The sequence below is a fragment of the Ectothiorhodospira sp. PHS-1 genome (assembly GCF_000225005.1).
Lineage (GTDB): Bacteria > Pseudomonadota > Gammaproteobacteria > Ectothiorhodospirales > Ectothiorhodospiraceae > Ectothiorhodospira.
This window is the reverse complement of record NZ_AGBG01000017.1, coordinates 1-56,331: the sequence shown is the minus strand read 5'-3', so window position 1 is coordinate 56,331 and position 56,331 is coordinate 1. Positions and strand designations below refer to the sequence as shown.

Annotated in this window: 54 protein-coding genes (1 of these 54 only partly in view); 17 read left to right on the top strand and 37 right to left on the bottom strand. The window is 63.4% G+C overall.

What is annotated here, in order from left to right; all coding sequences use genetic code 11:
* From ECTPHS_RS08715 to ECTPHS_RS08690, 7 genes are all read left to right on the top strand, one after another.
* On the top strand, positions 1 to 1,054 hold the 3' portion of the coding sequence (locus tag ECTPHS_RS08715; RefSeq protein ID WP_008932364.1) for an ABC transporter permease. Its footprint begins 71 nt before the window's first position; 1,054 of the gene's 1,125 nt are visible here — the last part of the coding sequence; its start codon lies off the left edge, out of view; its stop codon occupies positions 1,052 to 1,054.
* Positions 1,055 to 1,093: 39 nt separating this feature from the next.
* The gene (locus ECTPHS_RS08710) at positions 1,094 to 1,738 is read left to right on the top strand and encodes a TetR/AcrR family transcriptional regulator (protein ID WP_008932363.1); all 645 of its coding nucleotides are present in this window, start codon (positions 1,094 to 1,096) and stop codon (positions 1,736 to 1,738) included.
* A gap of 377 nt (positions 1,739 to 2,115) precedes the next feature.
* Positions 2,116 to 2,949 carry a hypothetical protein gene (locus ECTPHS_RS08705; RefSeq protein WP_008932362.1) on the top strand — a complete coding sequence of 278 codons (834 nt, stop codon included), beginning with the start codon at positions 2,116 to 2,118 and terminating at the stop codon, positions 2,947 to 2,949.
* Between the two features lie 69 nt (positions 2,950 to 3,018).
* On the top strand, positions 3,019 to 3,513 hold the full coding sequence (locus ECTPHS_RS14605; RefSeq protein ID WP_141565318.1) for a hypothetical protein: 495 nt from the start codon (positions 3,019 to 3,021) through the stop codon (positions 3,511 to 3,513).
* Between the two features lie 297 nt (positions 3,514 to 3,810).
* Positions 3,811 to 4,557 (top strand): cyclopropane-fatty-acyl-phospholipid synthase family protein, encoded by a 747-nt coding sequence (locus ECTPHS_RS08700; RefSeq protein WP_008932360.1) that lies wholly within the window; start codon positions 3,811 to 3,813, stop codon positions 4,555 to 4,557.
* A 322-nt stretch (positions 4,558 to 4,879) separates the two neighbouring features.
* A complete protein-coding gene (locus ECTPHS_RS08695; protein WP_141565317.1) occupies positions 4,880 to 5,353 on the top strand; it encodes a hypothetical protein in 474 nt (157 codons plus the stop codon).
* Positions 5,354 to 5,430: 77 nt separating this feature from the next.
* Complete coding sequence (locus tag ECTPHS_RS08690; RefSeq protein ID WP_008932358.1) at positions 5,431 to 7,326, top strand: SLC13 family permease; 1,896 nt, start codon at positions 5,431 to 5,433, stop codon at positions 7,324 to 7,326.
* Between the two features lie 13 nt (positions 7,327 to 7,339).
* On the opposite strand, the gene ECTPHS_RS08685 is transcribed toward ECTPHS_RS08690, so the two are convergent.
* Positions 7,340 to 8,053, bottom strand: coding sequence for a hypothetical protein (locus tag ECTPHS_RS08685; protein WP_008932357.1), 714 nt, complete (start codon positions 8,051 to 8,053; stop codon positions 7,340 to 7,342).
* 27 nt (positions 8,054 to 8,080) lie between these two features.
* On the bottom strand, positions 8,081 to 8,437 hold the full coding sequence (locus tag ECTPHS_RS08680; RefSeq protein ID WP_246828345.1) for a thiol-disulfide oxidoreductase DCC family protein: 357 nt from the start codon (positions 8,435 to 8,437) through the stop codon (positions 8,081 to 8,083).
* A 132-nt stretch (positions 8,438 to 8,569) separates the two neighbouring features.
* Between ECTPHS_RS08680 and ECTPHS_RS08675 the strand changes: the two genes are divergently transcribed.
* The gene (locus ECTPHS_RS08675) at positions 8,570 to 9,997 is read left to right on the top strand and encodes a carotenoid oxygenase family protein (protein WP_008932355.1); all 1,428 of its coding nucleotides are present in this window, start codon (positions 8,570 to 8,572) and stop codon (positions 9,995 to 9,997) included.
* A gap of 22 nt (positions 9,998 to 10,019) precedes the next feature.
* Here the strand turns inward: ECTPHS_RS08675 and ECTPHS_RS08670 are convergent, their stop codons facing one another.
* The 24 genes from ECTPHS_RS08670 to ECTPHS_RS08555 all read right to left on the bottom strand — a co-directional run bounded on the left by ECTPHS_RS08670 (position 10,020) and on the right by ECTPHS_RS08555 (position 34,110).
* Complete coding sequence (locus ECTPHS_RS08670) at positions 10,020 to 10,382, bottom strand: type II toxin-antitoxin system PemK/MazF family toxin (protein ID WP_008932354.1); 363 nt, start codon at positions 10,380 to 10,382, stop codon at positions 10,020 to 10,022.
* Positions 10,382 to 10,642, bottom strand: a complete 261-nt coding sequence (locus ECTPHS_RS08665; RefSeq protein WP_238375882.1) for a MazF family transcriptional regulator — start codon at positions 10,640 to 10,642, stop codon at positions 10,382 to 10,384. The genes ECTPHS_RS08670 and ECTPHS_RS08665 overlap by 1 nt, the downstream gene beginning before the upstream one ends.
* Before the next feature lie 175 nt (positions 10,643 to 10,817).
* Positions 10,818 to 12,650, bottom strand: a complete 1,833-nt coding sequence (gene glmS / locus ECTPHS_RS08660) for a glutamine--fructose-6-phosphate transaminase (isomerizing) (RefSeq protein ID WP_008932352.1) — start codon at positions 12,648 to 12,650, stop codon at positions 10,818 to 10,820.
* Positions 12,651 to 12,797: 147 nt separating this feature from the next.
* Positions 12,798 to 14,162 (bottom strand): bifunctional UDP-N-acetylglucosamine diphosphorylase/glucosamine-1-phosphate N-acetyltransferase GlmU, encoded by a 1,365-nt coding sequence (gene glmU, locus ECTPHS_RS08655; protein ID WP_008932351.1) that lies wholly within the window; start codon positions 14,160 to 14,162, stop codon positions 12,798 to 12,800.
* A gap of 87 nt (positions 14,163 to 14,249) precedes the next feature.
* Positions 14,250 to 14,678, bottom strand: a complete 429-nt coding sequence (locus ECTPHS_RS08650) for a F0F1 ATP synthase subunit epsilon (RefSeq protein ID WP_040405602.1) — start codon at positions 14,676 to 14,678, stop codon at positions 14,250 to 14,252.
* Positions 14,679 to 14,690: 12 nt separating this feature from the next.
* Positions 14,691 to 16,073: a F0F1 ATP synthase subunit beta gene (gene atpD / locus ECTPHS_RS08645; RefSeq protein WP_008932349.1), complete on the bottom strand. Its 1,383-nt coding sequence runs from the start codon at positions 16,071 to 16,073 to the stop codon at positions 14,691 to 14,693.
* 44 nt (positions 16,074 to 16,117) lie between these two features.
* A complete protein-coding gene (gene atpG / locus ECTPHS_RS08640) occupies positions 16,118 to 16,978 on the bottom strand; it encodes a F0F1 ATP synthase subunit gamma (protein ID WP_008932348.1) in 861 nt (286 codons plus the stop codon).
* 14 nt (positions 16,979 to 16,992) lie between these two features.
* The gene (gene atpA, locus ECTPHS_RS08635; protein WP_008932347.1) at positions 16,993 to 18,534 is read right to left on the bottom strand and encodes a F0F1 ATP synthase subunit alpha; all 1,542 of its coding nucleotides are present in this window, start codon (positions 18,532 to 18,534) and stop codon (positions 16,993 to 16,995) included.
* Positions 18,535 to 18,547: 13 nt separating this feature from the next.
* The gene (locus tag ECTPHS_RS08630; protein ID WP_008932346.1) at positions 18,548 to 19,084 is read right to left on the bottom strand and encodes a F0F1 ATP synthase subunit delta; all 537 of its coding nucleotides are present in this window, start codon (positions 19,082 to 19,084) and stop codon (positions 18,548 to 18,550) included.
* 10 nt (positions 19,085 to 19,094) lie between these two features.
* Positions 19,095 to 19,565 carry a F0F1 ATP synthase subunit B gene (locus ECTPHS_RS08625; RefSeq protein WP_008932345.1) on the bottom strand — a complete coding sequence of 157 codons (471 nt, stop codon included), beginning with the start codon at positions 19,563 to 19,565 and terminating at the stop codon, positions 19,095 to 19,097.
* A 59-nt stretch (positions 19,566 to 19,624) separates the two neighbouring features.
* A complete protein-coding gene (atpE, locus tag ECTPHS_RS08620) occupies positions 19,625 to 19,900 on the bottom strand; it encodes a F0F1 ATP synthase subunit C (protein ID WP_008932344.1) in 276 nt (91 codons plus the stop codon).
* Positions 19,901 to 19,996: 96 nt separating this feature from the next.
* Positions 19,997 to 20,770, bottom strand: coding sequence for a F0F1 ATP synthase subunit A (gene atpB, locus ECTPHS_RS08615; RefSeq protein ID WP_040405600.1), 774 nt, complete (start codon positions 20,768 to 20,770; stop codon positions 19,997 to 19,999).
* 15 nt (positions 20,771 to 20,785) lie between these two features.
* The gene (locus ECTPHS_RS08610; protein ID WP_008932342.1) at positions 20,786 to 21,118 is read right to left on the bottom strand and encodes an ATP synthase subunit I; all 333 of its coding nucleotides are present in this window, start codon (positions 21,116 to 21,118) and stop codon (positions 20,786 to 20,788) included.
* A gap of 210 nt (positions 21,119 to 21,328) precedes the next feature.
* The gene (locus ECTPHS_RS08605) at positions 21,329 to 22,207 is read right to left on the bottom strand and encodes a ParB/RepB/Spo0J family partition protein (protein ID WP_008932341.1); all 879 of its coding nucleotides are present in this window, start codon (positions 22,205 to 22,207) and stop codon (positions 21,329 to 21,331) included.
* Positions 22,208 to 22,210: 3 nt separating this feature from the next.
* Positions 22,211 to 23,029: a ParA family protein gene (locus ECTPHS_RS08600; RefSeq protein ID WP_008932340.1), complete on the bottom strand. Its 819-nt coding sequence runs from the start codon at positions 23,027 to 23,029 to the stop codon at positions 22,211 to 22,213.
* A gap of 5 nt (positions 23,030 to 23,034) precedes the next feature.
* Positions 23,035 to 23,670, bottom strand: coding sequence for a 16S rRNA (guanine(527)-N(7))-methyltransferase RsmG (gene rsmG / locus ECTPHS_RS08595; protein WP_008932339.1), 636 nt, complete (start codon positions 23,668 to 23,670; stop codon positions 23,035 to 23,037).
* A 19-nt stretch (positions 23,671 to 23,689) separates the two neighbouring features.
* Positions 23,690 to 25,582, bottom strand: a complete 1,893-nt coding sequence (mnmG, locus tag ECTPHS_RS08590) for a tRNA uridine-5-carboxymethylaminomethyl(34) synthesis enzyme MnmG (RefSeq protein ID WP_008932338.1) — start codon at positions 25,580 to 25,582, stop codon at positions 23,690 to 23,692.
* A gap of 50 nt (positions 25,583 to 25,632) precedes the next feature.
* Positions 25,633 to 26,526 carry a PfkB family carbohydrate kinase gene (locus tag ECTPHS_RS08585; RefSeq protein ID WP_008932337.1) on the bottom strand — a complete coding sequence of 298 codons (894 nt, stop codon included), beginning with the start codon at positions 26,524 to 26,526 and terminating at the stop codon, positions 25,633 to 25,635.
* Between the two features lie 146 nt (positions 26,527 to 26,672).
* Positions 26,673 to 27,674, bottom strand: a complete 1,002-nt coding sequence (locus ECTPHS_RS08580) for a porin (protein ID WP_008932336.1) — start codon at positions 27,672 to 27,674, stop codon at positions 26,673 to 26,675.
* Between the two features lie 96 nt (positions 27,675 to 27,770).
* On the bottom strand, positions 27,771 to 28,625 hold the full coding sequence (locus ECTPHS_RS08575) for a glycine betaine ABC transporter substrate-binding protein (RefSeq protein WP_083838811.1): 855 nt from the start codon (positions 28,623 to 28,625) through the stop codon (positions 27,771 to 27,773).
* A 253-nt stretch (positions 28,626 to 28,878) separates the two neighbouring features.
* The gene (locus ECTPHS_RS08570; RefSeq protein WP_008932334.1) at positions 28,879 to 29,727 is read right to left on the bottom strand and encodes a proline/glycine betaine ABC transporter permease; all 849 of its coding nucleotides are present in this window, start codon (positions 29,725 to 29,727) and stop codon (positions 28,879 to 28,881) included.
* Entirely contained in the window at positions 29,724 to 30,902 is a 1,179-nt protein-coding gene (locus ECTPHS_RS08565; RefSeq protein ID WP_008932333.1) for a glycine betaine/L-proline ABC transporter ATP-binding protein, read from the bottom strand. Before ECTPHS_RS08565 ends, ECTPHS_RS08570 begins: the two co-directional genes overlap by 4 nt.
* Before the next feature lie 203 nt (positions 30,903 to 31,105).
* Positions 31,106 to 33,091, bottom strand: coding sequence for a choline BCCT transporter BetT (locus ECTPHS_RS08560; RefSeq protein ID WP_040405596.1), 1,986 nt, complete (start codon positions 33,089 to 33,091; stop codon positions 31,106 to 31,108).
* Between the two features lie 242 nt (positions 33,092 to 33,333).
* The gene (locus ECTPHS_RS08555) at positions 33,334 to 34,110 is read right to left on the bottom strand and encodes an exodeoxyribonuclease III (RefSeq protein WP_008932331.1); all 777 of its coding nucleotides are present in this window, start codon (positions 34,108 to 34,110) and stop codon (positions 33,334 to 33,336) included.
* Positions 34,111 to 34,230: 120 nt separating this feature from the next.
* Here ECTPHS_RS08555 and pyrE point away from each other — a divergent pair, with 120 nt between their 5' ends.
* The gene (pyrE, locus tag ECTPHS_RS08550; protein ID WP_008932330.1) at positions 34,231 to 34,872 is read left to right on the top strand and encodes an orotate phosphoribosyltransferase; all 642 of its coding nucleotides are present in this window, start codon (positions 34,231 to 34,233) and stop codon (positions 34,870 to 34,872) included.
* A gap of 56 nt (positions 34,873 to 34,928) precedes the next feature.
* Entirely contained in the window at positions 34,929 to 35,582 is a 654-nt protein-coding gene (locus tag ECTPHS_RS08545) for a DUF4124 domain-containing protein (protein WP_141565315.1), read from the top strand.
* Between the two features lie 8 nt (positions 35,583 to 35,590).
* Here the strand turns inward: ECTPHS_RS08545 and argB are convergent, their stop codons facing one another.
* The 4 genes from argB to coaBC all read right to left on the bottom strand — a co-directional run bounded on the left by argB (position 35,591) and on the right by coaBC (position 39,781).
* Positions 35,591 to 36,496 (bottom strand): acetylglutamate kinase, encoded by a 906-nt coding sequence (gene argB / locus ECTPHS_RS08540; protein WP_008932328.1) that lies wholly within the window; start codon positions 36,494 to 36,496, stop codon positions 35,591 to 35,593.
* A gap of 147 nt (positions 36,497 to 36,643) precedes the next feature.
* Positions 36,644 to 38,029 (bottom strand): phosphomannomutase/phosphoglucomutase, encoded by a 1,386-nt coding sequence (locus tag ECTPHS_RS08535; protein WP_008932327.1) that lies wholly within the window; start codon positions 38,027 to 38,029, stop codon positions 36,644 to 36,646.
* Positions 38,030 to 38,088: 59 nt separating this feature from the next.
* Complete coding sequence (dut, locus tag ECTPHS_RS08530; RefSeq protein ID WP_008932326.1) at positions 38,089 to 38,544, bottom strand: dUTP diphosphatase; 456 nt, start codon at positions 38,542 to 38,544, stop codon at positions 38,089 to 38,091.
* Entirely contained in the window at positions 38,516 to 39,781 is a 1,266-nt protein-coding gene (gene coaBC, locus ECTPHS_RS08525; protein ID WP_008932325.1) for a bifunctional phosphopantothenoylcysteine decarboxylase/phosphopantothenate--cysteine ligase CoaBC, read from the bottom strand. The genes dut and coaBC overlap by 29 nt, the downstream gene beginning before the upstream one ends.
* A gap of 151 nt (positions 39,782 to 39,932) precedes the next feature.
* Between coaBC and ECTPHS_RS08520 the strand changes: the two genes are divergently transcribed.
* The 4 genes from ECTPHS_RS08520 to ECTPHS_RS08505 all read left to right on the top strand — a co-directional run bounded on the left by ECTPHS_RS08520 (position 39,933) and on the right by ECTPHS_RS08505 (position 43,432).
* The gene (locus tag ECTPHS_RS08520; RefSeq protein ID WP_008932324.1) at positions 39,933 to 40,535 is read left to right on the top strand and encodes a hypothetical protein; all 603 of its coding nucleotides are present in this window, start codon (positions 39,933 to 39,935) and stop codon (positions 40,533 to 40,535) included.
* Between the two features lie 10 nt (positions 40,536 to 40,545).
* Positions 40,546 to 41,196, top strand: a complete 651-nt coding sequence (locus tag ECTPHS_RS08515; RefSeq protein ID WP_008932323.1) for a DUF938 domain-containing protein — start codon at positions 40,546 to 40,548, stop codon at positions 41,194 to 41,196.
* Positions 41,197 to 41,428: 232 nt separating this feature from the next.
* The gene (locus ECTPHS_RS08510; protein ID WP_008932322.1) at positions 41,429 to 42,745 is read left to right on the top strand and encodes an MFS transporter; all 1,317 of its coding nucleotides are present in this window, start codon (positions 41,429 to 41,431) and stop codon (positions 42,743 to 42,745) included.
* Between the two features lie 147 nt (positions 42,746 to 42,892).
* Positions 42,893 to 43,432: a hypothetical protein gene (locus ECTPHS_RS08505; protein ID WP_008932321.1), complete on the top strand. Its 540-nt coding sequence runs from the start codon at positions 42,893 to 42,895 to the stop codon at positions 43,430 to 43,432.
* 104 nt (positions 43,433 to 43,536) lie between these two features.
* Here ECTPHS_RS08505 and ECTPHS_RS08500 read toward each other — a convergent pair whose 3' ends face one another.
* The 6 genes from ECTPHS_RS08500 to ECTPHS_RS08475 form a co-directional block, all read right to left on the bottom strand.
* On the bottom strand, positions 43,537 to 43,755 hold the full coding sequence (locus ECTPHS_RS08500) for a hypothetical protein (protein WP_141565313.1): 219 nt from the start codon (positions 43,753 to 43,755) through the stop codon (positions 43,537 to 43,539).
* A gap of 194 nt (positions 43,756 to 43,949) precedes the next feature.
* A complete protein-coding gene (locus ECTPHS_RS08495; protein WP_008932319.1) occupies positions 43,950 to 44,705 on the bottom strand; it encodes a WD40 repeat domain-containing protein in 756 nt (251 codons plus the stop codon).
* A 59-nt stretch (positions 44,706 to 44,764) separates the two neighbouring features.
* On the bottom strand, positions 44,765 to 49,135 hold the full coding sequence (locus tag ECTPHS_RS08490) for a hypothetical protein (protein ID WP_168044657.1): 4,371 nt from the start codon (positions 49,133 to 49,135) through the stop codon (positions 44,765 to 44,767).
* A 2-nt stretch (positions 49,136 to 49,137) separates the two neighbouring features.
* Positions 49,138 to 50,439: a hypothetical protein gene (locus ECTPHS_RS08485; RefSeq protein ID WP_141565311.1), complete on the bottom strand. Its 1,302-nt coding sequence runs from the start codon at positions 50,437 to 50,439 to the stop codon at positions 49,138 to 49,140.
* A gap of 23 nt (positions 50,440 to 50,462) precedes the next feature.
* Positions 50,463 to 51,356 (bottom strand): hypothetical protein, encoded by an 894-nt coding sequence (locus ECTPHS_RS08480; RefSeq protein WP_008932316.1) that lies wholly within the window; start codon positions 51,354 to 51,356, stop codon positions 50,463 to 50,465.
* A gap of 48 nt (positions 51,357 to 51,404) precedes the next feature.
* Positions 51,405 to 52,277: a hypothetical protein gene (locus tag ECTPHS_RS08475; protein WP_008932315.1), complete on the bottom strand. Its 873-nt coding sequence runs from the start codon at positions 52,275 to 52,277 to the stop codon at positions 51,405 to 51,407.
* Between the two features lie 307 nt (positions 52,278 to 52,584).
* Here ECTPHS_RS08475 and ECTPHS_RS08470 point away from each other — a divergent pair, with 307 nt between their 5' ends.
* Positions 52,585 to 52,995, top strand: coding sequence for a hypothetical protein (locus ECTPHS_RS08470; protein ID WP_008932314.1), 411 nt, complete (start codon positions 52,585 to 52,587; stop codon positions 52,993 to 52,995).
* Between the two features lie 38 nt (positions 52,996 to 53,033).
* Here ECTPHS_RS08470 and ECTPHS_RS08465 read toward each other — a convergent pair whose 3' ends face one another.
* A complete protein-coding gene (locus tag ECTPHS_RS08465) occupies positions 53,034 to 55,034 on the bottom strand; it encodes a site-specific recombinase (RefSeq protein ID WP_008932313.1) in 2,001 nt (666 codons plus the stop codon).
* A gap of 141 nt (positions 55,035 to 55,175) precedes the next feature.
* On the opposite strand from ECTPHS_RS08465, the gene ECTPHS_RS08460 reads away from it, so the two are divergent.
* Entirely contained in the window at positions 55,176 to 55,928 is a 753-nt protein-coding gene (locus ECTPHS_RS08460; protein WP_008932312.1) for an MBL fold metallo-hydrolase, read from the top strand.
* A gap of 97 nt (positions 55,929 to 56,025) precedes the next feature.
* Entirely contained in the window at positions 56,026 to 56,325 is a 300-nt protein-coding gene (locus ECTPHS_RS08455) for a hypothetical protein (protein ID WP_008932311.1), read from the top strand.
* Positions 56,326 to 56,331: the final 6 nt, after the last annotated feature.

Sequence of the window (56,331 nt, the reverse complement as noted above, 5' to 3'; positions counted from 1 at the left end):
GCTGGTCCTGATCCTCTACACCGTCACCATCTCGGTGTACACCGCCGCCACCGCCCTCCCCTCCGGCATCAACATGGCCGCCATCGCCATCGTCGACGAGGACCAGTCCCCCCTGTCCGCCCGCATCGCCTCGGCCTTCTATCCACCCATGTTCGAGCGACCGGCGCTGATTACCTGGGCCGAGATGGACCCGGGCCTGGACGCCGGACGCTACACCTTCGTGCTCAACATCCCGCCCAACTTCCAGCGGGACGTGCTGGCCGGACGCTCGCCGGACATCCAGCTCAACGTGGACGCCACCCGCATGAGCCAGGCGTTCATCGGCAACACCTACATCCAGCAAATCGTCATGGCGGAGGTGCAGGAATTCGTGCAGCGCTACCGTGACGCCACGGGGCCACCGGTGGATCTGGCACTGCGCGCCCGCTTCAACCCCGGCCTTGACGAGGTCTGGTTCGGCGCCCTGATGCAGATCATCAACAACGTCACCCTGCTCTCCATCATCCTCACCGGCGCCGCCCTGATCCGGGAGCGGGAGCACGGCACGGTGGAACACCTGCTGGTGATGCCGGTCACCCCCGGTGAAATCATGCTGGCCAAGATCTGGTCCATGGGCCTGGTGGTCCTGCTGGCCGCCACGGCGTCCCTGTTCCTGGTGGTGCGGGGCCTGCTGGGCGTGCCCATCCAGGGCTCGGTGTCCCTGTTCCTGCTGGGCGCCGCCCTGCACCTGTTCGCCACCACCTCCATGGGCATCTTCATGGCCACCCTGGCCCGCAACATGCCCCAGTTCGGGATGCTAATGGTCCTGGTGCTGCTGCCCCTGCAGATGCTCTCCGGCGGCATCACGCCACGGGAAAGCATGCCCGAGCTGGTGCAACAGGTGATGCTGGTGGCCCCCACCACCCACTTCGTGGAACTGGGCCAGGCCATCCTCTACCGGGGCGCCGGCCTGGACGTGATCTGGCCCCAGTGCCTGTTCCTGCTCCTGATCGGTACGGTACTCTTCAGCGTTTCCCTGGCCCGCTTCCGCAAGACCCTGGGGCGCATGGCCTGAAGAACGCGCGCCCCCCATACCGGCAACCGGAAAGTCATCATGTCCAGCACCGTCGCCCCCCGGCCTCCCGCCAGACGCCGCCGCCTCGCCGCCGAAGAACGCATGCGGCAGATCATCGAAGCGGCCCTGATCGAGTTTTCGGAGAAAGGCTTCACCGCCACCCGGATGGATGACATCGCCGCCCGGGCCGGTCTGTCCAAGGGCGGCCTCTACGCCCACTTCAAGAGCAAGGACCAGATTTTCGAGAGCCTGCTGTTCAAGGTGCTCAGTCCCAGTTTCAACAACCGCAAATGGATGCTGGACGATGGTGACACCCTGGCGGAGGTGGTGGACGCCTTCATTGCACACACCTACGACCGGGTTACCGACCCGGATTTCATCGCCGCCCTGCGCCTGCTGATCACCGAGAGCCACCGCGCCCCCCACCTGGTGGACTACTGGCGCCGCGAGGTGCTGGACATCTATCTGAAGGAACAGAAGACCATGCTGGAGCACTGCCGCGCCCGGGGCCTCGTACGCCACAGCCCCCTCACCCAGCAGGCGGAACTACTCATGGCCCCGGCCCTGTACGCCGCCATCACACGGATGATCTTTGGAGAAAAAGCCACCCAGGCCAGCCTGAAAGACCTCAGACGCGCCCATGCACAACTGCTGATGGAATTGCTGGAGCCGGTGGAGGCGTGAAAATCGTCACAAAATGAACTAGCCTTGGTAGCAGTGTGGATTTTCGGCAAGGAGCCGGAGGCATGGAGATCAACAGGGCCGGTGCAATACCGGCCAACTGTGTGCTGACGCATCTTCCCGCCACCCGCCCCGGGTGGCGATGGGACCGTGCCGGTGAAGCGGGTGGGCTTCGGCGGTGGGTTTTTCTTTGGGTTTCCTTTCATTGATTCGTGAGTTTACATGCGGGGCTGGCTGGGGCCAGGGGGTGTCTGGTGCCCGGATGGGGGTGGCAGATGGCGAGGATTTATTCTGTATATCACCGATATGGAAGAGTCTGTCTTTCCTGGGAAAGGCCGACTCTGTCTAATCTCTGTTAGGGGCTACAAAGGGAGTCAACAATGGCTGATGGTCTGATGGAGCCTATTCCGGTGCGGTACGAAGGAATCGATGCCGTAGAACACGAGATCGAGCTAGGCCTTCTTGGTGAGTCATTGATTGGAGTGTCGCGAATCATCTCTGTATGTGCCAATTTCGTCGTAACGGGCGAATATCGGTTTCATTACGATTCGCATCAGATTCGGGTTGTTACGAAAGAGCCCCAAGCAAAGTGTTTTGAGCTTCTGGCGTTCATTAAGGCGGTATCACAACATCCTATATTTCAAGGTTTTGCTGGTTCTGTCGTAGCAGCGATCGTCGCCTATATTGTTGCGAAAAAGAGCAAAGAACCAACAGAAGCCGAAAAGCGCCTTCTCGCACTTGAGAGCCAAATAATGGAAAGCGGTATGCGTGATCGGCTTGTTGTCATGAAGATGCTCTCACTCATCGAAAAAATGGCCGATGATCTTCATCCGGCTCTAAAGCAAGCCGTTGCGCCAGTAAATATCACATGTGAAACGCTGCAAATAGGGCGCAACGAATACTCTCCATTACTTATAAATCCTGAGAGAAAGCGCAGAATTCTAGAAGAAGAGCCTATAGAGCTTGGTGATGAAGAGGAGTTTCATGTGTTCATTACTGAATTCGATAAAGAGAATGCAACATGCAAAGTGCGCTTTTCTCGGCATGGAGAGGAAAAACGGATTCCAGGATCTGTGGCTGACCCATCGGGTAAAATCATTGATGACCCTTACTCTTTGGCAATGGCGAAAGCGCGGGAAATAAAGGTGGTGGGGAAACTTGAATTTCAGAATGGCGAGATCAAGAGATTGCATATTCTTGCAATTCGCCCCTAACAAGTCGCTCGTTCGGACGCAAACTACGCTGCGCTTCGTTTGCGCCGCACAGCTTGGTCGTTGGGCGTCATGAAACTACGAGAAGATAGAGATACGCTGGATATAGCAGAAGCAATTGCAAAGATTGCTGCGGCCGTGCTGGTGCCTGTGGTTATCGCGTATTTCGGATGGTCCTATCAAGCGCAACTCTCAGAAACTGGGCGGCAAATTGAACTTGTCCGTATGGCGGTGGATGTGCTCAAAGATCTAGGACCCACAAGTTCAGAGCTTGAATTTTGGGCTAAGGAAGTTCTTGAACAAGAATCACTCACTAAGGCGCACCTAAGGAAAATTGAAGCAGAGGCGCAGCAATACTCATGGTCAGCATTCTGCGTTGATTCGGATCACCCGCTGCTTGAACGGCCTGGGCCAGTTCCAAGACTTGAAGGAGAAACTTGGCGCGATGTGGCTGTGTATGCTGTGACATTGAAGAATGAGCTTGAGATGAGTCATATTCTTCACAACGCTACGCTGGACTGGATCGAGAACGCACAGAAAATCCAATGCCCCATAAATGGACGATGATCTGTGGTACTGAAAATGCAGCCCAATCGGATAGCCGGGGGTTTTTCTCCCCCGGCCTCCACAACACCCCGCATGCGGGTCTCTCTCGTTGCCGGAGGTTCGGGCCTTCACCGTGTCTCAGCCATTACTGAGCATTGCTCATTCCGGCTCTTTCAGTAAGACCTCAGTTCGACTACCATTCAGCTCGATTCTCACAGGGACACCAATCCAGGTTGCAGCACTCCTTCGGCACCCCCGTTCCCGCTGGCGTTGAACCATGCCGGCATTCATTCATGTTCGTTAAAGAGGCTTTCCACATTGGATATCCCACGTATCTTTAACATTACCGAAAGTGCTCACCGCATTCATAATCCTTTCACGCCAGAAAAGTTCGCCACCCTCGGCGCTGTGTTGCGCCTTGAACCCGGAACTCGCCTGCTCGATCTCGGCAGCGGTTCGGGCGAAATGCTCTGCACTTGGGCACGGGACTTCGGGATTACCGGCATCGGTGTCGATATGAGCCAGTTGTTCAGCCGGCAAGCGAAACTCCGCGCTGAAGAACTCGGTGTCACCGATAAAGTGGAATTCATTCATGGCGATGCTGCCGGCTATGTCGCCGACATCAAGTGCGATGTGGCTGCGTGTGTCGGTGCCACATGGATTGGTGGCGGAGTTGCCGGCACCATTGAGCTTTTGGAAAAGAGTCTCAACAGCAACGGAATCATCCTCATCGGTGAACCCTATTGGCGTCAGTTACCGCCGTCGGAAGAGGTTGCCAAGAAGTGCTTTGCCAATTCTATCTCGGACCTTCATGGGCTCCCTGAGCTGGTTGCGTCTTTTGACGAGCTCGGCTACGACGTAGTGGAAATGGTTCTGGCGGATCAGGAAGGTTGGGACCGATACGAGGCGGCCAAATGGCTCACCATGCGCCGGTGGCTTGAAGCGAATCCCGATGACGACTTTGCACAAGAGATTCGATCCCAGCTGAATGAAGCCCCCAGGCGCCACGTCGCATACACGCGTGAGTATCTTGGATGGGGGGTATTCGCTCTGATGGCACGGTGATGAGGGTCTGGCAATCCGGATAGTTTGAGGAATCTCGGGAGCACACGGCGATCATGGCCATGTGCTTTCGGCAGCTGGAGAGTGGGCTGCCGATATCCCGAAAGCATGTTTGTCGGTTAATCTCTTTTCCGAGCTTCATCCCACGCCTCCGATCCGGTGCCTCATGCTCTTCACCTGCCCTGCCTGCAAACGGAAGACCATCTTTTTCCCCACCGTGCTATTGCATGTCTGGGGCAGATGGCCCCACTCCGCGGCCAACCGGTTCGAGTGTACCCATTGCCACGCGGAACTGGCCTGCTACTACTCGCCGGTACCCTTCCTTTTGCTCGGCGCCATCCTGCAGATCCTGATTCTGCAAAGCGGCGCAATCAGGGATCTCTGGATGGGGGCGCTGATCGCGGCCGGGCTGGCGTTGTTCTTCTTCCCCATCCGGGAGGCGTCGAACATGTCGCTTCTTTTCCATCGTTTTCCGGTGCGCCAGTTCAACAATCCCTTCGATCAGGGCTTTTACTACATTGAGAGTAGGTTGCTGTCGCAGTGGGTGTTCGTGCTGGTGGCCGGGCTCACGCTGAAGTCGCTGGTCCAGGCCAACCCCGGGGCCCAGGCCCATGCGGGCTCGATGGTGTTTCTGCTGTTGGCGGGGGTGGTGGGTCTGGCTGCCGCCATTGCCTATGGCTTTGCCATCTATCGGATCGGTCGGCATGGCACGCTGCCGCGGGTCGGTGTGAATGTGGCTCTGATGATCGGGGTGGTGGTGATGGTGTATAACTGGCGCCAGGGTGGCGGCCCCCTTTAATCGTGGCCACTGGATGGATTCCCGCTTTCGCGGGAATGACGCGTGAACCCGTGATGCTCCAGGGCGAATGACGAGTGATGACACAGGATCAATGGCTCATTCTGACCATCCTGACCGCAACGGTCGCCATGTTCCTGTGGGGACGCTGGCGCCACGACATGGTGGCGGCCGGTGCCCTGCTGGCCTGCGTGGTGGTGGGCCTGGTGCCCGCCCGCGATGCCTTCGCCGGGTTCGGCCACCCGGCGGTGATCACGGTTGCCTGCGTGCTGGTGCTCAGTCGCGGCCTGCAGACTTCGGGGGCCGTGGACGTGCTGGCGCGCACCGTGTTGCCGGCCCAGTCCGGACGCATGCTCAGCCTCATGGCGCTGATGGGCCTGGGGGCCTTCCTGTCGGGGTTCATGAATAATATGGGGGCCATGGCCTTGCTCATGCCGGTGGCGATCCATCTGTCCCAGCGACTCGAACTCACCCCCGGACAGGTGCTCATGCCGCTGGCCTTCGGCACCATTCTCGGCGGCATGACCACGCTGATCGGCACCCCGCCCAATCTCATCGTCTCCGGTTTTCGCGCCGAAACCGGGCTGGGCAGTTTTGCCATGTTCGACTTCACGCCGATCGGGCTGGCCGTCGCACTGGCGGGTGTGCTGTTCGTCGCCCTGATCGGCTGGCGACTGGTGCCGGCACGCAAGCAGTCAGGCATCGAGGGCTTCGAATCCGGCGCCTATATCACCGAGGTGCGCGTCCTGGAAGACAGCAAGGCCGCGGGTATGCGGCTGCGGGAGATCGAGGATGCGCTCGCCGATGTCGATGCCCAGATCATCGGCCTGGTGCAGAGGGAGGTGCGCATCATCGCCGCCAATTCGTGGCGCAAGGTGCATGCCGGCGACATCCTGATGATCGAGGCCGAGGCCGACGCGCTGACCGATGTGCTGTCCATCCTCGGCCTGAAGCTGGAAGAGGAGGTCAAGCCCGAGAAGGACGAGATCCCCGAAGCGGATGCAAAGGCCGATACCGCCGCGGCCAAGGACAAAAAAGGCAAGGATGCGGACACGCCCCGGAAACGGGACGACGGCGACGGTGATGACATCGAGGCCGCCGAAGCCCCGCTGAAATCCGGTGACATCGTGCTGATGGAACTGGCGGTACTGCCCAACTCGCCCCTGTCCGGACGCTCGGCCAGCGACATCCTCCTGCGCACGCGCTACGGAGTGAACCTGCTGGCCTTGTCCCGGGAGGGCAAGCGTTCGATGAAGCGGCTGCGTTCGATGGCGATCCAGTCGGGCGACCTGCTGCTGATGCAGGGTCCGCCCGAGTCCATCTCGGAGTTTGCCTCCGACAATGCCTGCGTGCCCCTGGCCCAGCGGGAGCTGCGCATCCCCAACAAGCGCAAGATCTGGGAGGCCAGCCTGATCATGCTGTTCGCGGTCGGCGGTGCCGCCTTCGGGCTGCTGCCGGCGGCAGTGTCCTTTGCCATCGGGGTGCTGGCTTCCATGGCCCTGCGCACCGTGCCGCCGCGAGCGGTGTACGATGCCATCGACTGGCCGGTGATCGTGTTGCTGGGTGCCCTGATCCCGGTGGCGGGGGCGATGGAGGCCACCGGCACGGCGGACCTGATTGCCCGCCTTCTGATCGAGAACGTGGCGCAGGGTCATGCCGTTGTCGGGCTGGCGCTGATCCTGGTGGTCACCATGTTCCTGTCCGACCTGATGAACAATGCCGCCACCGCCGCCGTGATGTGTCCCATTGCCATCGGCACCGCCGCCGCCCTGGGCGTGAGTCCCGACGCCTTCCTGATGGCAGTGGCCATCGGCGCCTCCTGCGCCTTCCTCACCCCGATCGGCCATCAGAACAACACCCTGATCCTCGGTCCGGGCGGTTTTCGCTTCAGCGACTACTGGAAGCTGGGCCTGCCCCTGGAGATCATCGTGGTGGCGGTCTCGATACCCCTGCTGCTGGTGGTGTGGCCGCTGTGAGAGATCGTCTTCCCTACACCAGCCGCAACGCCTGGCGGAACAGCCCCTTTAACGGGGGCTCCAGAAAGGATCTGGCCTCGCCGGGCGCAATCTTCCTGTCGCGGCAGAAACAGGCCAGGGCATAGGCGATCTCCGGGCGCCCCAGCGAGGCGGACCGGTCGATGGCCGGACCGGCGCATTTGCCGCATCCACCCACCCGGCTGATGAAGGCGGTGTTGGCCAGGAAGATCCCGAATCCCATCCAGACCGCGACCAGCTCCGCCACGTGGGCCTCGTTGCCCTCCTGGGCCGGTGCCGGTCGGGCACGCGTGTACATCCACCATCCGGCCAGATCCCGGGCCAACTGGGCCACCAGAGCCTGACGGTTCGTCCACAAAAACGGGTCGTACTCAAGCACCAGCGGCTCCGCCTCGCTGGGTATCGCCGGAAACCGTGTACCGTCACCGGCCGGCACCAGCCGCATCGGCACCGCTTCAAGCCCGGCATGGCGGCGAATGGCGGTAAAAGTGGCCACGGCGGCCTCGTGGGGTGACTGTACCTGGGCCGGAAAATGTTCGCGGATGGGCATGACCAGGTGGGCCTGGTCCAGGGGACGCAGGTCATCCTGCTGCGCCATGGCCCACGCGTGAACGTCCCGGATCCAGGCACGGGTGGTGTCATCGACGACGGGGGCGCGGCGAAACAGGTTCAGCCAGGCGGGAACGGCGGGATTCAGGATTGAACTCATGGGAGGAACCGGGTGCGGGCATGATCTTCAGATCGTACACTGACTGCTGTGTCTGCGGCGCCATTTGGCCCACTGGTTGTAGGCAAAGTCACCGCAATGGAAAAGCCCCGGCAGACTCAACAGGGCGGCGGTCCTGCCCATGCCCGCCGCGCGCCAGTAACCCAGGGTGGCGGCAAAGCCCACCCGCATCCGTTCACCGTCGAAATAATGGATGCGGGTCAGCAGGGCTTCCAGTGAATAGCCCTCGGGCGGCCGGAAATCGGCGGCGCTGATGTCGATCAGCCGGACCCGCGGCTCCAGACGGGGACGCAGTTTGTTGATTTCCTTCCGGCACAGCCCACAGGAGGCGTCATAGTAAAGGCGAGGTTGCGATTCGGTCGGCACGGTCACCTCCGGGATTCATTCATTTGCGGAAATCGTGTAGAACCATTCTAACCCTCATGCATCCTGATGGCGATGTAACCTTAGTAAATCCGGGTTCTTTCGCGTTGACAGTTGGCGGAACGGGAGCTTGATATGACGGCAGCAAGGGTTGGCTATCACCTGGGCGTCACGTCCCAGGGCCGGGAGGTGGATCAGGACGCCCTGCCCCTGCGCGGACACCTGCCCGACTGGCTGGAGGGGGTGCTGCTGCGCAACGGTCCAGGCCTGTTCGAGACCGGCGACTACCACTGCCGTCACTGGTTCGACGGGCTGGCCATGCTGCAGTCCTTCACCCTGCGAGGCGGGCGCGTGGGGTTTCGCAACCGGCATCTGGCCACTCGCACCCTGGAACAGGCCCGGCACAACGGACGTATCCAGGGTTCAGGATTCGCCACCGACACCCATCGTTCCCTGCTCAAACGCCTGCGAGGACTGGCGCATCCCGTCCTCACGGACAACACCAACGTGAACATTGCCCTCATGGCCGGTCAGACCGTGTGCCTGACCGAAACGCCCGTCCCGACGGCCTTCGATCCGGACACCCTGGAGACACGGGGCGCCCTGCCCTTCACCGACACCACCGAGCTGCACCTGAGCACGGCCCACCCCATGGCGGACAGCCACGGCGGGGATCTCTACGGCTTCGGGATACGGTTCGCCCTCAACAGCGAATACCTGCTGTTCCGCATCCCCGCCGGCACGCGTCGGCGCCGGATCATCGCCCGGTTGCCGGTGAAGACCCCCGCCTACATGCACAGCTTCGCCCTCACCCGTCACCACCTGATCTTGAGCGAATTTCCGCTGGTGGTCACGCCCCTGGACATGCTGATCACGGGCCGGCCGTTCATCGAAAACTTCCGCTGGCTACCGGAGCTTGGTACCCGCTTCCAGGTTTTCGACCGGCAGCGTGGCACCCACCTGGCCACCTGCGTGGGTGAGCCCTGCTTTGCCTTTCACCACATCAACGCCTTCGAGGACCAGGCCGGTCGGCTGCAGGTGGATCTGGCCGCCTATCCGGATGCCGACGTCATCCGCCGTCTGTACCTGGAACCCCTGCGCCGGGGCTGGACGGAGCCGGCCTGCGGCGAGGCATGGCGCTTCACGCTGGATGTCCGCCGGGGCACCGCGACCCGCACCGTGCTCGGTGAACGCGGCCTGGAGCTGCCGCGCATCCATGCCACCCGATGCAGTGGACGGGACTATCGTTACGTCTACGGAACCGGCAACCATGTCCCCGGGGCGCTGATGGATGAACTGGTGAAGCTGGATGTCGGACGCGGCACGCACCTGACCTGGAGCGAGGCCGACGGCTACCCCGGCGAACCGGTGTTCGTGCCCAGACCCGGTGCCACCGAGGAGGACGATGGCGTGCTGCTGAGCGTGATCCTGGACGCCGCCGCCGGCACCAGTCACCTGCTGATCCTGGATGCCCGCACCCTGGAAGAACGGGCGCGGGCCATCCTGCCCATCCCCCTGCCCTTCGGCTTTCACGGAGAATTCCTGCCCGATCACGCCGGGTAGGTGGCCGATTTTGCGAACGGGGTCAGGAAACGAATTTCTCAATCACGCTGTCCGCCCCGATCAGGGGGAGAATGCGGACCAGCACCTGATCCATTACGCCGTTCTCGGCCTTGGTGATGAAATCGGCTTTCCGGTCTTTCCAGGACAGGGTCTGGATCAGGCTTGACGCGACTACGGAAGGCTTGTCCAGATTACTCACGGGAACCTCGGTGGCAGTACCGCGAATGCTTGTGCTGATTGGGCAGCAGATCAGCAATCCAGTCTGCCCGTTGTACTGCCTGGATGACAATACCAGCGCGGGTCGGTATTTTCCGATCTCCTTGCCCTTGGTGGGCTCGAAGTCCAGCCAGACAATATCGTTTCGATCAGGAACGTACTGAACCATCAATCCCCCACCTCGGCCGAGGAGGGTCGGGCAAGCTCGTCCGCGTGAGCACCATGGGCATCAAGCCCTTTCAGCAGCTCGGCTTCCGAGAAGGGAAGGTTGACCTTGCGCGGCGCCTTCTCGGCAGCCTCGATCACAATTTTTCCGGCCTTCACATCAATGGTGATCGGGCTGGAAATGTCCAGTTTGGCTTGAGCCAGAATCTTGCTGGACAGGCGCACAGCCGCGCTGTTTCCCCAACGCTTGATTTGGCTTTGCATATCCCCCCCGGCCAACCGCCATGGACGCACAATGTGCCTACCATAGTCGGCATGAAAACAGGTGTCAACATATGTATCTACCTGCCAGACAGATTTCAATTCCCGCAATCCTGACAACGGTTGTGGGATGAAAATAAAGTTTCATCCCACACAATAGGACCGAAGACGCCGCCCCCTATTCCACCGTGACTGACTTGGCCAGGTTACGGGGCTGGTCCACGTCGGTGCCCTTGAGCACAGCGGTGTGATAGGCCAGCAGTTGCAGGGGTATGGTGTGGATGATGGGGGAAAGCCAGTCGTCCACCGGCGGCACCACCAGGCTCTGGATGGCGCCGTCGTGACCCAGGGCTTCCACGTCATCGGTGAAGACCAGCAGATGCCCGCCCCTGGCCCGAACTTCTTCCAGGTTGGACTTGAGCTTTTCCAGCAGGGCGTTGTTGGGGGCGACCACCACCACGGGCATGTCCCCGTCCACCAGGGCCAGGGGGCCGTGCTTGAGTTCGCCGGCGGGGTAGGCTTCTGCGTGGATGTAGGAGATTTCCTTGAGCTTGAGGGCACCTTCCAGGGCAATGGGGTAGTGGCAGCCCCGCCCCAGGAACAGGGCGTGCTGCTTTTCCACCAGGGTCATGGCCAGGCGTTCGATGGGCGCGTCCAGGTGAAGCACCTTTTCCATCACCGCCGGCAGGGCGCGGAGCTGTTCCACGAAATGCCGGATGCGGGCGGCATCCAGGCCATGATGACGGCCCAGGGCTAGGACCAGCAGGAACAGGGCCACCAACTGGGTGGTGAAGGCCTTGGTGGAGGCCACGCCGATCTCCGGCCCGGCATGGGTCATAAGGACCATGTCGGACTCCCGTACCAGGGAGCTTTCCGGCACGTTGCAGATGGCCAGAGAGCCCAGGTAGTCATCTTCCCGTGCCTGCCGCAGGGCGGCCAGGGAGTCGGCGGTCTCGCCGGACTGGGAGATGGTCAGCAACAGGCAGTCGGGCAGTACGGCATGGCGGCGATAGCGGAATTCGCTGGCCACTTCCACCCGGCAAGGCAGACCCAGCAGACCCTCGATCCAGTAGGCGGCCACCATGCCCGCGTGGTAGCTGGTGCCGCAGGCCAGGATCTGGACCGACTTCACCCGCTTGAGCAGGGCCTCGGAGTCAGGACCCAGGATGCCTTCCAGCACCCCGTCACCGGACAGGCGGCCCTCCAGGGTCTCGGCCACGGCCCGGGGCTGTTCGTGGATCTCCTTGAGCATGAAGTGCCGGTAGCGGCCCCGGTCGGCGGCGCCGGCGGTGAGGCTGCTTTCGGTGACCGGGCGTTCCACCGGCCGCAGTTCGGCATCAAAAAGCCGCACCTGGTCCCGGCGCAGTTCCGCCAGATCACCGTTTTCCAGATAGATGAAGCGCTGGGTCACCGGCAGCATGGCCTGGATGTCGGAGGCGATGAAGTGCTCGCCGATGCCCACGCCGATGATGAGCGGGCTGCCCTGGCGCACGGCGATGAGGCGGTCGGGCTGGTCGCGGGCGATCACGCCCAGTGCGTAGGCGCCGGTGAAGTGGGTCACCGCCCGCTGCACTGATTCCAGCAGGTCCATCCCCTGGCGGCAGTAATCCATGATCTGGTGGGCGATCACTTCGGTGTCGGTGTCCGAGGTGAAGTCATAGCCCTTGGCCTTGAGTTCGCCGCGGATCTCGGCGTAGTTCTCGATGATGCCGTTGTGGACCACGGCAATGTGGTCACGGCTCATGTGAGGGTGGGCGTTGTATTCGGTGGGGCTGCCGTGGGTGGCCCAGCGAGTGTGGGCGATGCCCAGGGTGCCGCGCAGGCCGTCACCGGCCAGGCGCTGGGCGAGGGCTTCCACCTTGCCTACGGCCCGTTCCCGTTGCAGGCCGGCATCCGGGTTCAGGACCACCAGACCAGCGGAATCGTAGCCGCGGTACTCCAGGCGGCGCAGGCCTTCGATCAGGATGGGTTCTACGTCACGCTGGGCGATGGCGCCGATGATTCCGCACATGGTCTGCTGGCCTCTGCTGGTCTTCGGGTCCCTCTCGCTTTTCGGGAGGGGTTGGGGTGAGGGGTGGGTTTGACCGGGTGGCAGGGTTTGGCTTCCCCCCCCTCATCCCTGGCCCTTCTCCCACGAGGGAAGAAGGGCGTTTTCTACTCAGCGCTTCTTCACCGGCCGCTGCCAATCCGGGCGGGTTTCCTGGGGGGCACGGGTCAGGGTGAGCTGGCCCGGCGGGGCCGGCTGGTTGATGGTGGAGCCGGCGCCGATGGTGGCACCCTCACCGATGGTGACCGGGGCCACCAGAGCGGTGTTGGAACCGATGAAGGCGTGGTCACCGATCACCGTCTGGTGCTTGTTCACCCCGTCGTAGTTACAGGTGATGGTGCCGGCACCGATGTTGACCTGGCGGCCCACTCGGGTATCGCCCACGTAGCTCAGGTGGTTGATCTTGCTGCCCTGCCCCACCCGGCTCTTCTTGATCTCAACAAAATTGCCCACATGCACCCCGTCGTCCAATTCGGTGCCGGGCCGCAGACGGGCGAAGGGACCGATGGTGCAACCAGGGCCGATGCGGGCATCCTCGATCACGCTGTGGGCGCGGATCACCGCACCAGGACCCACGTGGGCATGGGTCAACACGCAGTGAGGACCAATATGCGCCCCCTCGCCCAGCACCACATGGCCTTCCAGAATCACGTTGACGTCCAGGGTGACATCCCGAGCGGCGGTGACGGTGCCGCGGATGTCCAGCCGGGCGGGATCCATGACGGTGACGCCGACACGCATCAGGGCCTCGGCCTGGCGCCGCTGATACAGGCGTTCCATGGCCGCCAGTTGCACCCGGTCGTTGATGCCCATGAACTCATCGGCATCCGTGGCCGGGATCACGGTCACCGGAGCGCCTTCGGCCACCGCCAGACCGATGCAGTCGGTGAGATACAGCTCACCCTGGGCGTTGTCCGGCGAGAGCTGGTTCAGCCATCCCGTCAGGGCGGCGCGACGGGCCGCCATGAAACCGGTGTTGACCTCGTTCACGGCCTGCTCGCCGGTGTCGGTATCCTTCTGCTCGACGATGCGCAGGGGCCTGCCCCGGTCATCGCGGATGATGCGACCATAGCCGGTGGGATCCGGCAGGATCATGGACTGCACCGCCAGGGCGTGGTCGTCCAGGCCGTCCAGCAAGGCCTGCAGACTGGCGGCACCCACCAGGGGGACATCGCCGTAGAGGATCAGCACCCGGTCATCGGGACCGGCCACCGGCAGGGCCTGGGCCACGGCGTGGCCGGTACCCCGCTGCTCCCGCTGTTCCACCCAGGTGACGGGGGCGTCGGCCAGTCGCTCACGGACCTGATCGCCGCCATGGCCATAGACCACCGCAAGCCGCTCGGGCCTGAGTGAGAGCGCGGTTTCGATCACGTGGGAAAGGAGTGGGCGTCCGCCCAGGGGATGCAGCACCTTGGGCAGTGCCGATCGCATGCGTGTCCCTTGCCCGGCGGCAAGGATGATGATGGTGGTTTCCATAGTCACCCGCAGGTCCTGCCTTGGGTTGTGCGCGGAAACGGAAACACGGCCATGCCGACGGCATGACCGTGTGTTCCCGGGTACTGCTTACTGGTTGGTGCTCTTGCGCAGCTTCTGGATCATGCGCAGGCGCGCCGCAGCCTCGATCAGCTCCGACTGTGCCTTGGCATAGTCGAAGTCGGCCTTGCGGTTGGCCAGGGCATCTTCCGCCCGCTGCTTGGCTTCCAGGGCCTCGGCCTCGTCCAGATCCTTGGCACGGATGGCCGTGTCCGCCAGCACAGTCACCACATGGGGCTGCACTTCCAGCAGACCACCGGAGATGAAGATGTGATGCTCTTCTCCGGACTCGGACACCTTCACCCGGATCTCGCCGGGCTTGAGCAATGCCACGAACTGGGAGTGACGAGGCAGGATGCCCACCTCGCCCTGTTCTGCCGGCGCCACCAGCATGTGAGCCGTACCGGAGTAGATGGACTCCTCCGCGCTCACAATGTCGACGTGAAACGTCATAGCCATGGGTGCCCCCGATTACTTGTTGAGCTTCTCCGCCTTCTCGACGGCCTCTTCGATGCTGCCCACCATGTAGAAGGCCTGCTCGGGGAGATGATCGTACTCACCGTTGACGATGGCCTGGAAGCCGTGAATGGTGTCCTTGAGGGACACGTACTTGCCCGGTGCGCCGGTGAACACTTCGGCCACGAAGAAGGGCTGGGACAGGAAGCGCTGAATCTTGCGAGCGCGAGCCACCACCAGCTTGTCTTCTTCGGACAGTTCGTCCATGCCCAGGATGGCGATGATGTCCTTGAGCTCCTTGTAGCGCTGCAGGGTGTTCTGCACGGCACGGGCGGTGTCGTAGTGCTCCTGACCGATGACCAGCGGGTCCAGCTGACGGCTGGTGGAGTCCAGCGGGTCCACAGCGGGGTAGATGCCCAGCTCGGCGATCTGACGGGACAGCACCACGGTGGCGTCCAGGTGAGCAAAGGTGGTGGCCGGAGAGGGGTCGGTCAAGTCGTCCGCAGGCACGTACACGGCCTGGATGGAGGTGATGGAACCCTTCTTGGTGGAGGTGATGCGCTCCTGCAGCACACCCATTTCCTCGGCCAGGGTCGGCTGGTAACCCACGGCGGAAGGCATGCGGCCCAGCAGTGCGGACACCTCGGTACCGGCCAGGGTGTAACGGTAGATGTTGTCGATGAACATCAGCACGTCACGGCCTTCGTCACGGAAGAATTCGGCCATGGTCAGACCGGTCAGGGCCACGCGCAGACGGTTGCCCGGCGGCTCGTTCATCTGGCCGTACACCAGGGCCACCTTGTCGAGCACGTTGGAGTCTTTCATTTCGTGGTAGAAGTCGTTCCCTTCACGGGTACGCTCGCCCACGCCGGCAAACACGGAGTAACCGGAGTGCTCGATGGCGATGTTGCGGATCAGCTCCATCATGTTCACGGTCTTGCCCACACCGGCGCCGCCGAACAGACCCACCTTGCCGCCCTTGGCGAAGGGACACAGCAGGTCGATCACCTTGATGCCGGTTTCCAGCAGCTCGGTGGAGCCCGCCTGCTCTTCATAGCTGGGGGGCGCGCGATGGATGGACCAGTGTTCATCGGCCTTGACGTCACCGGCGTTGTCCACCGGCTGGCCCAGCACATCCATGATGCGGCCCAGGGTGGCCTTGCCCACGGGCACGGAGATGGGCTTGCCGCTGTTGGTCACCTTGATGCCGCGGCGCAGGCCGTCGGAAGAACCCATGGCGATGGTACGCACGATACCGTCACCCAGCTGCTGCTGCACTTCCAGGGTCAGGCCGACCTCCTCCACCATGAGGGCATCGTAGACCTTGGGCACGGCGTCACGGGGGAACTCAACGTCCACCACCGCGCCGATAATTTCAACGATGTTTCCAGCACTCATGTTGATAATCCTCTAGTCTCTCAAATCTTGAACCGGGGTCGGCCTCAGACCGCTGCGGCGCCGCCGACGATCTCGGAGATCTCTTGGGTGATGGCTGCCTGGCGGGCCTTGTTGTAGACCAGCTGCAGCTCATGGATGAGATCCCCGGCGTTGTCGGTGGCGGACTTCATGGCCACCATGCGGGCAGCCATCTCACAGGCAACGTTCTCGACCACCGCCTGGTAGATCACCGACTCGATGTACCGGGTCAGCAGCGTATCCAGCACCGGCACGGTGTCCGGTTCGTAGATGTAATCCCAGTGATGCTTGAGCTCCTGCTCGCCGGTCGGCACGATGGGCAGCAGGGTGGTGGCCTTGGGCTGCTGGCTCATGGTGTTGACGAACTCGTTTTCCATCAGGATCAGCCGATCGATACGACCTTCGTCGTAGTGATTCAGCATGACCTTGACGGTGCCGATGAGGTCATTCAACCGGGGCCGGTCGCCCAGGTTGCCCACATTGGCCACGACTTCGCCGCCAAGGCGCCGGAAGAATCCGAGCGCCTTGTTGCCGATCAGGCACAACTCGATCTCCGCGCCCTTGTTGCGCCATTCGGTCATGGTCTGCACGGTCTTCTTGAACAGGTTGATGTTCAAGCCGCCGCACAGGCCGCGATCGGTGGAGACGACGATGATACCCACCCGCTTGACCTCGCGTTCCTCCAGGTAGGGGTGCCGGTATTCGGCATGGGCCATCGCCACGTGCCCCATCACCTGACGGATCTTGTCGGCATAGGGGCGGGTCGCCAGCATGCGGTCCTGCGCCTTGCGCATCTTGCTGGCGGCCACCATCTCCATGGCCTTGGTGATCTTCTGAGTATTCTTGATACTCTTGATCTGGCCGCGGATCTCTTTTGCGCCTGCCATAAGTCAGCTCCCGGTTACCAGCTGTGGTTTGCCTTGAAGTCTTCCAGGGCAGCCTTCATGCCGGCCTGGATCTCATCGCTGTAGTCGCCCTTCTCATTGATCTTGGCGAGCAGTTCCGCCTGGCTGGAGCGCAGGTAGTCGTGCAGGGCGTGTTCGAAGTCCACGACCTTCTTCACTTCCACATCGTCCAGGTAGCCTTGTTCAGCGGCATACAGGGAGAAGCCCATCTCGGCAATGGAGAGCGGGGCGTACTGCTTCTGCTTCATGAGTTCCATGACGCGCTGGCCACGCTCCAGCTGTCTGCGGGTGGCCTCGTCCAGGTCGGAGGCGAACTGCGAGAACGCAGCCAGCTCGCGATACTGGGCCAGGGCCAGACGCACACCACCACCCAGCTTCTTGATGATCTTGGTCTGGGCCGCGCCACCCACACGGGACACGGACAGACCGGCGTTGATGGCCGGACGGATACCCGAGTTGAAGAGGTCGGTTTCCAGGAAGATCTGGCCGTCGGTGATGGAGATCACGTTGGTGGGCACGAAGGCCGACACGTCACCCGCCTGGGTCTCAATGATGGGCAGGGCGGTCAGGGAACCGGTCTTGCCCTTCACTTCACCGTTGGTGAAGGCTTCCACGTACTCGGCGTTGACGCGGGAGGCGCGCTCCAACAGACGGGAGTGCAGGTAGAAGACGTCACCCGGATAGGCTTCGCGGCCCGGCGGGCGGCGCAGCAGCAGGGAGACCTGACGGTAGGCCCAGGCCTGCTTGGTGAGGTCGTCGTAGATGATCAGGGCGTCTTCGCCGCGGTCACGGAAGTACTCACCCATGGCGCAACCGGCGTAGGGGGCAATGTACTGCATGGCGGCGGAGTCGGAAGCGGTGGCCGCGACAATGATGGTGTGATCCATCGCGCCGTGCTCTTCCAGCTTGCGTACCACGTTGGCAATGGAGGAGGCCTTCTGGCCCACTGCCACGTAGATACACTTAATGCCGGTACCCTTCTGGTTGATGATCGCGTCGACGGCCACGGCGGTCTTGCCGGTCTGGCGGTCGCCGATGATCAGCTCACGCTGGCCGCGGCCGATCGGCACCATGGCGTCGATGGCCTTCAGACCGGTCTGCACCGGCTGGTCCACGGACTTGCGGTCGATCACGCCCGGGGCGATCTTTTCGATGGGGGAGCTGTGCTTGGTCTCGATGGCGCCCTTGCCGTCGATGGCCAGGCCCAGGGAGTTCACCACGCGACCCAGCAGGGCCTCGCCCACCGGGACTTCCAGGATGCGACCGGTGCAGCGGGCGGTGTCGCCTTCCTTGATGTGCTTGTAGTCACCCAGCACCACGGCGCCCACGGAGTCGCGCTCCAGGTTCAGGGCCATGCCGAAGGTGTTGCCGGGGAACTCGATCATTTCACCCTGCATGACATCGGCCAGACCGTGCAGGCGGACGATACCATCGGACAGGCTGACCACGGTGCCCTCGGTGCGTGCTTCCGCCGCGGACTCGTAGCTCTTGATGCGCTGGCTGATCAGTTCACTGATTTCAGACGGGTTGAGTTGCATATTTCGAATCCTCTTAGCGGCTCAGATTGGAGGCCAGGCGCGCCAGGCGCCCACGGACTGAGCCATCGATGACCAGATCTCCCGCGCGGATGATGGCGCCGCCGATGAGGCTGTCGTCCACTTCGCAGACCAGTTCCACTTCCCTGCCGAGCCGCTTCTTCAGGGCTGCGGCGATGGACTTCTGCTGTTCCGCATCCACCGCCTGAGCGGAGACCACGGTGGCTTCCACCTTGTTCTCTGCGTCGGCACGCATCACCTCGAACAGGGCGGTGATCTCCGGCAGCAGCGCAAGCCGGCCATTCTCCGCCAGCAGACGGATGAAGTTGCGTCCGCCGTCATCCACCTTGCCCTCGCACACTTCGATGAAGGCCTTGGCGATCGTCTCGCGGGTGAGTTTGGGGCTGTCGAGTAAGGCACGCATGTTCGGATCGTGCGCAACTGCCGACATGAAGGCCAGCTGGTCAGACCAGCCGGCCAGATTGCTGGCATCACGAGCGACTTCGAACACCGCCTTGGCGTAAGGCCTTGCGGCCGTCGTGTTTTCAGACATGGCGGCTCACCTAGATCTGGCTCACCAGGTCTTTGATCACCTGATTGTGGGCCTTGGCGTCGATTTCCTTCTTCAGAATGCGTTCAGCACCGGAGATGGCCAGGGTACCCACCTGCTTGCGCAGTTCTTCGCGCGCACGGATGACTTCCTGCTCGATCTCGGACTGGGCAGCCGCCTTGATGCGATCGCCTTCCTGACGCGCGGTGTCCTTGGAGGACTCCACGATCTCGTTGGCCCGCTTCTGGGCCATGGCGACGATGTCTGCGGCCTGCTGCTTGGCCTCCTGAAGAACCTTTTTGGCTCTTTCCTCGGCAAGCTGCTGCTCATGCTTGCCACGCTCGGCGGCGGCGAGGCCATCGGCAATCTGCTTCTGACGCTCCTGCATCGCCTTGATGATGGGGGGCCACACATACTTCATGGTGACCCACACCAGCAGGGCGAAGGTGATCATCTGGCCGAGCAGCGTGAGATTGATATTCACGTTGCTACCTCCCCTTGAGACGGTTTAACGGATGGCATGCGCGGAAAAAGATCCGTGCCTTAACCGGTCACCGCACCCAGGAAGGGGTTTGCAAAGGTGAAGAACAGGGCCAGACCCACACCGATCATGGTCACGGCGTCGAGCAGACCGGCCACGATGAACATCTTGACCTGCAGCATCGGCACCATTTCCGGCTGACGGGCTGCGCCTTCCAGGAAACGACCACCCAGCAGACCGAAGCCGATGGCGGTACCCAGAGCACCCATACCCAGGATCAGGCCAACAGCGATGGCGGTCATACCCTGAACGTTAGCGACAGCAAGTGCGAGTTCCATAACTTCCTCCAAATGTGAAAGGTCAAAACAATGCAAGAACAACTTGGTTTGAATGAACCCCGGCCGGTGATGCACCGGCCGGGAAGACGTCATTCATCAGTGGTCTTCGTGGGCCATGCTCAGATAGACGATGGTCAGCACCATGAAGATGAAGGCCTGCAGGGTGATGATCAGCAGTTTGAACAGGGACCAGGACAGCCCCAGGGTCCACTGGATGTACCAGGGCAACAGGGCGATCAGGCTGAAGATCAGGCCGCCGGCGTACATATTCCCGAACAGTCGCAGGGACAGGGAGACGGGCTTGGCAACCTCTTCGACCACCTTGAGGACCAGGTTGAAGGGCAGCAGCCACTTGCCGAAGGGATGGAACATCATCTCCTTGGCGAAGCCGACACCGCCCTTGATCTTGATGCTGTAGAAAATGATCAGGAAGAACACCGCGATGGACATGCCGAAGGTGGCGTTGATGTCCGACGTGGGGTTGATGCGCAGGTATTCGATGCCGATGGCATGCGCAATGTAGGGGAACAGGTCGTAGGGCAGCAGCTTGACGATGCTCATGAGGAATATCCACACGAACAGGGTCAGTGCCAGCGGGGCGATCAGGTCGGAACGACCGTGGAAGGTGTCCTTCACCTGTTGATCCACGAAGCCGACGATGATCTCGACGAAGTTCTGCAGGCTGCCGGGGACACCGGTGGTGACGCTCTTGGCCACCTGCATGAAGAGGTAGAGGAACACCCCGCCTGCAAGCAGGGAGAAAAGCATGGTATCCACGTGGATCGACCAGAACGACTCGGGATTACCCAGCGTCAGGTGCCCCAGATGATGCTTGATGTAATCCCCAGCAGATTCGTATTCCATTGACATGGTGTTCGCTCGCTTTTACTCGTTTGCACCGGACAGCATCGGCAGCAGTGCCAGCCAGAAAGCCATGAAACCGGCCATGTAAGTCAGGAACATGGGCAGGAAATCCACTTTCAGCCACACGATTGCAACCACAAACAGGATGACGGTCAGGAGGATCTTCTGCGCCTCGCCGACATAAAAACTTCTCACGATGACTTTTGCCGGCTTCCCTCTCCGGCCGGAAAAGACGCGCAGGGCGAAATAGGCCGTCGAGATGAAACTGATCATGCCCCCCGCCAATGCAGACCAGGCGGCCTGTGGTCCGGCCAGCCCGAAGGCGATCAGCCATCCGGCAATCGCCACGGTCATCTGTAGCCCGAGGACCAAAGCTGCAGTCCGATTAATCATGACCGCCCCGGGCGAACGGCTTGTCTGACTCGTTAATGATAATGAGGTTCACCCATTTTTTCCGGCGCCGGACAGACGCCCACGGTCGACGGCAGCCGCGGATTATAAGAGGCCATGGGCGGGGGGTCAACGTATCAGTGGCTGTTAATGCTCCCATCTGGATGGCACGGGTCAACGGATGTGTCCCAGAATCCCGTCCAGCTCGTCCAGACTGTTGTACTGGATAACCAGCCGCCCCTTGCCCTTGGTGTTGTACTGAATGTTCACCCGCGCCCCCAGCCGGTCGGAAAGCTCGCTCTCCAGCCTCGCCACATCCGGGTTGCGTGGTGGCGTCGGCGCGGCCTCCTGTTTTGCGTTCTTCAGCAACGCCTGCACCAGCCGCTCCGTCTCCCGTACCGACAAGCCCTTTTCCACCACCTGACGAGCCGCCGCCACCTGCTCACCCTCGACCAGGGCCAGCAGCGCACGAGCATGCCCCATCTCCAGGCGCCCCTCGTCCAGCAGGGCCTTCACCGGCCCCTCCAGCTCCAGCAGGCGCAGCAGGTTGGTGACGCCGGCCCGGGAACGCCCCACCGCCTCGGCGGCCTGCTGGTGGGTCATGCCGAATTCGTGAATCAGCCGCTGCAGGGCATTGGCCTCCTCCAGGGGATTGAGATCCTCCCGCTGGATGTTTTCGATCAGGGCCATGGCCGCCGCCGCCTGATCCGGCACCTCCCGCACCACCGCCGGGATCTCCCGCAGTCCGGCCATCTGCGCCGCCCGCCAGCGGCGCTCACCCGCCACCAGCTCGTAGCCACCGGCCACCGGACGCACCACCACCGGCTGCACCACGCCCTGGGCACGGATGGACTCGGCCAACGCCTCCAGGGCCTCGGGACGCATGTTCACCCGGGGCTGATAGCGCCCGCGGCTGACCTGCTCCACCGGGATCTGGCGCAGACCGGCACCGTCCGCTTCGTGGGCCTCCGGCTCGGATCGGGCGCCGGCGGCACCGGCGCTGGACAGCAGGACGTCCAGACCGCGCCCCAGCCCTGTCTTTCTCTTTGCCATGACTTACTGCTCTCCAGAAACGGACACTGCCTCGGCCGCCCCTTCGGGCGCGGCCCCGCGACCTTCGCGGCGCAGGATCTCTCCCGCCAGCGCCAGGTAGGCCAGGGCGCCACGGGAGGACTTGTCATACAAAATCACCGGCAGACCGTGACTGGGTGCCTCGGCCAGGCGGATGTTGCGGGGAATGACGGTGCGATAGACCTTGTCACCGAAATGACGGGTGAGCTGCTCGGACACCTCGGTGGTCAGGTTGTTGCGCGGATCGAACATGGTGCGCAGCAGACCGTGGATGTGCAGCTCGTGGTTGACCGACTCGCGAATGCTGTCGATGGTCTGCACCAGGGCCGACAGCCCCTCCAGGGCGTAATACTCGCACTGCATGGGGATGATCACCCCATGGGCCGCCACCAGGGCATTCACCGTGAGCATGTTCAGGGAGGGGGGGCAGTCGATGAAGATGAAATCGTACTGATCCCGGATCGTTGCCAGCGCTTCCTGCAGCCGATATTCCCGGCGCAGGGCCGTCATCAGGCTCACCTCCGCCACCGTCAGATCCCCATTGGCGGGCATCAGGCTGTAACCCACCGGCTCCAGACGCATGATGGCCTGTTCGGCGCTGACGCGCTTCATCAGCACGTCGCAGGCACTGTGGACGAGATCGTGCTTGTCGGCGCCGCTGCCCATGGTGGCATTGCCCTGGGGGTCCAGGTCGATCAGGAGTACGCGGCGCCGGGTGGCGGCCAGGGAAGCGGCCAGATTGATGCTGGTGGTGGTCTTGCCCACCCCCCCCTTCTGGTTGGCCACGGCGATGATTCTGCCCATGTGTGCTAGTCCTTGGTGATCTCGACGAGATGCCGCACGGCCTCAAGGCCCGGCACCCGGAGCGAATGGGTGGCAACCACCCGCCAACCATCGGGCAACGCCTCGGGATCATCATCCGCGTCCCGGCCCTTCATGGCCAGCAACCGGCCCGCGGGAGCGCACAGATGCCCGGCCAGACGGGTGAAGGTGGTGGTGGCGGCGAAGGCACGGCTGATGACTGTATCAAAGCCCCCGTCGGGGCGATAGTTTTCCACCCGGTCCTGCACCACGACGACATTGGCAATCCTCAGCTCCATCACTGCCTGGCGCAGGAAGCGGGCCTTCTTGCCGCCGGAGTCCAGCAACACCAGCTGCCAGTCGGGACGGGCCAGGGCCAGGGGAATCCCCGGCAGGCCGGGGCCGGTGCCGATATCGGCGATGCGAGGCCCCCGCACCCAGGGCAGGACCGCCAGACTGTCCAGCAGATGCAGTCGGACCATGTCCTCGAAATCCCGCACCGCGGTGAGGTTGTAGGCCCGGTTCCAGCGCTCCATCAGGCGCAGATAGCGCGCCAGGGGATCGGCCAGGGTCGGGGACAGGGACAGCTCGCTCAGGCCGCGACGAAGCAACTCGTCCGCGGCGGGCGTCAGGGCATGGGACATGGCGTCGGATATCCGGGAATCAGGCACTGCGCTTCAGGCCCTGGGCCTGCTTCTTCAAGTGCACCAGCAGCAGGGAGACGGCGGCGGGGGTCACGCCGGGAATGCGGGAGGCCTGACCCACGGTATGGGGGCGATGATCCGCCAGCTTCTGGCGTACCTCGTGGGACAGGCCGCTGACGGCGCCGTAGTCCAGATCATCGGGCAACGCCGTGTCTTCCAGGCGCCGGGTCCGGTCCACCTCGTCCTTCTGGCGCTGGATATAGCCGGCGTACTTGGCCTGAATTTCCACCTGTTCCGCCACCCGGACATCCGTCACGGCCGGCCCGGCACCGGGCAGGGACATCAGGTCCTCATAGGCCACCCCGGGGCGCCGCAGCAGGTCCATCAGGGAATACTCCCGACTCAGGGGGCCGCCGAACAGGCGCTCGCCGTCCTCCGGCAACACATCCCCCGGGCGCATGACCGTGACCCCCAATCGCCGGGACTCCTGCTCGATGGCCTCCCGCTTGCGCTCGAAGGCCGCCCAGCGTGCATCATCCACCACGCCCAGTTCGCGGCCCACGGGGGTGAGGCGCAGATCGGCATTGTCTTCCCGCAGGGTGAGGCGGTACTCGGCCCGGCTGGTGAACATGCGGTAGGGCTCCCGGGTGCCCCGGGTGATGAGATCATCAATCATCACGCCCATGTAGGAGGTTTCCCGGCGCGGATGCCAGGGCTCCCGCTCCCGCACCCGCAGGGCGGCATTGATGCCTGCCACCAGCCCTTGGGCTGCGGCCTCCTCATAGCCGGTGGTACCGTTGATCTGACCGGCGAAGAACAGACCCTGTAGCGGTCGGGTCTCCAGGCTGGGGCGCAGGTCCCGGGGGTCGAAGAAGTCGTATTCGATGGCGTAGCCGGGACGGGTGATGTGGGCCTGCTCGAAGCCCTCGATGGAACGCACCACATCCACCTGCACATCGAAGGGCAGGCTGGTGGAGATACCGTTGGGGTACACCTCATGGGTGTCGAGCCCTTCCGGCTCGATGAAGATCTGGTGGCGTTCCTTGTCGGCAAAGCGCACCACCTTGTCCTCGATGGAGGGGCAGTAGCGCGGCCCCACCCCTTCGATCACGCCGCTGTACATGGGAGACCGGTGCAGGTTGGCGCGGATCACCTCCAGGGTGCGGGGGGTGGTCCAGGTGATGTGACAGCTCACCTGGGGCGGATGATCGGAAGGCTGCCCCAGGAAGGAGAATACCGGCACGGGGGTATCCCCGGGCTGCTCGGTCAGGCGGGAATAATCGATGCTGCGGGCATCGATGCGGGGCGGCGTGCCGGTCTTCAGACGCCCGACCCGCAAGGGCAGCTCCCGCAACCGCTGGGCCAGGCGGATGGCCGGCGGATCACCGGCGCGGCCACCGGCGTAGTTGGCCTCGCCCACATGGATGAGACCACCCAGGAAGGTGCCCACGGTCAGCACCACGCAAGGGGCATCAAAGCGCAGACCGGCCTGGGTGACGACCCCGGTGACCCGGTCCCCCGCCACGATCAGATCGTCCACCGCCTGCTGAAACAGCTCAAGGCCCGGCTGGTTTTCCACCGCCCGGCGCACGGCGGCCTTATAGAGGGCACGGTCCGCCTGGGCGCGGGTGGCGCGCACGGCAGGCCCCTTGCGGCTGTTGAGGGTGCGGAACTGGATGCCGCCCAGATCGGCGGCGCGGGCCATGAGGCCGCCCAAGGCGTCGATCTCCTTGACCAGATGGCCCTTGCCGATGCCGCCGATGGCGGGGTTGCAGCTCATCTGGCCGATGGTGTCGATGTTATGGGTCAGGAGCAGCGTCCTGCAGCCCATGCGGGCCGCCGCCAGGGCGGCCTCGGTGCCGGCGTGGCCGCCGCCCACGACGATGACGTCGTATTGTGCCTGGTATTGCATAGTCAAGAGCCGGGCCGGAAGTGGGGAAAATCCTGATAGTGTAGCGCGGATCAGTCCTCCTCGGGCACCACCAGCGCGGCATCCAACCCATCCAGTCCCTGTCGCCCCACCTTGTAACCCGCCAGACGGGTGGCCGTGGCCAGGGCATCGGGCACGGAACTGCCCGTGGCCAGGGCATGGATCAGGCCGGCGTTGAACACGTCCCCGGCCCCCAGGGTGTCCACCACCCGGGGCGGGCGCCAGGCCGGCGCATGGAACAGGCCGTCGCGACTGGCCCAGGCCCAGGAGCCCTCGTCGCCCCAGGTGCAGATCAGCACGGCGCCGGGCACGCGCTTGTGCACGCTGCGCAGAAACGGCTCCGGCTCCTCGAAGCCCCGACCCAGCACGAAGGGACGGGAAAAGATGATCACATCAGGTTGCCCGAACAGCATGTCCACCCCGTCCCGGTCCTTCTCCACTTCCAGGGAGATGGGCTGGTGGGATTTCTGCTGGCTGCGCAACGCCTGGAGCATACGGCTGGTGGTGTGGGTATCCCGGGCCTGCACATGCACCCATTGATACTTGTCCAGGTTCAGCTTGGCCACATGAGGGGCATCCAGTTCCGGCAGGTTGCGGTAGTGGACGATGGTGCGGGAACCGTTGGCGGCATTGAGGGTGATGTAGGAACAGGGGGTGCGCCCGGTGCGCCGGCGACAGGTTTCCACGTTGATCCCCCGCTCCGCCAGCAGGGACAGCAGATGTTCGCCGTCCGGATCATCAGCCACCACGGCGGCCAGGTCGCACTGGTGCCCCAGTTGCTGCAGCACATACAGGCTGTTGGCGGTATTGCCGCCGGGAGAGGCACGCTGTTCCCGGGCGCGGATCTCCTCGTCCTCCACCGGATAGTGGTCAACGATGTTGATGATGTCCAGGGTGGCGACGCCGATGCCGAGAATATGGGCCATGTGGATGGTGCCCCGAGGGCCTGTGGTGGTGTTGCGCACAGGATAGTGAAAGGGAGGCGGCGGGGTAAAGGTATTACAGCGCAAAAGCACGGCCGGGAAGCGGCGGGCCACCCCCTTGGGAGCCGGCCCGCCGACGAAAGGGTCAATCAGAAGTCGAAACGCATGCCGGCGGCGAAGACCTGGCCGCCGCTGTAGTCACCACTGATATCACCCGGGTTTGCACCGCGTTTGCTATCAATCGCCGCCGTCTCCTGCTCGAAATAGTACTCGGCGAAGAACTTCAGGCTGGGATTGAACTGATGATCCACACCCGCATGAACAATGGTCTCGCCATAGTTGTCCACCTCGGCCACCATCAGCTTGAAGGTGTTCTTGCCCAAGGTGTAGCCGGCGTAGACGTTCATGGCCATGTCGCCGTCATTGCCATACGCGTCATCATCATTGATGTCGCTGTAGAAACGCTCCAGCTTGGCGCCCAGATAGAGGTTGCCCATGGAATGAGCGGCGGAGACGCCGACAATTCGCATGTTATCGTTGCCATTGAGCTCATCCATGCCGATGGACAGGGTGGTATCGCCAAAGCTGTAGCTGCCGGTCAGCTGAACCCGGTTATCCCCGTCGGCACCGTTGTCCTCACTCCAGGCGAAGGCGAAGGACAGGCCATTCATGTCCGGGCTATAGTAGCTGATGGTGTCGCCGCGACGAAATGCCGTATAGGTGGCAAATCCGCTGTAGTAACTGCTGAACATGTCCACCGGATAGGCGATGGCATTGTAGTAGGGCAACCACATCTGGCCGTACAGGAAGGTCCCCATCTCACCCTGCACACCGATCTGGGCCACGCGCACATCCTGGGTCTGGTCCCACGGGTCCTGAACGGCCTTGTTGGCCAGATCCAGGGGCAGTTCCAGCTGACCGATCAGGGTCAGCCCTTCCATCAGGGGGTAATCGGCATTGAAACCGATGCGGGAGTAGGCATCCCGCACCCCGGTGTATGAATCCAGTTGATCCCGGTTATCGGGACGCACGGACTCCACCTGCACTCGGGCGGAGCCGTAGAAATCAAAGTTGAGTTCGCCGGCCTGAGCCATGGCGGGCACGGCCAGGGCAGCGGCGACGGAAGAGGCAATCAGGATCTTTCTGTTCATAAGTCGGTTGTTTCCAGTCAGATACATCGGTGATATCGATTGATGGGCCGGCGGCGGGGAGCCGGAAACGCCCCCGGCAACCCGCCACCGAAACACTCAGGGTAACCAGGTGTCCACCAGGTCCCGGTTCTGTTCGACCCAGCGCCTGGCGTTCTCGTAGGGATCTCCCCCCTCCTCGTTCATCATCATCAGCTCGGCCATGTGGGCGGGCGTCCAGTTGAAGTTATCGAGGATGGCATAGGCCTCGGGCATGTCGTCCTTCAGGCCGGCACGCACGATGGTGTGAATGTATTCCTCACCGCCGTAGATCCCCTTGGGATCTTCCAGATATTTCAGCTCCCAGCGGCTTTCCTTCCAGTGGGGCGTCCAGCCGGTGACCACCACCCAGTCATTGTTGCGGATGGCATTGGCCAGCACGCCGGTCATGGTGGCATCGGAACCTTCGATCAGGCGCAGTCTCAGGCCGTATTCGTCGATCACCCGCTCGGTACTGCTCATCAGGCCCGCGCCGGGATCGATGCCGATGATGCGACGGTCAAAGCGGCGAACATGGTCGTTCAGCGCCTCAATGGAGTCAATGTCCACATAGGCGGGGACCATCAGACCGATACGGGTACCCACCAGGTTGGGCCCCAGGTCTTCCACCCGGTCCCTGACCCGCTCCAGGTAATGCTCGTGGGTGGTGGGCAGCCAGGCAGCCACGAAGGCATCCTGGTCACCGGTGCCGACGGACTGCCACATGGCCGCGGCACCGACGGACGTCAGCCGCACATCGTAGCCGGCCTCTTCCAGCACTACCCGGATCACGTTGGTACTGGCCACTTCACTGGCCCACTCCACATAGGGGATGTTGATCCGTCCCTTGTCGCCCGCCAGGACCGACAGAGGGGCAAATACCAGAGTTGCCGCCAGGATCAGACTGGCGATCACCGGGATTCCCGGCCTTGTCATTGAAGTCATCATTTTCCTCCGAAGAATTGCATGGATACTCAGAAAGTTCTCAAAAAGCCTCCTGCCGTCACTTCCAACCACCCCCAACCATCACTCCCGATACCCGGGGTGGTCATTCCCAATACTTCCAAGCCGTTACGGCTGATGCCCCCGAGTCACTCCCGATACCCTCAGGTCGTCATGTCCGCGAAAGCGGGAGCCCAGGCGCCGAGCCCTCACCGGATTCCCGCTTTCGCGGGAATGACCTACCCGGTTACGATCCGCGTTTCCGGCCAATGCGCTGGGTCACCCGGTCCAGGATCATCGCCAGGATCACGATGGCAATGCCGGCCTCGAAACCATTGCCCGGCTGCAGACGCTGGATCGCCCGCCAGACCTCGCCCCCCAGGCCGCCGGCACCGATCATGGCGGCGATCACCACCATGGACAGGGCCAACATGATGGTCTGGTTGATGCCTGCCATGATGGTGGGCACCGCCAACGGCAGCTGGACCTTGAACAGCTTCTGCCGCCGGCTGGCGCCAAAGGCATCCGCGGCCTCCACCAGTTCCCGGGGCACCTGACGGATGCCCAGGATGGTGAGACGGATGGCCGGCGGCATGGAAAAGATCACGGTGGCAAACATGGCCGACACCTGACCCAGACCGAAGAAGGGAATCGCCGGGATCAGATAGACGAAGGCAGGCATGGTCTGCATGAAGTCGAGCACCGGCATGGTGGCCCGGTGGAAGCGCTCCGACAGACCACCCCAAATACCGATGGGCAACGCGATGGCCACCGCCACCGCCGTCGCGAATAACACCAGGGTGAGGGTCTCGATGGTGGCCTGCCAGAGTTGCAGGTTCCACAAAAACAGCAGGCCCGCCACGGTACCGATGGCCACCCGACGACCCGCCGCCAGCCAGGCAATGCCGGCAAAGGCCAGGATCACCACCCAGGGGGGTGGAAAGCTCAGCAACATCACCACGCCCTCCACGCCGTCGCCCAGCACATTGCTGATGGCCCGGGTCAGGCCGGAGAAGGTGTCAGTCAGCCAGTCCAGGCCGTCGTCGATGTAGTCCGACAGGGGAAACTTGCCGAAAAAAGGAAAATCATGATTCATGAGCGTGCTTCACTGGTTTTGTCCGCGGCGGTTGCGGCGTCCGGCGCCGTCACTGCCTGATCCGACTGACCGGCCGCCAGGGCCGCCAGCACGTTGCTCTTGACGATGGTGCCCAGCAGGCGCCCGGCCTCGTCCACCACCGCCACCGGAATGCGGCTGTCCGCGAGCATGCCGATCAGGGTGCTGACCGGCTCATCCGGCCCCACCGCCTGATGATCCCGCTGGATGTGGGGGCCAATCTGCCTATCTCCCTGCTCGATCGCCCGGCCCATGTCATCCGCCCACACATACCCCTCCAGGGTGCCGTCCTGCTGGACCACGAACAGGCTGTAGAAACTTTCCTTTTCCATCTTGTGCAGGGCGGTGCGAGGGCCGTCCGAGGGAAGGGCCAGCACCCTTGCATCGCGCATGATCCCGCCGGCGGTGAGGATCTGGGTCTTGTCCACATCCTCCACGAAGCGCTCCACATAACGACTGGCGGGGGAACTCAGGATCTCTTCCGGCGTGCCGATCTGGACCACCCGCCCATCCTTCATCAGCACGATGCGATCACCGAGCCTGAGGGCCTCGTCCAGGTCGTGGGTGATGAACACGATGGTCTTCTTCACCCGTGCCTGCAGATTGATCAGCTCCTGTTGCATGTCCCGACGTATCAACGGGTCCAGCGCGCTGAAGGCCTCGTCCATGAGCAGGATATCCGGGTCCACGGCCAGCGCCCGGGCCAGGCCCACCCGCTGCTGCATACCCCCGGAGAGCTGGGACGGAAAGGCCTGCTCCCAGCCTTCCAGACCCACCAGTTGCAGGGCCTGGGCCGCCCGCTGCTCCCGTTCGCTCTGGTCCATGCCGCAGATCTCCAGCCCGAAGGCCGTGTTCTGCAAGATGGTGCGGTGGGGAAACAGGGCGAAATTCTGGAACACCATGCCGAACTTGCGGCGCCGCAGGGCGAGCAGATCCTTGTTGCTCAATCCAGTGATGTCCTCTCCATCAATCAGTATCTGTCCCGCCGTCGGCTCGATCAGACGGTTGAGACAGCGGATCAGAGTGGATTTGCCGCATCCGCTCAGACCCATGACCACCAGGATCTCCCCTTGCGCCACATCAAAACTGACGTCGGCGACACCCAGGGTGAGCCCGGTACGCTGCTGGATCTCCTTACGGTCGTATCCCTCCTCCATGAGCTTCAAGGCCGGAGCCGGCGGGTCGCCGAAGACCTTGGTGAGGTTTTTGACTGCTATTTTGGGTTGCAAGGCTACTGTCCTGTCTTCACCCCGGAAGGGGCGGGTCGGTGTCAGTGTCTGACGACGGGCATCATGGGATGCCGGAAAAGGAAACGGGCCGGGGATCAGACCGATCCACGGCCCGCGATATCAAGCAAGGGTCAACGCACGGCGCTGAGAAAATGCATGTGACGCTCGTAGTGCTCCAGCACGTCGTTGATGATGGCGTCCTTGCTCCAGCCCATGACGTCATAGTCCTGGCCGCCTTCGCTCAGATGGACTTCCGCATGGAAGTACTTGAGCGCCTCGGCACGCTGACTGCGGGTATCCCGCATGACGAAGGAGGGAGGCTCATAGGCACGAGGACGCACTGAGTAGAAGAAGTCGATCTCCTCGCCGTGGCGGACCTCCACCCAGCAGCGCCCATCCTCGCCCACTCCGGTGTGGGCATCCCGATTCTGCTTGCGCAGTTCCTCGGCCACCGCCTCCAGGGCCGGCTTCACGGCCTCCTGGATATAGCGCAGGACCTCGTTACGCCGGGGCTGATGGACGATGGCGCGCAGGCGCGACTGCCAGCTCAGGGGTGAGTGGGGACCGATGGGTGAGACTCGCGCCTGCAGGCTGATCCGTTTCATGGTGTCGATGCGCAGGGCCCTGAGCAGCCCCCAACACATGAAGCACATGATGATGGCGAACGGCAGGGCACTGGCGATGGTGGCGGTCTGCAGGGCCGCCAGGCCGCCGGCGATGAGCAAGGCCGCCGCCACGATGCCCTCGATCACGGCCCAGAAGATGCGCTGCCAGGTGGGGGATTCCTCCTTGCCGCCGGAGGTGAGGATGTCCACCACCAGGGAACCGGAGTCCGATGAAGTGACAAAGAAGGTCACCACCAGCAGGGTCGCCACCAGGGCCATGATGGAGGACAGGGGCAGATGCTCGAAGAACTGGAACAGGGCCACCGAGGTATCCGCCGCCACCGCGTCCGACAGCTCGGTGATGCCCTGCACCATGATCATGTGCAGGGCGGTATTGCCGAAGAAGGTCATCCACATGATGGTGAAGCCCACCGGCACCAGCAACACACCGAAGGTGAACTCACGAATGGTGCGGCCCCGGGAGACCCGGGCGATGAACATGCCCACGAAGGGCGCCCAGGCAATCCACCAACCCCAGTAGAACAGGGTCCAGCCGCCGATCCACGAGGTGGGCTCGTAGGCATACAGATTGAAAGTCATGGAGAACAGGTTGGAGACGTAATTCCCCGTGTTCTGCACCAGGGTCTGCAGCAGATAGACGGTGGGGCCGGCCACCAGCACGAAGGCCAGCAGGCCCGCGGCCAGGATCATGTTCAGCACCGAGATCCGGCGGATGCCGCCATCCAGACCCAGGGCCACGGACAGGGTGGCGATGGCGGTGATGACCACGATCAGGATGACCTGCACCGAGAGGGCATTGGGAACATCGAACAGGTAGTTCAGGCCGGAGTTGATCTGCATGACGCCGAACCCCAGGGAGGTGGCGACGCCGAAGATGGTGCCCAGCACGGCAAAGGTATCCACCGTGTGGCCGATGCCGCCGTGGATGCGGTCACCGATCAACGGATACAGGGAGGAGCGGATGGTCAGCGGCAGGTCATGTCGGAAGGCGAAGTAGGCCAGGGACAGGGCCACCACGGCATAGATGGCCCAGGCATGAACCCCCCAGTGGAAGAAGGTGATGCGCATGGACTGGCGGGCGGCCTCGACGGTCTCCGGATCGCCCACCGGCGGACTGACGTAATGCATGACCGGCTCGGCCACGCCGAAGAACATGAGGCCGATGCCCATGCCGGCGGAGAACAGCATGGCGAACCAGGAGGCATAGCTGTAGTCGGGCTGACTGTGATCCGGACCCAGCTTGATGTTGCCGTAACTGGACACCGCTACTCCGACCATGAAGACCACGAATCCAGCCACCGCCAGCACATAGAACCAGCCGGCGGAATCGGAGATCCAGCCTTGCACGGCACTGAAGACGGTACCGGCCGTCTCGGTGAAGATGGCCGCAAACAGCACGAAGACCAGGGTGAGTACTGCCGAGGTAATGAACACCGGCGGGTTCATCAGGATGCGTGGAGCACGGGCTGGAGACGCACTCTGTTCGGTCATGTAACCTCCCTTCGTGGGCTGGATCGCCGGAATTCAGCGGAAAGCAGACCTTCCGCAGCCTTTTTTTACGCTAACACGAACCTTTGACATAATGCGAACTGGTTAAAAAATAGCCAGCAAGAGCGACCTTGTCACCGCGTTCACCTGCTTGTCACCGCGTTCACCTGGGATGCGGAAGCCCAGAATGCCGGCCCTTGCCTGGATTCCCGCCTGCGCGGGAGTGACCTGCCCGGGATATATCCCTATGGGAACGGCCAGTCGTAGTCGGTGATGACCGGGGCATGATCCGAGAACCGTTCATCCTTGTAGATGCTCACCCCGCGAGCCGTCGCCGCCACGCCCGGCGTGGCAATCTGGTAATCCAGACGCCACCCCACGTTCCTGGCCCAGGCCTGCCCCCGGTTGGCCCACCAGGTGTACTGTTCCGGCGCCTGATTCAACCGTCGGAAGGTATCCACCCAGCCCACCTCATCAAATAGCACATCCAGCCAGGCCCGCTCCTCGGGCAGGAAACCGGAGTGCTTCTGGTTGCTCCTCCAGTTGCGCAGGTCGATGGGCTTGTGGGCGATGTTCCAGTCCCCGCACAGGATGTATTCGCGATCATTGGCCTGTTTCTGCCGCAACTGCGCCATGAAGGTGTCCATGAAACGGTACTTGGCCGCCTGACGAAGTTCGCCGGAAGACCCGGAGGGCACATACACGGACGCAACACACAAATCACCGAAACGCGCCTCGATATAGCGGCCTTCGGGGTCGAATTCCTCGGAATTCATCCCCATGACGATTTCATCGGGCTTGCGCCGGGCATACAGGGCCACCCCGCTGTAACCCTTTTTCCGGGCATCCAGGTAACAGGTGAAATAGCCGGCGGGATGAAAGGCCTCGTCGGTCAGTTGATGGATCTGGGCCTTGGTCTCCTGAAGGCAGACCACGTCCGCGTCCTGGGCCTTGAGCCATGCATAAAAGCCCTTACGGGCGGCGGCACGAATGCCGTTGGCGTTGAGCGTGATGATTCGCATCGGATCGACAGGGCAGTGTTCACGGGGTCCGGGTACAATCCGACAACTTAACACAGCCCACCGACAGGGGGCGTCCAGCCCGGCTTGTGCCCTCCCACAGGAACTTGTAATTTCTCAATCATGAATACCTATCGCACCCAATTCCTTCAGTTTTGTCTGGAACGCGGCGTCCTGCGCTTTGGTTCCTTCACCCTCAAATCCGGCCGTACCAGCCCCTATTTCTTCAATGCCGGCCTGTTCAACACCGGCCGGGACCTGGCCCGCCTGGGTGCCTTCTATGCCCGTACCCTCGTGGAATCGAACGCCCGGGCGGACATGCTCTTCGGCCCCGCCTACAAGGGCATCCCCCTGGTGGCCGCCACCGCAGTGGCCCTGGCCCAGGAGCACGACCGCGACTACCCCTTCTGCTTCAATCGCAAGGAAGCCAAGGACCACGGCGAAGGCGGCACCCTGGTGGGCGCCCCCCTGTCCGGGCGGGTCATGATCGTGGACGATGTGATCACCGCGGGCACCGCCATCCGTGAATCCGTGGAGATCATCAAGGCCGCCGGCGCGGAACCGGCCGGCGTGCTGATCGCACTGGATCGACAGGAACGGGGGCGCGGCGAGCTGTCCGCCATTCAAGAAGTGGAACGGGATTACGGTCTGCAGGTCCATGCCATTGCGTCCCTATCGGACCTGATCGTCTTTCTGGAGGACCTGCCGGACATGGCGCAGCATCGTGCCGCCGTGCAGGCCTATCGGGAAGAATTCGGCATCTAGCCTGCCCCGCGAATACGCGGGCGACGGCACCCCTGAACCCGTGGCGGGAATGAGGCATGCCCAGGATTTTCCCAACAGCAGGAACCACACCGATACTGGCGGCCATGCTGGCCGCCGGGCTCATCGGCACGGCCTCCGCACAGGTCTACCGCTGGGTGGACGAGTCCGGTCAGACTCACATGAGCGACACCCCGCCCCCGGACACGACCCGGTATGACCGCGAGGTCCTTGATCACAGGGGACTGGTGATCCAGCGCCTGGACCGGGCGAGAACGCCGCAGGAGCTGGCCGCCGAACAGGCGGAACGGGAACGTCGGGAGGCCCTGGAACAGCAACGGGCGGAACAGGAGCGGGTCGACCGGGTTCTGCTGCAATCCTTCGGCTCCGAGCGCGAACTGCTGCACGCACGGGATGACCGCGTGGCCCTGATCGAGGCCAACATGAACCTCACCCGGGACAAACTGGGCAATCTGCGTGATCAGCTGACACAGGCCAATACACGCATCGCCGGCCTTGAGGCCGGCGGCAGGCCGGTACCGGAAGGCCTGCGGGAACAGGCCGACTCCCTGCAACGCCAGATCCGGGTACAGGAAGCGTACCTGGAAGAACGCCGACAGGAACGGGATGCCGTGCTGGACCGATTCGCCCGGGACCTGGCGCGATTTCGGGAGCTGCGTCGGCGACAGGCCGACACCCAGCCCCGGCGCTGAAAGGCCCGTCAGCCCCGGATCAGGGTTCCCACTCCCTTGTCGGTCAGCAGCTCCAGCATCACCGCATGGGGCACCCGTCCGTCAATGATATGGGCCGTCTTGACGCCGGACTTCACCGCGTCCAGGGCGCACTGGATCTTGGGAATCATGCCGCCGTGGATCACCCCGGTGGCAATCAGCTCGTCCACCTGACGGGCCGTCAGACCGGTGAGCAGGTTGCCTTCTCCGTCCAGGACCCCGGTGGTGTTGGTGAGCAGGATCAGTTTCTCCGCCCCCAGCACCGTGGCCATCTTGCCGGCCACCAGGTCGGCATTGATGTTGTAGGCCGCGCCATCCTCGCCCACACCCACAGGCGCGATCACGGGAATAAAGGCCCCCGAATCCAGCATGTGCACCACGGCGGGATCGATGGAAGCCACCTCCCCCACGTGGCCCAGGTCGATGATCTCCGAGGCTTCGGGGTCTTCGCCGGCACGGCGATGACTCAGGCGCCGGGCCCGGATCAGCCCGCCGTCCTTGCCGGTCAGGCCCACCGCGCGGCCACCAAACTGGTTGATGAGACTGACGATCTCCTTGTTCACCAGGCCGCCCAGCACCATCTGCACCACGTCCATGGTCTCCCGGTCCGTCACCCGCAGACCATCCACGAAACGGGATTCCTTGCCCAGCTGGCTGAGCATCCTGCCGATCTGGGGGCCACCACCGTGGACCACCACCGGATTCAGGCCCACCTGCTTGAGCAGCACGATATCCCGCGCAAAGCCGCGCTTGAGCTCCTCGTCCACCATGGCGTTGCCGCCGTACTTGATGACCAGTGTCTTGCCGGAAAAGCGCTGGATATAGGGCAACGCCTCGGTCAGGACCCGGGCGATGGTCTGGGGACTGGTATGGTCCATGGCGGTGTGTTCGGACATTCGGGAAGTCTCCGGTTTCAGACCGGGCAGGTGTTGAAGAAATTCTGAAACAACCCCTTGCCGTCATTCCCGCGCAGGCGGGAGTCCAGGGTTTTCAATATGCTACTGGATTCCCGCCTGCGCGGGAATGACGGCGACGAGAGAGCGCTAGAACGGCAGTTCCAGCTCCGGATCCACCGCCAGCAGACGCTCACGGAACAGCGTCTGGATCCGTGCCAGGGCCTCGGGGCAGCTCCCCTCGAAGCGCAGGGTCAGACAAGGCGTGGTGTTGGAAGCCCGCACCAGCCCCCAGCCATCATCGAAATCCACCCTCAGGCCGTCGATGCGATTCACCCGGCCACCTTCGGGATCCGGCTCGGACAGGAAGCGCGCCATGAAGGCGCCGTGCCCCTCTTCCCCGCCCGGCGTCACCAGCAGCTCCGGGGTATGACAACCCTGGGGCAACTCGTCGAATATCCGCGCCGGCGACCGGGAGTCCCGGGCAAGAGACTCCAGCAACCTCGCCCCGGCGTAGATCGCATCATCCACCCCGAGCCAGCGATCCCGGAAAAAGACATGACCACTCATCTCTCCCGCCAACAGGGCCCCGGTCTCTTCCATGCGCGCCTTGAGCAGGGAGTGGCCGGTACGCCACATGTCCGGCACGCCCCCCAGCGCCCGCACCCGCTCGGCCAGGTGATGAGAACATTTCACATCGAATACCACCGTGCTGCCGGGATGATGGGCCAGCACATCGGCGGCAAAACACATCATCAGGCGGTCCGGCCACTGGATACGCCCCCGGCCGTCGACGACGCCGAGGCGATCCCCGTCGCCGTCGAAGGCCAGCCCCAGGTCCAGACCGCCGGACTCCACGGCGCGCCGCAGATCTTCCAGGTTCTCGGGACGCGACGGATCGGGATGATGGTGGGGAAAATGTCCATCCACCTCGCAGTAGAGAGGAACCACCTCGCAGCCCAGACGCCGGAAAATCTCCGGTGCCACCACCGCGGCGGCGCCGTTGCCGCAATCCACCGCCACCCGCAGGGGGCGATCCAGGTGAATGTCGGCACAGAGTTCATTCAGGTAGCGACTGCAGACTTCCGCAATCTCCAGGGTACCCCCGGGCGCAACGGGCAGGCGCCCCTCGTCAATCCTGCGCCGCAGACGCTGCACCGTCTCCTGATGCAGGGTACGCCCCGCCAGCATGAGCTTGAAGCCGTTGTAGGCCGGGGGATTGTGACTGCCGGTGACCATGATGCCGTTGCCGTCGGCTTCCCTGAGCGCGGCGTAATAGGTCACCGGCGTGGGCAGGCAGCCCAGCCGGATCACCCGCAATCCCGACGCCAGCAGCCCCTCGATGAGGGCGGACTCCAGTTCGGGGCTCGACAGGCGGCCGTCACGCCCGACCACGACCCGGGTCACCTCCAGCTCGCGGGCCTCGGCACCGTAGGCCCGGCCGATGGCCCGGGCGGTATCCGGATTGAGGCGTTCGCCCACCACGCCGCGGATGTCATAGGCCCGGAAGATGCCGGGGTCCGCACTCATGCTCATGATCTGCTCCCCTGCATGTGACGGTGCTGTTCCCGGTATCTGCCCATGTCTGCCCCGGGCTAACCCCTACCCGAGGACCCGAACCCGCCGGTGCCCCGGTGGGTCGCCTCAAAATCATCCACCACCTGGAAACGGGCCTGCACCACCGGCACCACCACCAACTGGGCAATGCGCTCGCCGGGCTGGACGACGAACGGCTCCGCCCCCCGATTCCAGCAGGAGACCATGAGCGGCCCCTGGTAGTCGGAATCGATGAGGCCGACGAGATTCCCCAGGACGATGCCGTGTTTATGGCCCAGCCCGGATCGGGGAAGGATCATGGCCGCCAGGCCGGGGTCCGCCAGATGCATGGCGATGCCGGTGGGGATGAGATGAGTCTCCCCGGGCTGCAGGGTCAGGGGCGCGTCCAGGCAGGCCCTCAGGTCCATGCCGGCGGAACCCGGCGTGGCCGGTTCCGGCAAGGGGAAGTCCGTGCCGACACGGGGGTCAAGAATCTTGATCTGGATGGCATGCATGATGTTGATGATCGATTGTCGGATGGGAACAGGAATGGGAGGGGAGACAGCCCCCATGATGCCGGGCAATCAGCGCCACCAGCTCACGGGCCAGTTGCGACTTGGACTGTTGCGGCAGGGACAGGGAGCCGTCCCGCCAGAACACCGTCAGGGCATTGTCCGCCACATCGAACCCGCGCCCGCCGGAAACATCATTGGCGGCGATCATGTCCAGCCCCTTGGCTTCGAGTTTGCCCCGGGCGTAGGTTTCCAGATCATCGGTTTCCGCCGCGAATCCCACCGTGAACGGACCGTCCGGCAGGGCCGCTACTGCCGCCAGGATGTCCGGGTTCTTCACCAGGGTCAGATGCAGATCATCTGCCTGCTTCTTGATCTTGCGTTCCGCCGGCTGGGCCATGCGGTAATCCGCCACCGCCGCCGTGGCAATGAACAGATCCGTCCCGGCGGCCCTGGCCATGACGGCCTCGTACATCTGCAGGGCCGTTTCCACATCCAAACGGGTCACCCCGCGAGGGGTATCCAGGTGTACCGGGCCACTCACCAGACAAACCTGCGCCCCGGCCTCGGCCGCCGCCGCCGCCACCGCAAACCCCATGCGCCCGGAGCTTCGGTTAGTGAGATAACGCACCGGATCCAGAGGCTCCCGGGTCGGACCGGCGGTCACCATCACCCGTACCCCCGCCAATGGACCACCGGCAAACAGGCCTTCCACCGCCGTGACGATCTGCCCCGGCTCCAGCATGCGCCCCTCCCCCACCTCGCCGCAGGCCTGATAACCGGCGCCGGGGCCGAACAGACGGACGCCCCGCGCCATCAGGGTGCGCACGTTGGCCTGCGTCGCGGCGTTGGCCCACATGACCCGGTTCATGGCCGGGGCCAGGCAGACGGGCGCCTCCGCGGCCAGGCAGAGGGTGGTCAACAGGTCATCGGCCATGCCCTGGGCCAGTCGGGCCATGACATTGGCGGTGGCCGGGGCAATGAGCACGGCATCGGCCCAGCGGGCCAGGCTGATGTGATCCATGCCCGCCTCGGCCTCGGCGTCGAACAGGGCCGTGCGCACGGGATGGCCGGACAGGGCCTGGAAGGTGAGCGGAGCCACGAACTCGGTGGCGTGAGGGGTCATCACCACCCGGACCTCGGCACCGGCATCCATCAGCCGCCGGGTGAGCTCGCAGGCCTTGTAAGCGGCAATGCCGCCGGAAACGCCCAGAAGGATATGTTTGCCTGTCAGTGACATGGGAAGAGTCTACGGAAAAACCCGGCAATCCAGAAGCATTTTGCAGTGTTCCCGGCGCACGAGAGTACCCGGCCTCATATCCACCGAACAGCCCATCCTGATCCGTGCTATACGGATGGGAAATACCTCGTCACTTCCGTGAGCCGGGAAGATGCACCATCCGTCCGTTCCGCGCCGACTTTTTGAGCGTCTACGCCGTCATGTCGGGCTGCTCGGCTGCCTGATGGCCTTGCCCCTGCTGTCCTGTGGTGCTTCCAGGGATCAGACCGGTGAGTTCTATACCGACTGGGATCGTGCCGGTGGCTGTGCCGCTGTTCAATTGGTAGCCGACGAGCGTGTGGATGGAACGGGGCGCCGGGTAGATGTGTGCGACAAAGTGGAGGAAGGCTGGATCTGGGTGACCTATGCGGCAGCCTGGTGCGGGGCTAGCCAGACCCAGGCTGCCGCCATTCGTGAACTGCTCCGGTCGGCCGGGCCTTCACTGCAGGTCTACACCGTGCTCACCAGTGCCGATGAACCGTTTCAGCCGGCGGGGGTCGCTGAGGCCCGCCGTTGGGCCGGCCGCTTTGGCCTTCCCCCCGAACGGGTACTGGCGGAAGGGCACAGCATCCGCACCCTGCCACAACACCTGCTGATCGGTCCCGATGGGCGGACCTGGTACCGTTACATCGGTTATCTGCAAGCCACGGAGATGCAGACCATCATCCATGACTTCGCCACCAGCGAGCGGTTTCCGTTCATACCGCCAAGATGAGCGCGACCCGATGCCCCCCGACACCTGCCTGGATTCAGCTTCCTACCACGAAAACATCACGCCCATTCTGGCGGTACTGCGGGATGCCTTCCAGGATCTGGAAGGCCACGCCCTGGAAGTCGGGAGCGGGACCGGTCAGCATGTGGTTGACTTTGCCCGTGAATTCCCCGGGATCACCTGGTGGCCCACCGATATTGATCCGCATCACCTGAAGAGCATCGAGGCCTGGCGGCAGTATGTCTCCCTGCCCAACCTGAACGCACCGGTGCGGCTGGATGCGAGTCAGACTGACTGGGAGCTGGGACAATCCAATCGGCCGCCCGGCGATGGCTTTGTAGTCATGGTGTGTATCAACGTGGTGCACATCTCCCCATGGGCCACCACGGCGGGCCTGCTCAGGAATGCCGGCAAGTATTTGTTGCCGGGCGGCCTGCTCTATCTCTATGGCCCCTACTCCCGCGATGGGAGGCATACCGCGCCCAGCAACCAGCGGTTTGACCAGTATCTGCGGGCCCAAAACCCGGCCTGGGGGGTGCGGGACATCGCCAGCATCGAAACTGCGGGACGGGAACAGGGGCTTTCCCTGCAATCCGTGATCGACATGCCGGTGAACAATGTCTCCATCATCCTGGAGCGAGTATCTGACGGAGCAGGACCGTAAAATCCCTCTCTCGGCTCCCTCAACGCGGCCATGGATTCCCGCGTGCGCGGGAATGACTAAGCAGCTCACCGGCATCGTCGACCTCCTGGAGACCCTCATTGCGGGGGCCGGCCTGATCAACGTGCCATAGGGTCGCCGCCCTGCACACTACCCGGCGTGGTTGAACATCCGGTGGCAATCGTGCATACCTTAGCTCTCGCTTACTTTGCCCAAGTGCACAGGAACAGTCAGCATGCCCCCCCATTACGATCCGGCCCGTTTCGAACGGATCCGCTGGACCATCTACAGCGTCCTCATCGCCGCCTACATGCTGGTGTTCTTCCACCGCTTCGCACCGGCGATGGTCTCCAGCGAACTGAGTGCCGCGTTCGGCGTGACGGCGGCGGCCCTGGGCTCGCTGTCGGCCATGTATTTCTACATCTATACCGCCATGCAGATCCCCGCCGGGGTGCTGGCGGACACCCTGGGATCCCGCTATGCCGTCACCCTGGGCAACCTGGTGGCCGGCAGCGGTTCCATCGTCTTCGGGCTGGCGGATACCCTGGCCACCGCCAGCGTGGGCCGTTTCCTGGTGGGCCTGGGGGTCTCGGTGGTCTTCGTCGGTCTCATGAAGAGCAACACCGTCTGGTTCAGCGAGCGCAAGTACGGCAGCATCAGCGGACTCACCCTGCTGCTGGGCAATCTGGGCGCCATTGCCGCCACCGGCCCCCTGGCCCTGATGCTGCTCTACGTGGAATGGCGCAGCCTGTTCGTGGCCCTGGGGATCGTCGCCATTGTCCTCGCCCTGCTCTCCTGGTGGCTGGTCAGGGACCGTCCCGAACAACTGGGCTTTCCCTCGGTGCGGGAGATGGAAGGCTTGCCGCCCCATGCCCCCAGAAAACAGCACTGGATCAAGGATCTGCGGGCCGTGCTGGCCAACCGCCGGCTGTGGCCGGGGTTTGTCTATGACTTCAGCATCACCGGCAGCCTGTTCGGCATGCTGGGACTCTGGGCCATCCCCCTGTTGCGGGACGTGCACGGCCTGAGCCGGGGAGATGCCTCGGTTTACACCACCTTGGCCACGGTGGCCTTTGCCGTCGGCTGCCTGCTGGCGGGCAGCTTTTCCGACCGTCTGGGGCGGCGCCGTCCCGTGCTGCAGGCCGGTGCCCTGGTCTACCTGAGCATCTGCCTGGGGCTGCTGTTCCTGCCCTGGGGTCCGGGAGCCTCCGGACTGACCCTGTTCACCCTCATGGGCCTGAGTGCCGGCTGTTTCGTGGTGGCCTACGCCCATGCCAAGGAAGTGGCGGACCCGGCCCTCTCGGGCATGGCCATCGCCCTGGTCAATACCGGCCTGTTCCTGGGGGCCGCCCTGTTCCAGCCCCTGTTCGGCTGGGCCATGGACCTGGGCTGGGAAGGTCTCATAAGCGGCGGTGTCCCCGTGTACACGGCGGCCGATTACCAACGCGGACTGTGGCTGCTCACCGGCTTTGCGGCCCTGGCCGCCATCGCCTCCTGGCGGCTGGTGGAAACCGGCTGCCGGAACGTGACCGTGGCCGCGCCTCGTGCCTGATCCGGAGATCGACGCTCCAGTGTCCATGGAAATACTGAACCGGTCACCTTCCGTCACGGGATTCCCGCTTGTACGGGAATGACGTGACCAGAACATCAAGCGAACTGACGGCAAGACACACCCACACCCCAACCAAAGGAAATCAGCATGCTCAAGCGGATAGCAGTCATTGCCAGCGTATTCTTCCTGCTGGCAGGCCAGGCCCTGGCAATGAACATCACCTCATCGGACATGGAGCGGTTCATCAGCACCTTCGAGCAGCTCATGCCCTACATCGAAGACCATGAGTTTGATGAAGATGATGACGACGATGACGATCTGAACTTCCTGGAGATCAGCACCTTGAAAGGCCAGTTCATGGAGGCCCTCGCCGATAACCGGGAAGCCGAGCGCATCATCCGCAACAACGGCTACGGCTCGGTGGCGGCCTTTGCGGAACAGTCGGCCTATATCACCCGGGCCTACATCGCCCATACCGGCATGATCAGTATTGACGAGTTCCAGGCCGCCCTGCAGGACATGCCCGCCGAAGAGCGCGAGGCCCTGATGGCCATGCCCTTCTTCCAGACCTTCCATGACACCCGGGCACGTTTTTCCGCGGTACCCGAGGCCCAGATCCGCGCCATCCTGCCCTACCTGGATCAGCTCAACGCGCTGTTTGAAATGGAAGAGGACGACCTGGACTAACACGCCTGGCCTGACCCTGAATGCCGCCGGGCCACCGCTCAGTGACCGAGTCACCGAGCCTGGCTATCGTCGACGGTGCCGGCGGCATCACCCGTCTCGACCGGTTACTGACGCAGGCCTTCCGGCTCGGCAACCACTGTTGAGTCCTGCTTTGGATCAGTGCCCGTGCCGGCATGGTCGGCCATCAGCTGAACCAGCTCCCTGAGTTCATCAACCCTGGCAGACAAGTCGGCTTCATCAAGTGCCCGCACAATCAGAGCCTCGACCGCGGCCTGATCGGCGCCCAACAGATCGATATCGTGCGGACGAAGTTCAAGTGCCAACTGGCTGAAGCGTTCCGGCAGTCGGCCCCAGCCCCGGAGCGCCCGAACGGTCAGCCGACCCTCGGCGGCAAGGGCTGCCAACTCGGCCGGCAGATCGGGCTGGGAGTGGATGCTTGCGGTGGCAACGGAGTCGGGCGCGCTGCCTGCAAATCGGTCGTCCAGGTGCCAGAGGCGGATGAGTCCACCGTGGGATGTCAGGATACCCCTGCCGTCAGGGGCAAACTGAACCTGAAGCGGGTAGCGGGGCCTTCCGTTCCCGGTACGGGGCACGGTGTCTTGCGGCAAGGCCAGCAGAATGACGCCGGACTCGGCATCAAGGATCTGGCGGCATCGAACACGCGGATATTGCCATTTTCCTCGGCAGTGACGATCCGGTTTCCTGCCGCCGAGAACACTAATCGGACAGCCTTGGCCGTCATCTGATCCAGGTGCAGCAATGGCTCCGCGGTCATCGCATCGAAAAACGAAAGCGACCAGTCACTGCCTGCCTGTACTGCTCGGGGTCCCTGAGGCGACCAGGCGACGAATTCGATATCGGAACCCAGGGCGTGGTCCCCATCGCCAAAGGTTTGTAACAGCGTCCCGCTCTTTACATCCCATAGGTGGGCCGACCGAGACTCTGAAAGGGTGATCAGCTGCCCGTTGTCCGCGGATAGGGCCGCATTCACGGTACGCTGCGCGTGGGCAAACTGCGCCACCTCGGAGCCATCAGCGCTATCCCATATGTATACGGTTTGATCCGATATGCCGAAAAATCGGCTGCCGTCCGGTGAAAATCCGATCTGATGGTAATGCCTGGTGTCATCGGTAATGCTCAGATGACTATCCCACTGAAATGGAGCGTCGGCCGCAGCATGAATGGCACCAGCCGGCAATAACAGGAAAACCGTGAGAATGACCGGTAACGTCCAGCGCCTGTTACAAAGACAACTGCAGATCCGTGTTTTCATCAATTGCTGCTCCTGGGTTGAGCCACGAATTACCTGAATCATTATTGCCGTTCGGTAGATCAGTGCCGAAGCCCCTGCCCCAGGGCCTGTATGGCCCCACCCACCAATTCCACCGCGCCCAGCGTATCCATGCCGGTCATCTGTCTTACCTCCTTGTCAGCGGCGATGGGATCCATCACCGCCCGGTTCATCGCCCGAGACAAACCCCGGTAAAAATCCAGCGACTCCTGGGCGGCCTGACGTTGCCCCGCATCGGGCGCTTGCCGCACCCGTGACTGCAGCAGCGGGATCACCTTAGAGTCGATATCCTTGGCGGTGCCGCGGTAGATCTCGAAGTTCTGGTTATCCGTTCCCATGCCGATGAAACGGCGCATCTCATGGGCCTTGTGCACAGTCACGCCCCCTGCCTGGGCCGCATGCCGTGGGTTGATGACCGAATTCGGATCTGCGCCGGAACGCACGATGTCACGCACATGCAGCCAGGCCGTGTCCTGGTAGGCCTCGGGGTGGGCGCTGCTGGTGACCATCTGCCAGGACCCATCGGCGCTTCGCCCCCCGGCATTGCGGGCGTAGACCCGATTGAAACGCCCCTGCACGAAGGCGTTGGCCTCGGCCAGGCTCAGTTGCTGCGCCTGCCCGGTGGTGGGATCGATCCGCCGCAGATGACTGGCATCGCCCGTGAAACGCATCGCCAGGTCCAGGTCCATGCCCGGCGAGCTATTGCCCGCGTTGCGGATGGGTCGAAACTGCAGGGCATCGGGGGCAATCCCCTGGGCCTGCAGGTCGGCACGCAGATCCCTGACCACCTGGCGGGTGTGCAACCGATCGGTGAAGTTGTAGTCCCTTTGGGCCAGCGGATCGGCGCCCCGCTTCATCCAGAGCTTGGCGTGGGGGGAGTGCTTGATGGCGGCGGTGGTGTCCATCAGCGCCCGGTTGGTATCGGTCCAGGTGCGGGTCCTCCACATCAGGTCACCGCCGTAGCGCACGCCATCCACTTCGATGTAACCCTGCTGCCGCATGCTCCGTTCAAGGCGACGGACTTGCGCGAACTGGGCCTGGTGCTGCTCCGCCAGGGCGCGGCCCGCGGCCCGCTCCTCGCGGAAATTCACCTTGCGCTGGGCCTCGCGCCAGGCCTCCCGGCGGGCCTGCCGATGGGAAGCCTGGATCTGCCCCTGTACGTTCAGGGCGGCCTGGGTGGCGGTCTGAACCACCTTGCGTTGCACATAGGTGGAGGCCACGCGCCGGGCGGCGCCCTCGACGCCGCCGGCCTGGTAGCCTTCATAGGCGGTCAGGGCATAGTCCGCCTTGGGCGACCAATAACGCAGGGAGGTGAGCGCCGCGCCCCGGATGGCGCCGTGAACATCACCCTGCTCCGCATAACCGGCGATGCCGCCGCTGGTGATGCCGTAGGCCACCGACAGCACTCCGCCGCCGCTGACGAAGGGGGTGGCATACATGGCGTAGGTGGCCGCCTGCTGATAATTCTCCAGGATGTCCACCGCCAGTTGGGCCCAGGCCTCATCCTCCTGGGCGGCGGCACGCTGCTGTTCCGCCCGCGCCTGAAGGTTCCTGGCCACAAGCTGCCCCACCTGCGCCTGTCGTTCCAGATCCATCCCGGCGTCCCGCAACTGACGATCCACCCAGTCCCTCAGGTCGCGGCGCTCTTCCGGCGGCAGGGTATCCATCATGTGCTCGATGCGGTCCAGATTACGCCGTGAACGCTCCACCCGGGCCGCCATCTCCCGCCCCTGAGCCAGCATCTGCTCCTTGACCAGTTGGTCCCAGGCGGTGGGGGTGCGGACGAAGTTACCTGTTCGCAGGGTGGTGATGGCATCCCGCTCTCCCTGCAGGTCGGCCCGCTTGATGGTGAGTTGATGGGCCAGAAACCGGCGTTCATCCTCGTTGCCGCTGCCGCGCATGGCCTGTTCCAGGCGCTGGATGTCGCCTTGCAGCCAGCCGATGTTGTTCTCGTGGAAGCGCACCCGGGCCTGCAGCGGATCATCCTCCGCCGGGGCCGGTGATCCCTCCGGAACCGCCGGGATGTCGATGCGCGCCACATCCAGATCACCCACGCCGAAGAGATTACCCACCGGCAGGCCGTGATCCGTCGGCATCAGGCGCAGGCGGCCTGCGGCCACCAGTTCACGCACCGTGCGATGTTCATACTGTTCGTTCAGGGGATGCCCCGGTATCGCCTCGGGCATGAGCACACGACACTCGACACAAGGCGCAAATCCTCCCACTTCCTCAATGGGCTGGGGCAGCAGATCCAGGGGTGCGCCGGGCTCCAGCACGACCCTTGCCGTGGGCAGCCAGGATTCCGGAGACTGCCCAAGACGGGCATCGCGCAGGCCGTATCTACCAGAATCGCCGTATCCGTGCTCGGCCCAGCGCTCACTCAAGAATGTCGGCGTCCAACGGTAGCGCCCGCTGCGCAGGATCTCCATGCGATTCCTGTTTTCCAACAGGACGCGTTCCGCCAGTTGCCGAAGATTGACACGACGTTCCTCCTCCAGCACCACTTCACTGTTCCTCACCACCCCGGCCAGCCACTCCAGGGTCTGCTGGCGAAATTCAATGTATTCCAGCGCAATGTCCGGGAAACCAGGGGGCCTATCATGTCCTTCTTCATCGGAATCGATCCGCAGGTGGCGCATCATGGCATCGAGTTCAAAGCTCTGGTGGCGTGCTATGAGATCAAGGTTCAGATCGGCGTTCTTGATGGCAGCCCAGTTTGGCACCTGGATCACGAGGATGCGCGGATCTTCATCCCCACCTGGCTGGATCAGATAGTTCACCAGTTCAATGCCGAACAGCCACGGATAGGGCCAGCGCAGGGCGGGACGGCCATCCACCGTGGTCTGCATCAGCCCGGTCATGGCATCGTCATACCTTCCCTGCATCCGGTCAGTCCGGACCCAGTCACCGGCGTCCGGACTTATGAAATGGGGAATCATCCATTCATCGATCCACTGCCATCCGGCCCAGCGCCCCTGCACGATCGTCTCCGCCGGCACCGAATCATGAATCACAAAGACCAGCATCAGCGGCGCGGTGATCTGATCCCGGGAAATGGAACCATCCCAACGCAAAAGGCGATGTTCGAAGGCGTAGTGGAACACCTTGCTCAATTCACCGAAATCCTCGTGACGCGGGCAGCCACCGGCAAACCCACAGGCCGTTTCCGCCGACCAGCCGGGGCGGGGGACGTGATGGACCTCGGTGGGCGGGGCAAGGGATTTCACCAACTCGACGGCCTGACGGGTTCTGGCCCGGGCGCGTTCCTGTTCCTGGCGCACATCGGGTGGGCTCCCAAGGGCATCAATGGCCGCCACCACCTGTTCCATGTGCTGCTTCACTTCACCGATACGGGCGCTGAGCAACCCCACCCGATTCATGGCAGCGTCAATGTCTTCGTCCTCGCCATAGGCCATGGCCAGTTCCACGGCAAAATCCGCCTCGTCCAGCACCTCCAGCAAGGCGGCCATTTCCTGCTGTGCGGCCAGAAATTCCATCAACAAGGGGTTGAGGGCCTGCAGCCAGGCCAGCACGGTCTCACTGGGATGCTCGAACAAGGGCGCCCAGAGACGGCTGAAGGCCGCCTCGTCCGCTTCCGACAGAACGCCGTAAAGCATGCGCATGCCCTGCATGGCAAAGATCACCTGCCCTGCCCAGTAGGTATCCCCCAGGGTATTGACGCCCTGGGCCAGTTCGGCGCGGATCAGCCCTTCGGGCAGGGTGGGCACGCCGGGGGGTGGGGTCGGTGCGGCAGCAGCATCCGTGATGTCCTTCTCTGGTGGGAACAGCAACTCGCGGGTGGCCCGGGCATCCAGACGCAGTGGAGGGTCAAAACCCTCGGGGCGTTCCAGCCGGGCCAGGATCGCCGCTTCCATCGGGTCCTGGGCGAACAGGAGAGCGCCGAACGCCCCGCCCGGCATCAAGGCCGGGGCCTTGTCGAGAGATTCCCAGTCCTCCAGGGTCCAGGTCTGCTCGATATCCAGCGCACCAGCCAGCGCGGAATCGGCACCGGATGCCTCGATGCTCAGGGTCGTGATGCGACCCATCAGTGCCTGCAGGTCCTTGAGATGACCCAGTTGATCCGGCGACAAGGATAGACGCCCCCTATCGGCATCCTCGATCCAGCGTTCAACCTGCGCCTGATCCGCAGCCAGCAGGTCCAGGGAACGGGCATGCAGCGCCATCACCAGCCCCTGATGGGCATCCGGCAACAGCCCCCAGGCGCGCAGGGCACGCACGGTCAGCTTGCCCTGGGCCGCCAGCGCCTGCAGTTCCGGGTCCAGAGCCGGTGTGTCGGCCCTTGCGGGCGCCGTGCAGTCAAGGAGCAGGGACAGGGTGCAGGCACCGATCATGCCGGCAACAAGCCGTGACATTCCGCGGCGCCTGGACAGCAACAGGGTGTTCATACCCATCCTCATTTCCCCTTGCCGGCTCGCAGCCCGGCGATGACCCTTTCCGCCTCTGCTTCCTTGCCGGGGGGGACCGGTACCACCACGTTCTGCTGGTCACGATAGACATACACCCCTCGACCACTGCTCACACCGCGCAATCCGGAATAGGTCAGCTCGATCCGGGCAGGCAGGCCCTGCCTGCCCCTTCGCAATCGCGCCGACTCAAGCCGTGATCCCAGCCCCGACCAGTGATGGGCCTGATGGCCGATGCAGACACCCTCCGGCCCCAGCCAGACCTCCGGCACCGCCCGTAACAGGCGCCGACGGGTCCACAGGGGCAGGAGCAGCACGACCAGTGCAAGCAGCATCACCATGCCCACCAGCACCCCCGCCACCACCAGACCCGCGCCCCGATCCGGTGCAAACAGCACAAACCCCAGGCCCACCACCACGGCCATGACGGCCACCATCACCAGCCTGGCCAGTTTCTCCCCACGGCTGCGCTGCATGTCCCGCTGCAGGAAATCCCGCCACTGACCGGGTTCCAGTTGCCAATGGGCCAGCAGCCCCTCGCCGGCCATGAGGCGCCTGAGCCAGGCATACTGACGACCAAAGATCAGGGCCGTGATGAGACCGGCCACTGCCAGCATGCCCCCGATCACGATCAAGGCGTAGACCGTATCCGGTGCCGAACGCTGAGACAGCCACAGGCCTGCCAGGGTCAGCGGCAGGAAAAAGCCCAGCATGATCAGTCCCGCCCGCATGCCCCGGGCCAGATTGCTGGCCTGGGCAGGCGATTCACGAACCGGCAGCGCAAGCATCACCACCAGGACGATACCCATGCACACCCAGAGCAGCGGAACACCCCGGAAAGGATGAGCCTGGGCCGGGGGTATGTCACCCAGACGCTGCAGCGGATCCACCCATTGCAGGCGGTAGAAATCCAGCGCCTCCCCGTCCCGCAGGGCCAGATGCAGCCAGCCACGCGGGGGATCGGTGACGGGCACCCGCTCAGGTGTGAGCCAGGCACGGCCGCCGCCGGGACCCGGCAGATCCCGACTCCAGTCACCGGCCTCGACCTCCCGCATCGCCCCGCCGAGCTGGTCATGGATGAACTCCGCCATCGGCAAGAAGGGGCGCGACTGCCGGGACTGCTCGATCACGGCGGAAGACAGGAACGGCGACGCCCGCTCCCGGGGGGCATATTGCTGCTCGTGCAGCTGCCCCCAGGCAACCGGTTCCACCATCACCAGGGTGGCGGCGGGATACCACCAGAGGGTAACGCCCAGAGCCAGAAGCACGGCAACGATCAGACTGCGAAACATGAGCAACATATCGATGGCCGGCCTCAGTGTGTGGGGGTGATGTCCCGCCAGGTGCCATGCACCGGGTCCAGTTCATGAAGGCCGTCCAGGGTGCCCAGATAGACTCTGTCCCCCATGGCGGTCAGTGCGTAAGGCGGCGGCCCCGGCGGTGCGTAGGCATTGCGTTCCGCCCAGGTTCCATCCTCCCGACGCCGCAGGCGTACCAGACGGTCGTCCTCGGTCAGCGCCAGCTCCGTGCCGTCCATCAGGGCCACGGCTTCCACATACAGAGGGTGCCGGATGGCGTCGTCGCGCCAGCGATCCTCGCCGGGGGCCAGCGAAAACACCGTCACCTGTCGACGAGTCCACAACACCCCGTCGGCGTCCAGTCCCGGCGCGCCACGTTCAAGCTGGGCAAACCAGTTGTGCTGCCATGACTCACCGGGACGCTGCCACATCAGGACATTCGCCCCCCAGGCCACCCCATGCCCCCCCGGCAGCCGCCGCAGATCCCGTAGCTGATGGCCCGGACGGGCCTCGCCGATCTCGACCGGCCTCCAGCGATCCTGTTCCGGTTCCAGGCGATGGAGCTGACCGGTGTCGGCATGTATCCCGTACACGACACCCTCCGGGCCGGTGCGCAGGGCACGTACACCACCCGGCTCCGGCCATGCCGATGCCGACACTCGCCACTCCCCGGTCCGGCTGTCCACACGCCGGGGCGGCTGCCGTGTGCTGCCCAGATAAAGGCGGCCCACTGCATCCACGGCCAGGGACGCCGACCCATCGGTGAGGGGAAACGGTGTTTCGATCCGCTGCCAGTCCGCGCCGGGATGGGAGCGACGGTACAACAGATCGCCCATGAGGATGAACAACCCGCCCTGCCCCGCCGACGCCACCTGGTGGACGATCAGGTCAGCCCCGAAACGGACCTGCATCCACGCCTCGTCCTGTCGGCGGTACAGTCGTCCCTCCCGGGTCCCGGCCTAGGCCCGACCCGCCCCGTCGAAGGCCAGGCTGAGCACAGGGATACCCGCCAATTCAGGCACCGCCCGCCAGTTGTCGCCACCATCCCGCGATTCCCGCACCCCATCACCGACACTGGCCAGCACCCGGCGACCATCGGCGGACACCGCCAGGGCCGTCACCTGCATGGCCTGCAGACCCGACAGGCGCTGCCAGCGGGACTCACCGGGGCGCAGACGGTAAAGGCCGCCACCATAGGTTCCGGCATGGAGGGTGCCGTCATCCGCCAACGCCAAAGCCAGCACGTTGCCGTTGCCCAGACCGGAGCCGACGGGCTGCCAGGTATCACTGCCGGGCTTGAGCCACAGGACACCCGCGCCCATGCCGGCGCCATACAGGGCACCGTCTCCGGCGATGACGAACTGTTGCAGGGGCTGATCCGGAAGGCCCCGGACCTGCAGCGGGGAGAGCCGGCCATCCGATAACCGCTGCGGCCCCTGGCCGAAGGGCCGGACCACGCAGCGGGCGCCGTGACAGGCCAGCGCGCCGGTGGGCTGATCACTGAGTCGTTGCCACCTGGTCTGGCCGGATGGGCGCTGGTAAATGCCGGTGCGTGTGCCGAGAATCAGCGCACGATTGCTCTCGGCCAGGGCCACCGGCAACGCATCGGGCGCACCGGCGACACGCCGGAAGCGCCAGTCCGGTCCGCAGGCCCGATACAAGCCGCCGGCCTGACTGGTCAGCACCGACACACAGTCGGTGGATTCCGGCAGGATGCTCAGTACCGGCTGCGCCTGAACGGTACCAGCACAGAGGAGAAGCATGAACAGCATCGCCAGGCGCGGGATGGCGACCGGATACCGGAAGGGTACCGAAGCGGTTGGAAAGACCATGTGCAAACGGGAACTCCCAGGGTCGGAAAGGCGTGATCAAGGGGGGTGGAGACCCTCATCAGCCATCTTCATCGCCATGCCAACGCACGGCCAAGGTCGAATGTAGATCAGCGGCACCGAAATGACTGCCGTCCGACTGTCATCCATCGGCGTAAATGCGTAGACCCTGCTGTAAACCGTGCATGGTGAATTCCCGGGAGATGATGCGGCCATGTCGACGGGCACCGGACGACGCATGGTCGACTACCGGCCAAAGCACCTGTGCCGTAGGGTGTCGATGCACTCACGAACCAAGAGGACTGATTCCATGCCCCATCTCAAGACAATCCTGCTGAGCGCCATCCTGTTGCTGCCCACCCAGGCACTGGCGGACCAGATCAGTGGCCGCGTCACCACTTGGCAGAAGACCTCGCAGATGTCCATGCCCAGGGAGGTTCCCGCCGACAACGTCACGGTGGTGGCGGGACAGGGTCTGCGGATCGACATCAACCATGCCGGCAGAGATACCATCATCGGCAAGGTGGAGGCGCGCGCCACCTCCGACCGTCAGGGTAATTTCAGCCTTAACGTCCCCTCCGGCAGCAATTACACCGTGATCTTCTGGAAACGGGGACATACCCCCGTCACATACAACATTAACGCCCCGGGCCAGATCAATGCCCAGATCGGCGCCAGCTCTCGCAGCACCCTGCACATGAACCTGGGGTTCAGGCAATAAACAGATAGGGCCGGATTCAGCCTTGGACATTTGACAATTCAAGGCTGGGTCGAACCGGGTTGGGCGTTCCGGCCAGCGTCGGGCTGCTCCGACGGTGGCAACAACACCTCCAGGGGGTGACGCCGCACCTGACGGGCATAGATGCGCGCCAGCCTGCGGATGTCCCCCAACCTGACGCCACGGGCCCTGAGGGCCACGTACATGGCCAGGGTGAAACTCACCCACAGATTCACCGCCCCGATCAGTAACACGAAGACGAAATACAGCAGGAACAGAGGACCGCCCAGGTCGTGGACTGAGGCCACATAACCCAGGTTGGCCGAGGAGAAGGCCACATGGCGGATATCCAGGGGCAGACTCAGCCACAAACCGATCAGCCCTGTGGTACCCAGCAAAACGCCGAAGAGGAAATTGCCCGCCAAGGCGCCGTAATTATGATCCAGATACTCCGCCAGTCGGTCACGAACCGGTCGGGACATCACCTTGGCAAGATGGGGATTGCCCTTCATGCGATCCCCCAACTGCAGATAGGCGCAGCGGTTATCGAAAAACCCGGCAATCAGTCCCGCCAGGAACAGCCAGACACCGGCAATCGCCGCGTGCAGCAACGCCAGTCCGGCCAGAGGCTGAAGATCCAGCAGGTGATAATCCACCTCATCGGCACTAAGCAAAGGGGTACCCGATAGACCCAGGACAACCCAACCCACCAGAAATGCCACCGGCAGGGCCACGCTCACATTGCCCAACACCGCCACGAACTGGGATCGTCCCACCTGGATCAGGATATCGGCCACCTTTTCCTGGTTGGCATTGCCTCGCTCTCCGGCCTCGATCACCGCTGCCAACCTGGCGGCGGTCATTGCCGGTTGTTTGGTTGCCACGGTGAAGTGCAGGATGTGGATCAGCACAAAACCCAGGCCATAGTTCAGGCTCACCCACAGCGTCTCCCAGCCGGGCGACAACCCAAGCTTCATGAGCCAGATCTTGATCAGGGCCATGAAGGCGATGATGAAACCCGCCCCCGCCGCCGCTCCCAGCATCTGCAGGTATTCCCGACGATTTTTAGTGATGTAATGCTCGCCAGTCCGACTGGACTGTTCGGTCACGCTGCGGGACACCAGCCGGATATTGTCCTGCCAGAGGGCCTTGAGACTGGTCTGACGGATATTGTCGGTCACCAGAGTCTTGAATAGCCGTATCCCGGTGCGACGGCGGCGATCCTGATCAAAGGGGTCGAGCAGGTCCAGCAAGATAGTGATTCGCTCCAGCGTCTGTTCGAGCCGGGTGATCAAATGGGTAAGGCCGATACTGCTGCCCCGGGTAACGGCCCGTTTCTGAAATCGCTCGATCTGTTCGGCACATTGTTCCAGTAGAACCCGGGCGTGGCGATCATCATGAAACTCCCGGGACGGATCTTCCAGCCAAGCAACATAGTCCCGGATATAGGCAGACACCTCCCGTTCCTGAGCGACAAAAGGCGAGTTTCGCTCAGCCATGGAAGGGTCAAGACGCAGCAGTTCCGGCTCCAGTTCCTCCCCGGCCACCCACAGGGAGAGCATCTCCAGGGCATAAAGAACCTGCTCCCGGGCACGACGGAAGACCGGCCCCTCTTCCTGGGTGAACTCCTCAAGAGCATCCAACAGGGCCAGCCAGACCTCGTCGGGAACCGCAGCCACCCAACGGGGATCATTCGGTCGGTCAAAAACCAGATAGAGGATATCCCTGAGATTGCCCGGATCTCGTGGGCGGGGGTTGATCAACTCGTAGAAACGCTGGCCGAACTCACGCAGAAAGCCTCGGCGGGAAAACAGTCCGATCTCCGTATAGATCGGTAAATGACGGCTTGCCGCCAAGGCTGCCTCCATGTTGCCCAGGATAGCACCACGCAGTTCGTCATTCTCCCGCAAGGCGACCGTCAGCGCCTCCATGCGGGCCAGGGTATCGTCGAGATCATCGGGATCCCGGGGGCGCAGCCAGGACACCAGGGTCCGCAGATGTTCCACCAAATCGGCAGTCTCGCCGTCTGCCAGGCATTCCATTAATGACTGCAATGAGTCCATGGGTGTGTTCCCTGTAGGTCGGATCACTTCTCGGGCAAAGCATAGCAGGGCGGACGGGCAACGGAGAGCGACTATACTGAAACCAACGCAACGGGCTCACGACTGGAAGAGGGAAACCCAATGCATTTTCGGCAGCTATTCGAACCGGATTCATCCACCTTCACCTATCTGCTGGCCTGTCCCGACACCGGTGTCACGGCCCTCATCGACCCGGTGCTGGAAACGGTGGACAGGGACCTGGCGGTCCTGCAGTCCATGGGGCTGACCCTGGATTACGCGGTGGAAACCCACATCCACGCCGATCACATCACCGGGGCGCGGCGACTCAAGCAGCTCACCGGCTGCCGGATCGCGGGTCCGGCCCTGGACGGGCTGCCCTGCCGGGATCTGGGGCTGCGGGAAGGGGAACCCTTCCCGGTGGGCGGCATCACCCTCAACCCCCTGTTCACCCCCGGACATACCGACACCCATCACGCCTATCTGCTGGATCATCACGGCCTCAAGCTCCTGTTCTCGGGAGATGCCCTGCTGATCGAGAGCTGCGGACGCACCGATTTCCAGTCCGGTGATGCTCATGTGCTGTATCGCAGCATCCACGACAAGTTCTTCAGCCTGCCCGACGAGACCTTGGTCTATCCCGCCCACGACTACGAAGACCGGCGCATCACCACCATCGCCCAGGAAAAGCTGCGCAACCCCCGGCTGGGCAAGGGCCGCACGGAGGCGGAGTTCGTGAAGATCATGCACGAGATGGACCTGCCCTACCCCCGCAAGATCGATTTCGCGCTACCCGGCAACGAACAGTGCGGCGCCTGCCCGGACAATGTGCCGGAACAGATGCGCGCCCTGTGCGAGGCAAGCCGGCAGGGGTAGAGAACCAAAACCGGCGGCAGTCGCCGCGGGCGGTGAGGCTGCGGCGGGACCGCTGCTATCATGTCGGCAGAATCCTCCCGGCGAGGCCTGTGCACACATGATCAAACACTGGACATGGCTCCTCCTGCCACTACTCCTGGTAGCGGCCACATCCCAGGCCTCCAGCCTGCGTTTCGACGGCGTGCTCATCCGCGAAGGCAGCCCCGCCTGGCTGCTGCTGGAACACATGGGCGAGCCCCGCTACCGCAGCAGCCAGGAAACCTGTGTGCGGCGGGATCGGCGCGGCTGCCTGGAATGGCGGGTCTCGGAGACCTGGTTCTATCGCCACAATGACCTCAACTACACCATCACCGTCAGCGGCGGACAGATCCTCAAGATCGAGTGGAGCCGGTTCTGACCCGGA

Excerpts from the sequence above, each read along its gene's own strand:
- ECTPHS_RS08710 (WP_008932363.1), top strand. The coding sequence starts at position 1,094 with ATGTCCAGCACCGTCGCCCCCCGGCCTCCCGCCAGACGCCGCCGCCTC.
- ECTPHS_RS08705 (WP_008932362.1), top strand. The coding sequence starts at position 2,116 with ATGGCTGATGGTCTGATGGAGCCTATTCCGGTGCGGTACGAAGGAATC.
- ECTPHS_RS14605 (WP_141565318.1), top strand. The coding sequence starts at position 3,019 with ATGAAACTACGAGAAGATAGAGATACGCTGGATATAGCAGAAGCAATT.
- ECTPHS_RS08690 (WP_008932358.1), top strand. The coding sequence starts at position 5,431 with ATGACACAGGATCAATGGCTCATTCTGACCATCCTGACCGCAACGGTC.
- ECTPHS_RS08685 (WP_008932357.1), bottom strand. The coding sequence starts at position 8,053 with ATGAGTTCAATCCTGAATCCCGCCGTTCCCGCCTGGCTGAACCTGTTT.
- ECTPHS_RS08675 (WP_008932355.1), top strand. The coding sequence starts at position 8,570 with ATGACGGCAGCAAGGGTTGGCTATCACCTGGGCGTCACGTCCCAGGGC.
- ECTPHS_RS08670 (WP_008932354.1), bottom strand. The coding sequence starts at position 10,382 with ATGGTTCAGTACGTTCCTGATCGAAACGATATTGTCTGGCTGGACTTC.
- ECTPHS_RS08665 (WP_238375882.1), bottom strand. The coding sequence starts at position 10,642 with ATGCAAAGCCAAATCAAGCGTTGGGGAAACAGCGCGGCTGTGCGCCTG.
- glmS (WP_008932352.1), bottom strand. The coding sequence starts at position 12,650 with ATGTGCGGAATCATCGGCGCCATCGCCCAGCGTGACGTAGAACCCATC.
- glmU (WP_008932351.1), bottom strand. The coding sequence starts at position 14,162 with ATGGAAACCACCATCATCATCCTTGCCGCCGGGCAAGGGACACGCATG.
- ECTPHS_RS08650 (WP_040405602.1), bottom strand. The coding sequence starts at position 14,678 with ATGGCTATGACGTTTCACGTCGACATTGTGAGCGCGGAGGAGTCCATC.
- atpD (WP_008932349.1), bottom strand. The coding sequence starts at position 16,073 with ATGAGTGCTGGAAACATCGTTGAAATTATCGGCGCGGTGGTGGACGTT.
- atpG (WP_008932348.1), bottom strand. The coding sequence starts at position 16,978 with ATGGCAGGCGCAAAAGAGATCCGCGGCCAGATCAAGAGTATCAAGAAT.
- atpA (WP_008932347.1), bottom strand. The coding sequence starts at position 18,534 with ATGCAACTCAACCCGTCTGAAATCAGTGAACTGATCAGCCAGCGCATC.
- ECTPHS_RS08630 (WP_008932346.1), bottom strand. The coding sequence starts at position 19,084 with ATGTCTGAAAACACGACGGCCGCAAGGCCTTACGCCAAGGCGGTGTTC.
- atpE (WP_008932344.1), bottom strand. The coding sequence starts at position 19,900 with ATGGAACTCGCACTTGCTGTCGCTAACGTTCAGGGTATGACCGCCATC.
- atpB (WP_040405600.1), bottom strand. The coding sequence starts at position 20,770 with ATGTCAATGGAATACGAATCTGCTGGGGATTACATCAAGCATCATCTG.
- ECTPHS_RS08610 (WP_008932342.1), bottom strand. The coding sequence starts at position 21,118 with ATGACCGTGGCGATTGCCGGATGGCTGATCGCCTTCGGGCTGGCCGGA.
- ECTPHS_RS08605 (WP_008932341.1), bottom strand. The coding sequence starts at position 22,207 with ATGGCAAAGAGAAAGACAGGGCTGGGGCGCGGTCTGGACGTCCTGCTG.
- ECTPHS_RS08600 (WP_008932340.1), bottom strand. The coding sequence starts at position 23,029 with ATGGGCAGAATCATCGCCGTGGCCAACCAGAAGGGGGGGGTGGGCAAG.
- rsmG (WP_008932339.1), bottom strand. The coding sequence starts at position 23,670 with ATGTCCCATGCCCTGACGCCCGCCGCGGACGAGTTGCTTCGTCGCGGC.
- mnmG (WP_008932338.1), bottom strand. The coding sequence starts at position 25,582 with ATGCAATACCAGGCACAATACGACGTCATCGTCGTGGGCGGCGGCCAC.
- ECTPHS_RS08585 (WP_008932337.1), bottom strand. The coding sequence starts at position 26,526 with ATGGCCCATATTCTCGGCATCGGCGTCGCCACCCTGGACATCATCAAC.
- ECTPHS_RS08580 (WP_008932336.1), bottom strand. The coding sequence starts at position 27,674 with ATGAACAGAAAGATCCTGATTGCCTCTTCCGTCGCCGCTGCCCTGGCC.
- ECTPHS_RS08575 (WP_083838811.1), bottom strand. The coding sequence starts at position 28,625 with ATGACAAGGCCGGGAATCCCGGTGATCGCCAGTCTGATCCTGGCGGCA.
- ECTPHS_RS08570 (WP_008932334.1), bottom strand. The coding sequence starts at position 29,727 with ATGAATCATGATTTTCCTTTTTTCGGCAAGTTTCCCCTGTCGGACTAC.
- ECTPHS_RS08565 (WP_008932333.1), bottom strand. The coding sequence starts at position 30,902 with ATGGAGGAGGGATACGACCGTAAGGAGATCCAGCAGCGTACCGGGCTC.
- ECTPHS_RS08560 (WP_040405596.1), bottom strand. The coding sequence starts at position 33,091 with ATGACCGAACAGAGTGCGTCTCCAGCCCGTGCTCCACGCATCCTGATG.
- ECTPHS_RS08555 (WP_008932331.1), bottom strand. The coding sequence starts at position 34,110 with ATGCGAATCATCACGCTCAACGCCAACGGCATTCGTGCCGCCGCCCGT.
- pyrE (WP_008932330.1), top strand. The coding sequence starts at position 34,231 with ATGAATACCTATCGCACCCAATTCCTTCAGTTTTGTCTGGAACGCGGC.
- ECTPHS_RS08545 (WP_141565315.1), top strand. The coding sequence starts at position 34,929 with ATGCCCAGGATTTTCCCAACAGCAGGAACCACACCGATACTGGCGGCC.
- argB (WP_008932328.1), bottom strand. The coding sequence starts at position 36,496 with ATGTCCGAACACACCGCCATGGACCATACCAGTCCCCAGACCATCGCC.
- ECTPHS_RS08535 (WP_008932327.1), bottom strand. The coding sequence starts at position 38,029 with ATGAGCATGAGTGCGGACCCCGGCATCTTCCGGGCCTATGACATCCGC.
- dut (WP_008932326.1), bottom strand. The coding sequence starts at position 38,544 with ATGCATGCCATCCAGATCAAGATTCTTGACCCCCGTGTCGGCACGGAC.
- coaBC (WP_008932325.1), bottom strand. The coding sequence starts at position 39,781 with ATGTCACTGACAGGCAAACATATCCTTCTGGGCGTTTCCGGCGGCATT.
- ECTPHS_RS08520 (WP_008932324.1), top strand. The coding sequence starts at position 39,933 with ATGCACCATCCGTCCGTTCCGCGCCGACTTTTTGAGCGTCTACGCCGT.
- ECTPHS_RS08515 (WP_008932323.1), top strand. The coding sequence starts at position 40,546 with ATGCCCCCCGACACCTGCCTGGATTCAGCTTCCTACCACGAAAACATC.
- ECTPHS_RS08510 (WP_008932322.1), top strand. The coding sequence starts at position 41,429 with ATGCCCCCCCATTACGATCCGGCCCGTTTCGAACGGATCCGCTGGACC.
- ECTPHS_RS08505 (WP_008932321.1), top strand. The coding sequence starts at position 42,893 with ATGCTCAAGCGGATAGCAGTCATTGCCAGCGTATTCTTCCTGCTGGCA.
- ECTPHS_RS08495 (WP_008932319.1), bottom strand. The coding sequence starts at position 44,705 with ATGAAAACACGGATCTGCAGTTGTCTTTGTAACAGGCGCTGGACGTTA.
- ECTPHS_RS08490 (WP_168044657.1), bottom strand. The coding sequence starts at position 49,135 with ATGGGTATGAACACCCTGTTGCTGTCCAGGCGCCGCGGAATGTCACGG.
- ECTPHS_RS08485 (WP_141565311.1), bottom strand. The coding sequence starts at position 50,439 with ATGTTTCGCAGTCTGATCGTTGCCGTGCTTCTGGCTCTGGGCGTTACC.
- ECTPHS_RS08480 (WP_008932316.1), bottom strand. The coding sequence starts at position 51,356 with ATGCAGGTCCGTTTCGGGGCTGACCTGATCGTCCACCAGGTGGCGTCG.
- ECTPHS_RS08475 (WP_008932315.1), bottom strand. The coding sequence starts at position 52,277 with ATGGTCTTTCCAACCGCTTCGGTACCCTTCCGGTATCCGGTCGCCATC.
- ECTPHS_RS08470 (WP_008932314.1), top strand. The coding sequence starts at position 52,585 with ATGCCCCATCTCAAGACAATCCTGCTGAGCGCCATCCTGTTGCTGCCC.
- ECTPHS_RS08465 (WP_008932313.1), bottom strand. The coding sequence starts at position 55,034 with ATGGAATGCCTGGCAGACGGCGAGACTGCCGATTTGGTGGAACATCTG.
- ECTPHS_RS08460 (WP_008932312.1), top strand. The coding sequence starts at position 55,176 with ATGCATTTTCGGCAGCTATTCGAACCGGATTCATCCACCTTCACCTAT.
- ECTPHS_RS08455 (WP_008932311.1), top strand. The coding sequence starts at position 56,026 with ATGATCAAACACTGGACATGGCTCCTCCTGCCACTACTCCTGGTAGCG.